This is a genomic window from Bradyrhizobium sp. 186, from assembly GCF_023101685.1.
Taxonomy (GTDB): Bacteria; Pseudomonadota; Alphaproteobacteria; order Rhizobiales; family Xanthobacteraceae; genus Bradyrhizobium.
The window spans coordinates 7,784,680-7,841,466 of record NZ_CP082164.1 but is presented as its reverse complement, the minus strand read 5'-3'; the positions used below and the strand labels follow the sequence as shown (position 1 = coordinate 7,841,466).

Annotated in this window: 51 protein-coding genes and 2 pseudogenes (1 of these 53 only partly in view); 27 read left to right on the top strand and 26 right to left on the bottom strand. The window is 64.0% G+C overall.

Annotation, left to right across the window (positions count from 1 at the left end):
- Positions 1–85 precede the first annotated feature (85 nt).
- The 5 genes and pseudogenes from IVB18_RS37815 (at position 86) to IVB18_RS37795 (ending at position 4,311) form a co-directional block, all read left to right on the top strand.
- Positions 86–577 carry an NUDIX domain-containing protein gene (locus tag IVB18_RS37815; RefSeq protein WP_247985340.1) on the top strand — a complete coding sequence of 164 codons (492 nt, stop codon included), beginning with the start codon at positions 86–88 and terminating at the stop codon, positions 575–577.
- 173 nt (positions 578–750) lie between these two features.
- Positions 751–1,902 carry a hypothetical protein gene (locus IVB18_RS37810; protein WP_247985339.1) on the top strand — a complete coding sequence of 384 codons (1,152 nt, stop codon included), beginning with the start codon at positions 751–753 and terminating at the stop codon, positions 1,900–1,902.
- Entirely contained in the window at positions 1,899–2,834 is a 936-nt protein-coding gene (locus tag IVB18_RS37805) for a glycosyltransferase family 2 protein (RefSeq protein ID WP_247985338.1), read from the top strand. The genes IVB18_RS37810 and IVB18_RS37805 overlap by 4 nt, the downstream gene beginning before the upstream one ends.
- A 114-nt stretch (positions 2,835–2,948) precedes the next feature.
- Positions 2,949–3,464, top strand: a complete 516-nt coding sequence (locus IVB18_RS37800; protein WP_247985337.1) for an N-acetyltransferase — start codon at positions 2,949–2,951, stop codon at positions 3,462–3,464.
- Positions 3,465–3,568: 104 nt separating this feature from the next.
- Positions 3,569–4,311: pseudogene (locus IVB18_RS37795) on the top strand (metallophosphoesterase family protein).
- Between the two features lie 242 nt (positions 4,312–4,553).
- On the opposite strand, the gene IVB18_RS37790 reads toward IVB18_RS37795, so the two are convergent.
- On the bottom strand, positions 4,554–5,462 hold the full coding sequence (locus tag IVB18_RS37790; protein WP_247985336.1) for a LysR substrate-binding domain-containing protein: 909 nt from the start codon (positions 5,460–5,462) through the stop codon (positions 4,554–4,556).
- Positions 5,463–5,591: 129 nt separating this feature from the next.
- Between IVB18_RS37790 and IVB18_RS37785 the strand changes: the two genes are divergently transcribed.
- The 4 genes from IVB18_RS37785 to IVB18_RS37770 are packed head-to-tail and all read left to right on the top strand — an operon-like array spanning position 5,592 to position 9,107.
- Positions 5,592–6,344 carry an amino acid ABC transporter ATP-binding protein gene (locus tag IVB18_RS37785; RefSeq protein WP_276581203.1) on the top strand — a complete coding sequence of 251 codons (753 nt, stop codon included), beginning with the start codon at positions 5,592–5,594 and terminating at the stop codon, positions 6,342–6,344.
- Positions 6,345–6,359: 15 nt separating this feature from the next.
- Positions 6,360–7,172 carry an ABC transporter substrate-binding protein gene (locus IVB18_RS37780; RefSeq protein WP_247985335.1) on the top strand — a complete coding sequence of 271 codons (813 nt, stop codon included), beginning with the start codon at positions 6,360–6,362 and terminating at the stop codon, positions 7,170–7,172.
- Between the two features lie 17 nt (positions 7,173–7,189).
- Positions 7,190–7,852: an amino acid ABC transporter permease gene (locus IVB18_RS37775; protein ID WP_247985334.1), complete on the top strand. Its 663-nt coding sequence runs from the start codon at positions 7,190–7,192 to the stop codon at positions 7,850–7,852.
- Positions 7,839–9,107: a M20/M25/M40 family metallo-hydrolase gene (locus tag IVB18_RS37770; RefSeq protein ID WP_247985333.1), complete on the top strand. Its 1,269-nt coding sequence runs from the start codon at positions 7,839–7,841 to the stop codon at positions 9,105–9,107. The genes IVB18_RS37775 and IVB18_RS37770 overlap by 14 nt, the downstream gene beginning before the upstream one ends.
- 200 nt (positions 9,108–9,307) lie before the next feature.
- Here IVB18_RS37770 and IVB18_RS37765 read toward each other — a convergent pair whose 3' ends face one another.
- The 7 genes from IVB18_RS37765 to IVB18_RS37735 form a co-directional block, all read right to left on the bottom strand.
- Entirely contained in the window at positions 9,308–11,674 is a 2,367-nt protein-coding gene (locus tag IVB18_RS37765; RefSeq protein WP_247985332.1) for a TonB-dependent receptor, read from the bottom strand.
- Between the two features lie 145 nt (positions 11,675–11,819).
- Positions 11,820–12,218, bottom strand: coding sequence for a DUF2946 domain-containing protein (locus IVB18_RS37760; RefSeq protein WP_247985331.1), 399 nt, complete (start codon positions 12,216–12,218; stop codon positions 11,820–11,822).
- A gap of 146 nt (positions 12,219–12,364) precedes the next feature.
- Positions 12,365–14,428, bottom strand: a complete 2,064-nt coding sequence (locus IVB18_RS37755) for a hypothetical protein (RefSeq protein ID WP_247985330.1) — start codon at positions 14,426–14,428, stop codon at positions 12,365–12,367.
- Entirely contained in the window at positions 14,425–14,598 is a 174-nt protein-coding gene (locus tag IVB18_RS37750) for a hypothetical protein (RefSeq protein ID WP_247985329.1), read from the bottom strand. The genes IVB18_RS37755 and IVB18_RS37750 overlap by 4 nt, the downstream gene beginning before the upstream one ends.
- An 8-nt stretch (positions 14,599–14,606) precedes the next feature.
- Positions 14,607–17,420 carry a DUF4159 domain-containing protein gene (locus IVB18_RS37745; protein WP_247985328.1) on the bottom strand — a complete coding sequence of 938 codons (2,814 nt, stop codon included), beginning with the start codon at positions 17,418–17,420 and terminating at the stop codon, positions 14,607–14,609.
- Positions 17,417–18,361, bottom strand: coding sequence for a DUF58 domain-containing protein (locus IVB18_RS37740; protein WP_247985327.1), 945 nt, complete (start codon positions 18,359–18,361; stop codon positions 17,417–17,419). Before IVB18_RS37740 ends, IVB18_RS37745 begins: the two co-directional genes overlap by 4 nt.
- Positions 18,361–19,359 (bottom strand): MoxR family ATPase, encoded by a 999-nt coding sequence (locus IVB18_RS37735; RefSeq protein ID WP_247985326.1) that lies wholly within the window; start codon positions 19,357–19,359, stop codon positions 18,361–18,363. The genes IVB18_RS37740 and IVB18_RS37735 overlap by 1 nt, the downstream gene beginning before the upstream one ends.
- Before the next feature lie 247 nt (positions 19,360–19,606).
- On the opposite strand from IVB18_RS37735, the gene IVB18_RS37730 reads away from it, so the two are divergent.
- The 8 genes from IVB18_RS37730 (at position 19,607) to IVB18_RS37695 (ending at position 24,928) form a co-directional block, all read left to right on the top strand.
- Positions 19,607–20,218: a DUF1285 domain-containing protein gene (locus IVB18_RS37730; RefSeq protein WP_247985325.1), complete on the top strand. Its 612-nt coding sequence runs from the start codon at positions 19,607–19,609 to the stop codon at positions 20,216–20,218.
- Complete coding sequence (locus IVB18_RS37725; RefSeq protein ID WP_247985324.1) at positions 20,215–20,886, top strand: CoA pyrophosphatase; 672 nt, start codon at positions 20,215–20,217, stop codon at positions 20,884–20,886. Before IVB18_RS37730 ends, IVB18_RS37725 begins: the two co-directional genes overlap by 4 nt.
- Entirely contained in the window at positions 20,883–21,146 is a 264-nt protein-coding gene (locus IVB18_RS37720; RefSeq protein ID WP_247985323.1) for a DUF6111 family protein, read from the top strand. Before IVB18_RS37725 ends, IVB18_RS37720 begins: the two co-directional genes overlap by 4 nt.
- 10 nt (positions 21,147–21,156) lie before the next feature.
- A complete protein-coding gene (locus IVB18_RS37715) occupies positions 21,157–22,413 on the top strand; it encodes a CCA tRNA nucleotidyltransferase (RefSeq protein WP_247985322.1) in 1,257 nt (418 codons plus the stop codon).
- A complete protein-coding gene (locus IVB18_RS37710) occupies positions 22,410–23,180 on the top strand; it encodes a sulfite exporter TauE/SafE family protein (protein WP_247985321.1) in 771 nt (256 codons plus the stop codon). The genes IVB18_RS37715 and IVB18_RS37710 overlap by 4 nt, the downstream gene beginning before the upstream one ends.
- Positions 23,181–23,415: 235 nt before the next feature.
- Positions 23,416–23,949, top strand: coding sequence for a hypothetical protein (locus tag IVB18_RS37705; protein WP_247985320.1), 534 nt, complete (start codon positions 23,416–23,418; stop codon positions 23,947–23,949).
- Positions 23,950–24,099: 150 nt separating this feature from the next.
- Positions 24,100–24,420, top strand: coding sequence for a hypothetical protein (locus tag IVB18_RS37700; RefSeq protein ID WP_247985319.1), 321 nt, complete (start codon positions 24,100–24,102; stop codon positions 24,418–24,420).
- Between the two features lie 124 nt (positions 24,421–24,544).
- Positions 24,545–24,928: a hypothetical protein gene (locus tag IVB18_RS37695; protein ID WP_247985318.1), complete on the top strand. Its 384-nt coding sequence runs from the start codon at positions 24,545–24,547 to the stop codon at positions 24,926–24,928.
- A gap of 267 nt (positions 24,929–25,195) precedes the next feature.
- On the opposite strand, the gene IVB18_RS37690 is transcribed toward IVB18_RS37695, so the two are convergent.
- The 8 genes from IVB18_RS37690 to IVB18_RS37655 form a co-directional block, all read right to left on the bottom strand.
- Positions 25,196–27,655 (bottom strand): hypothetical protein, encoded by a 2,460-nt coding sequence (locus IVB18_RS37690; RefSeq protein WP_247985317.1) that lies wholly within the window; start codon positions 27,653–27,655, stop codon positions 25,196–25,198.
- Between the two features lie 537 nt (positions 27,656–28,192).
- Positions 28,193–29,611 (bottom strand): mannosyltransferase family protein, encoded by a 1,419-nt coding sequence (locus IVB18_RS37685; protein WP_247985316.1) that lies wholly within the window; start codon positions 29,609–29,611, stop codon positions 28,193–28,195.
- A 77-nt stretch (positions 29,612–29,688) separates the two neighbouring features.
- On the bottom strand, positions 29,689–29,892 hold the full coding sequence (locus tag IVB18_RS37680) for a DUF2158 domain-containing protein (RefSeq protein WP_247985315.1): 204 nt from the start codon (positions 29,890–29,892) through the stop codon (positions 29,689–29,691).
- A 368-nt stretch (positions 29,893–30,260) separates the two neighbouring features.
- Positions 30,261–31,019, bottom strand: coding sequence for an HAD family hydrolase (locus tag IVB18_RS37675; protein ID WP_247985314.1), 759 nt, complete (start codon positions 31,017–31,019; stop codon positions 30,261–30,263).
- Positions 31,010–31,909 carry an oxygen-dependent coproporphyrinogen oxidase gene (hemF, locus tag IVB18_RS37670; protein WP_247985313.1) on the bottom strand — a complete coding sequence of 300 codons (900 nt, stop codon included), beginning with the start codon at positions 31,907–31,909 and terminating at the stop codon, positions 31,010–31,012. The genes IVB18_RS37675 and hemF overlap by 10 nt, the downstream gene beginning before the upstream one ends.
- 4 nt (positions 31,910–31,913) lie before the next feature.
- A complete protein-coding gene (locus tag IVB18_RS37665) occupies positions 31,914–32,279 on the bottom strand; it encodes a 6-carboxytetrahydropterin synthase (RefSeq protein WP_247991820.1) in 366 nt (121 codons plus the stop codon).
- 17 nt (positions 32,280–32,296) lie between these two features.
- The gene (gene queE / locus IVB18_RS37660) at positions 32,297–32,929 is read right to left on the bottom strand and encodes a 7-carboxy-7-deazaguanine synthase (protein ID WP_247985312.1); all 633 of its coding nucleotides are present in this window, start codon (positions 32,927–32,929) and stop codon (positions 32,297–32,299) included.
- 18 nt (positions 32,930–32,947) lie between these two features.
- Positions 32,948–33,406: a tRNA (cytidine(34)-2'-O)-methyltransferase gene (locus IVB18_RS37655; protein ID WP_247985311.1), complete on the bottom strand. Its 459-nt coding sequence runs from the start codon at positions 33,404–33,406 to the stop codon at positions 32,948–32,950.
- Between the two features lie 281 nt (positions 33,407–33,687).
- Between IVB18_RS37655 and petA the strand changes: the two genes are divergently transcribed.
- From petA to IVB18_RS37625, 6 genes are all read left to right on the top strand, one after another.
- Complete coding sequence (gene petA / locus IVB18_RS37650) at positions 33,688–34,218, top strand: ubiquinol-cytochrome c reductase iron-sulfur subunit (RefSeq protein WP_247985310.1); 531 nt, start codon at positions 33,688–33,690, stop codon at positions 34,216–34,218.
- A 62-nt stretch (positions 34,219–34,280) separates the two neighbouring features.
- Entirely contained in the window at positions 34,281–36,353 is a 2,073-nt protein-coding gene (fbcH, locus tag IVB18_RS37645) for a cytochrome b/c1 (RefSeq protein WP_247985309.1), read from the top strand.
- Between the two features lie 240 nt (positions 36,354–36,593).
- Positions 36,594–37,268: a dienelactone hydrolase family protein gene (locus IVB18_RS37640; RefSeq protein ID WP_247985308.1), complete on the top strand. Its 675-nt coding sequence runs from the start codon at positions 36,594–36,596 to the stop codon at positions 37,266–37,268.
- A gap of 87 nt (positions 37,269–37,355) precedes the next feature.
- The gene (locus IVB18_RS37635) at positions 37,356–38,594 is read left to right on the top strand and encodes a DUF4375 domain-containing protein (protein WP_247985307.1); all 1,239 of its coding nucleotides are present in this window, start codon (positions 37,356–37,358) and stop codon (positions 38,592–38,594) included.
- A gap of 250 nt (positions 38,595–38,844) precedes the next feature.
- Positions 38,845–41,010 (top strand): anthranilate synthase component I, encoded by a 2,166-nt coding sequence (locus IVB18_RS37630; RefSeq protein WP_247985306.1) that lies wholly within the window; start codon positions 38,845–38,847, stop codon positions 41,008–41,010.
- Positions 41,011–41,019: 9 nt separating this feature from the next.
- Entirely contained in the window at positions 41,020–41,559 is a 540-nt protein-coding gene (locus tag IVB18_RS37625; protein WP_247985305.1) for an adenine phosphoribosyltransferase, read from the top strand.
- Between the two features lie 28 nt (positions 41,560–41,587).
- Here the strand turns inward: IVB18_RS37625 and IVB18_RS37620 are convergent, their stop codons facing one another.
- The 8 genes from IVB18_RS37620 to IVB18_RS37585 form a co-directional block, all read right to left on the bottom strand.
- A complete protein-coding gene (locus IVB18_RS37620; protein WP_247985304.1) occupies positions 41,588–42,256 on the bottom strand; it encodes a hypothetical protein in 669 nt (222 codons plus the stop codon).
- 60 nt (positions 42,257–42,316) lie between these two features.
- Complete coding sequence (locus IVB18_RS37615) at positions 42,317–43,069, bottom strand: hypothetical protein (protein ID WP_247985303.1); 753 nt, start codon at positions 43,067–43,069, stop codon at positions 42,317–42,319.
- A 195-nt stretch (positions 43,070–43,264) separates the two neighbouring features.
- The gene (locus IVB18_RS37610; RefSeq protein ID WP_247985302.1) at positions 43,265–44,485 is read right to left on the bottom strand and encodes a M48 family metallopeptidase; all 1,221 of its coding nucleotides are present in this window, start codon (positions 44,483–44,485) and stop codon (positions 43,265–43,267) included.
- 32 nt (positions 44,486–44,517) lie between these two features.
- Positions 44,518–45,078 (bottom strand): LemA family protein, encoded by a 561-nt coding sequence (locus tag IVB18_RS37605; RefSeq protein WP_247985301.1) that lies wholly within the window; start codon positions 45,076–45,078, stop codon positions 44,518–44,520.
- A 135-nt stretch (positions 45,079–45,213) separates the two neighbouring features.
- Positions 45,214–46,191 carry a small ribosomal subunit Rsm22 family protein gene (locus tag IVB18_RS37600; RefSeq protein WP_247985300.1) on the bottom strand — a complete coding sequence of 326 codons (978 nt, stop codon included), beginning with the start codon at positions 46,189–46,191 and terminating at the stop codon, positions 45,214–45,216.
- A gap of 113 nt (positions 46,192–46,304) precedes the next feature.
- Complete coding sequence (gene smc, locus IVB18_RS37595; protein ID WP_247985299.1) at positions 46,305–49,769, bottom strand: chromosome segregation protein SMC; 3,465 nt, start codon at positions 49,767–49,769, stop codon at positions 46,305–46,307.
- Between the two features lie 217 nt (positions 49,770–49,986).
- Entirely contained in the window at positions 49,987–50,658 is a 672-nt protein-coding gene (locus IVB18_RS37590) for a DsbA family protein (protein WP_247985298.1), read from the bottom strand.
- A 140-nt stretch (positions 50,659–50,798) separates the two neighbouring features.
- A complete protein-coding gene (locus IVB18_RS37585) occupies positions 50,799–51,290 on the bottom strand; it encodes a DciA family protein (RefSeq protein ID WP_247985297.1) in 492 nt (163 codons plus the stop codon).
- A 122-nt stretch (positions 51,291–51,412) separates the two neighbouring features.
- Here IVB18_RS37585 and mutY point away from each other — a divergent pair, with 122 nt between their 5' ends.
- Positions 51,413–52,531, top strand: coding sequence for an A/G-specific adenine glycosylase (mutY, locus tag IVB18_RS37580; RefSeq protein ID WP_247985296.1), 1,119 nt, complete (start codon positions 51,413–51,415; stop codon positions 52,529–52,531).
- Between the two features lie 116 nt (positions 52,532–52,647).
- Positions 52,648–53,067 (top strand): PaaI family thioesterase, encoded by a 420-nt coding sequence (locus IVB18_RS37575; protein WP_247985295.1) that lies wholly within the window; start codon positions 52,648–52,650, stop codon positions 53,065–53,067.
- A 203-nt stretch (positions 53,068–53,270) separates the two neighbouring features.
- On the opposite strand, the gene IVB18_RS37570 is transcribed toward IVB18_RS37575, so the two are convergent.
- The gene (locus tag IVB18_RS37570) at positions 53,271–54,551 is read right to left on the bottom strand and encodes a flavin-dependent oxidoreductase (RefSeq protein WP_247985294.1); all 1,281 of its coding nucleotides are present in this window, start codon (positions 54,549–54,551) and stop codon (positions 53,271–53,273) included.
- 123 nt (positions 54,552–54,674) lie between these two features.
- Here IVB18_RS37570 and IVB18_RS37565 point away from each other — a divergent pair, with 123 nt between their 5' ends.
- Positions 54,675–55,295 carry a glutathione S-transferase gene (locus tag IVB18_RS37565; RefSeq protein ID WP_247985293.1) on the top strand — a complete coding sequence of 207 codons (621 nt, stop codon included), beginning with the start codon at positions 54,675–54,677 and terminating at the stop codon, positions 55,293–55,295.
- A 186-nt stretch (positions 55,296–55,481) separates the two neighbouring features.
- Here the strand turns inward: IVB18_RS37565 and IVB18_RS37560 are convergent.
- A pseudogene (locus IVB18_RS37560) lies at positions 55,482–56,404 on the bottom strand (LysR family transcriptional regulator).
- A gap of 91 nt (positions 56,405–56,495) precedes the next feature.
- Here IVB18_RS37560 and IVB18_RS37555 point away from each other — a divergent pair.
- On the top strand, positions 56,496–56,787 hold the 5' portion of the coding sequence (locus IVB18_RS37555; RefSeq protein WP_247985292.1) for a nuclear transport factor 2 family protein. 152 nt of this gene lie beyond the right edge of the window; only the first 292 of its 444 coding nucleotides appear in the window; the start codon lies at positions 56,496–56,498; its stop codon lies beyond the right edge, outside the window.

Sequence of the window (56,787 nt, the reverse complement as noted above, 5' to 3'; positions counted from 1 at the left end):
GATTGCCTCGCTATTCGACCGCTGTAATGGCAAGGTCGCTGGCAACGCGCAAGGGAAGCCTGGAAGGAGGCGTCAAGGCAGGGTGATGTCGAAGCGTCTGGACCGCATACGGCGGAAATTCGAGCCGCTGCTGCGGCGAATCTTCCACGCCTATTTCCTGCTCGTCCGGGGCATGACCCTCGGCGTCCGCGCCGTGGTGCTGGATGCCGACAACAGGGTGTTCCTGGTCAAGCACAGCTATATCACCGGCTGGTATCTGCCGGGCGGCGGCGTCGACCTCGGCGAGACCATGGAACAGGCGATGCGGCGCGAGCTCAAGGAGGAGGGCGATATCGATCTCACTGGGGAAGCCGTGCTGCACGGCATCTTCCTCAACAGCCACGTCTCCCGCCGCGACCATGTTGCAGTCTACGTGGTGAGGCATTTCCGGCAGGATCGCCTGCCGCACCCCAACCGCGAAATCATCGCATGCGGATTCTTCGCGGTTGACGCGCTGCCCGAGGGGACCACACCCGGCACGCGGCTGCGGCTCGCCGAAGTGCTCGATGCCACGCCGCCGATTGCCACGTGGCGGTGAGGACGGCCTGTGCTAGGCATGATCCGGAAAAGTGCGAAGCGGTTTTCCCTCGCGACAAACGCGGAACGCGTTTGCGCGGAGATCATGCTCAAACAGCAACCTGAAGCGCGATGAGATTCATCCTCATCTCATCGCGCTTTAGTAACCGCCCGAACGGGTGCCACGGAAACCGGATGAAGATTGCCAAGCTCGCCTTCGGCCTGATCTGCCTCGCGATCCTCGCCAGCAACATCGCCACGATGTCGCGCTGGAGCGAGGCGCGCGGGGTCTATGACGACATCTGCTATCTCCGGCAGGCGCATCTGTTCCAGCGCCTTGGCATCGGTGGGCTCAACACGAATGCCGCGTTGGATTACGATCATTATTTCGAAGGCAAGATGAAGGAGATCGCGTTCGCCGAGTGGAAGGATCCGATCCGCTGGCCGTGCCACAATCCGATGCCGGGCGGCAAGGTCGTGATGCAATATCCGCCGGGCACCGGATTGCTGCTGGCGTTGTTCCCGCAGGGCCAGCAGGTGGTGCCGCTCTACATTGCCGCGAGCCTGATCGTCTGCGGCCTCGCATTGCTTGGCATCTTCATGGCCCGGACGCTGCCTTCGATCGCCGGAGCGGGCGTATTCGGTGCGCTTGCTGTCTATCTCATGATCAATCCGGCGAAGGCGAGCTATTCGGTCGCGCCGACCATGGCAGTCTGCGCACTTGCGGGATTTCTGACCGCGCTATGGCTGACCAGGGACAAGCGCAGCGTCTTGCTGATCGCGCTGATCGGTGTTTTGCTCGGCGCGTCCGTCAATTTCAGATTGCCGAACGCGCTGCTCGTGGCCGGCTATTGTCTGTTCCTGGCCGTTGCATTCCTGCGGTCGCGTACGCTCGCTACGTTCTTGCAGGGCCTCGGCTTCGGCGCCGGCGTGCTCATCGGCATGACCCCGACACTGATCGCCCAGGCCGTCAACGCCGGCAGCCCGCTCGCGACGACTTACGGCAGCGTCGACGTGGTCGCGCCGGCCTTCGATCTTGCCGTGCTCGGCCAATATCTGCGCGATATGCAGTTCGTGCTGATCGTGCTGGCAATCGGTTCGACGGCGTGGCTGCTGCGGGCGGGTGAGGGGCGCATGCGGCAGGTCGCACTCGTTGTCGCCGGCAACCTCCTCGCCAATCTCGTCTTCTTCCTGAGCCATCCGATCTTCACGCCCTATTACGTCGTGCCGATTGCGATGCTGTCGCTGTGGAGCGTATCGTTCGCCTGGCTGATGCAGCCGGAAGAAGCGGGTGAGGCAGCAGTGCTCCGACGCGGGCCGGCAAGCCTGGAGGCGCTGCTGCGATGACGCCCGCCCCCCTTCGGATCGCCGTGCTGGTGCCCTGCTACAACGAAGAAGCGGCGGTCGCGAGCGTCGTCACCGACTTCCGCACGGCACTGCCGTCGGCGGAGATCTACGTCTACGACAACAATTCGCGCGACCGCACGGCGACTGTTGCGCGCGAAGCCGGTGCCATCGTGCGCGGCGAGCGCCGGCAGGGCAAGGGCCACGTCGTGCGCCGCATGTTCGCGGACGTCGATGCCGACGTCTACGTCCTGGTCGACGGCGATGCGACCTACGACGCGCCGAGCGCCCCGCGCATGATCGACAAGCTGCTCGACGAGCATCTCGACATGGTGGTCGGGCTTCGCATCGACCAGTCGCAGGCCGCCTACCGTCTCGGTCACCGGACCGGCAACCGCATGCTGACCGGCTTCCTGGCCTGGACTTTCGGCCGCGACTTCCAGGACATCCTCTCCGGCTACCGCGTGTTCTCCCGCCGTTTCGTCAAATCCTTGCCGGTGCTGTCGGACGGCTTCGAAATCGAAACCGAGCTCGCGGTCCACGCGCTGGAATTGTCGCTTCCGGTCGCCGAGGTCGAGACGCCCTATTACGCGCGGCCCGAAGGCTCGTTCTCGAAGCTCAACACCTGGCGCGACGGCTTTCGTATCCTCGGCACCATGCTGAGGCTTTATCGCGCGGAAAAGCCGCTGCGCTTTTTCAGCGCGATCGGAATCCTGCTTGCCGTGATGTCGATCCTGCTCTCGATCCCGGTCGCGATTACCTTCATCGAGACCGGTCTCGTGCCGCGGCTGCCGACCGCCGTCCTGTCGATGGGCCTGATGATCATGGCGCTGTTGTCGGTGTCGTCCGGGCTCGTGCTCGACACCGTGACGCGGGGACGGCGGGAAATGAAGATACTGGCCTATTTGTCCCAGCCGGCGCTGAAAAGGAACTGAGGGTCAGCGCAGCTTCGATGGACCTTGGCGCGCCCAGATGCTATCCCGCCTGCCGTATTGACGCGTTTTCTGAACGCGAACCGGGTCCACTTCGCTCGAAAACGCCGTGATGCCATGACCGATCTCTCACTCACCATCCTTCCCGAAGCCGCCGGCGACGCCCAGGCCATCGAGCGGCTGCATGAGCGCACCTTCGGCCCCGGCCGCTTCGTGCTCAGCGCCTACCGCATCCGCGAGCACGTCGACCATCTGCTCGATCTGTCCTACACCGCGCGCATCGGCACGCTGCTGGTCGGCTCTGTCAGGCAATTACCGGTGCTGGTCGGCGAGACGCCGGCCCTGCTGCTGGGGCCGCTCACCGTCGAGCCGCCGTTCCGCGGCCGCGGCGTCGGTCGTCTGTTGATGGAGCGCGCGCTGAAGGACGCCGGCGAAAGAGGCCATCGGTTGGTGCTGCTGGTCGGCGACGAGCCCTATTACAGCCGCGTCGGATTCAAACTGGTGCCGAAGGGCCGTGTCACCATGCCCGGCCCGGTCGACGCCAGCCGCATCCTGGTGTTCGAGCTCGTCGATGGCGCCTTCGAGGGCGTGTCAGGGCCGGTGGGTCCCGACTGGTGCAAGGCGCGAAGGTAGAAGGGCCGTGCTCATCATGCCGCGGCTGTTGAAACGCAAGCCGAAATCCCGTGCTTGATCAACCGTTGCCGCTTCTGACGCGCATCCCAAACGGGGAGAGCTGAATGAAGTTTGCTGCAATCGCGGATATTCACGGGAATCGTCCGGCACTTGAGGCCGTGCTGGCGGATATAGCCGCCCTCGGTATTGGCAAGGTCGTGAACCTCGGTGATCACGTGAGCGGCCCGCTCGAGGCGGCCCGAACTGCCGATCTGCTGATTGAACGCGGCTTTCCATCTGTGCGGGGCGACCAGGATCGAATTCTCATCGAACTCTGGCAGGCGGGCAGCTCCAATCGGAGCGATTTTCGCCAGCTCGAGCGTAAGCACTTCGACTGGATGGCCAGCATGCCGCCCACGCTCATGTATCGAGAAGAGGTCTTCCTTTGCCATGGATCTCCGATGGATGATGCTGCTTTTTGGCTCGATTATGTGACGACGGAAGGCGACGTCCGAGCGAGCCCGATCGGGGTGATCGAGGCCGGGGCCGAAGGCATCAACGCCGGGGTCATCCTCTGTGGACACACTCATGTTCCGAGAGTGGTCCATTTGAGGGATGGGCGAATGATCGTGAATCCCGGCAGTGTCGGGCTGCCGGTTACGACGGGAAAGCGCCTGTTCCTTACGTGGTCGAGGTCGGCACGCCACATGCGTGCTACGCAATTCTGGAGCATACACGCGGAGGCTGGTCCGCAACTATCCGCTACGTTCCCTACGACAATGCGGCCATGGCTGCATTGGCCCGCAGCAAAGGTATGCTGACCTGGGCGAGCGCGATCGCTACCGGTTGGGTTGAACGGACGAAGTAAGTCTGCTTTTGGGCCCAAAGCGCAATAGCGGTATCCGCTCCTGCTTGGCCGTGAGAGCGATAGTGCACATCAAGCCTGCTTGATTTGCGCACACCCCAGCGTGTGTCGAGGCCCGTAGGCCCCGACTGGAGCAATGCGCGGGGCTAGAGCGGGGCGTTTGCTGATCAAGCCGAAGATGTCGGTCGTTGGGGCCACTTGACCAGGCACTGCGGTTCTGGCGCAAAGCGGAAGTGTGTGGCGGTTCAATTGCTCCGAACGCGCTGCGGCGAAGATCCGAGCTCCTTTAGACGGCTGTCGATCAAATCGAGAAATCTGGTCGCGATCAGCGATGGCCGGCGTTCGGCGGAGTGGAAGACCCCGACTTCATATTGAATGGTCGGCGCGAACGGGCGCACGGTTATGCTCTGACCAAATGACTCGGCCGTCCATGGATCAATCACGGATACAGCGCCTCCGGCAGCGACCACGGCGCAAATCGATGCGAAAAGTTCGGCCTCCCCGACGAGATTGAAGTCGGCGCCAGCCTCTGAAAACGCGCGAGCGATAGCGTGGTGAGTTGGTCGGTCTCGGCTGACGGCAAAGAACGGCAGCCCCGACAGGAGCTTCGGCGTGACCACTTCATGGGCTTCCAGTGCGTGCCCCTTGGGCAGCGCCACCACGCATGGGGCGCGATATTTGACTGCCTTGATGCCCTGATAGTCGATCGGAAGCTCGGCCAAGCCGATGTCGTAGAGCTGCGACGGAAACAGGCTTCGAACAATGTCAGAATTTCTCGTTATGAGTTTGACCGAGACGTCTTGGTGCTCCTTCACGAAGCGCGCGACAAGCGGGGGCAGCAGCGAAATTCCCGCGCTCGGATGAGATGCGATCGTCAGTCGGCCCAAGCTGCCTTTGCGAATGTTTTCAGCGGCTTGTTCGAGGTGTTCGAAGTTTCCGAGCGCCTTTGCCACATCCTCATAAAACGACAGGCCTTCATTGGTCGGTTTGAGCCGTCCGCCGCTGCGGTCAAACAGGCGAAAGCCGATAGCGTCTTCCAGTCGTCCGAGTTGGGCGCTGACGGCCGGTTGGGTCACCCCGAGCATCGCTGCCGCCTGGGTTACCGACCGGGTGTCCACCACCGCCTTGAAGGTCTCAAGAAGCTTGATATCCATTTGCATAAATTTTGGTTATTGCCATTTTGGAAGGTTTCAACGATCATTTTGACCATAGGCGTATCGCTATGGTGCCACTGAAGCAAATCCATAGCGACCGCTTTTTGCTCGACCATCAAGGGAGCCGCCGTGTCAGCCTTGCTGGAAGCCCGGGATCTGAGGAAGCGCTTTGGTGCGGCCGAGGTGCTGAGCGGTATCAGCCTGTCGCTGGCGCCTAGGGAAGTCGTCTCGGTGATCGGCCCCAGCGGCTCCGGCAAGACAACCCTGTTGCGATGTCTTGCGATGCTGGAAGCTCCATCGGACGGGGAAATCAGATTCCATGGATGCACCGTATCAAGCGCCGCGATGACGTCCGAGACCCGTCGCAACGCGCGATCGGCTCGCGCGGACATCGGCATGGTGTTTCAACATTTCAATCTATGGCCGCACAAGACGGTTCTCGGCAACATCATCGAAGCGCCGATGCTCGTCAAAGGCGTTGCCCGCGCCAAAGCAATTGGGGATGCCGAGGCCCTGCTGGGCAAGGTCGGGTTGCTCGACAAGCGCGATTCCTATCCGGCGAGGTTGTCAGGCGGACAGCAACAGCGTGTGGCGATCGCCCGTGCTTTGGCCATGACGCCCGAAATCCTCTTGTTCGACGAGCCCACGTCCGCGCTCGATCCCGAATTGCGTGGCGAGGTACTCGCCGTGATGCGGTCGCTCGCCGAAGAGGGGATGACAATGCTCGTCGTCACTCACGAGATGGGGTTCGCGCGAGATATCGGTACGCGTCTGATCTTCATGGACCGCGGCGCCGTTGTGGAAGATCGAGCACCGAAGGAATTCTTCGCTGCGCCATCGACTGATCGCGCCCGCAAGTTTCTCGACATCATCGACATGTGAACAGGGAACTTCGCCATGCTCAAATCCGGCCCAACCAACGCTCTAGCTGCCGCATTCGTGACCCTTGCGATCGGGACGGCGACCGTTCCTGCAGGCGCTCAGCAAACGCAGTCGCGGCTCTTCGAAGTCACGAAAAACAAGAAGCTGCGCGTCTGTATGTATCCGCTCTACTACGCGATCTCGTTCCGTAATCCGCAGACCAATGAATTGACGGGCCTCGACGTCGATCTTGCCAAGGAGTTGGCGGGTGACCTTGGTGCTGAGCTCCAATTCGTGGAATCGAGCTTCGGCACGTTTGTCGCCGATCTACAGGCCTCGAAATGCGAAATCGGCATGTTCGCTCTCGGCGCCACGATGAAGCGCGCCCAGGCGGTCGAATTCTCCAAGCCTTACATGCTGGCCAGCGTCTATGCCGTCGCCAAGAATGGTGGAAAGGTCAAGGCATGGGCGGATCTCGATCAGCCAGGCGTCAAGGTTGCCACCTTGCTCGGGAGCTATATCGAAGCCGTCGCGAAAGGCTATTTCAAGAACGCGGCCATCGTTTCGGTGCAGCCGCCGACGACCCGTGAAGCGGAGCTGACGGCTGGTCGGGTCGATGCCATCCTTGTCGATTACCCGACGGTGCTGCGCGCCAAGGAAGAATTCGACTGGGCCATCAGCATCGAACCACCGGAGAAGCTCGCGCCGACGTTGGTCGCCTATGCCATCTCGCCGGGCGACCAGATTTGGCTGAACTACGTCAACCTCTTCATCGACACCATCAAGCTCGATGGTCGTCTCGCGACCATCGCGAAAAAGCATAAGCTCGACCGCAGCATCGCTCCCTAAACCCAGGCAGCACCGAAATGGTCTACCAGTTCCGTTGGGATGTGATCCCGGCAAATATCGCCTTCCTGATGTCAGGCATGGAACTCACGCTTCTGCTCTCGGCCGTCACGCTGGTGCTCTCCATGATCGGCGGTCTGTTGATCGCCGGTCTGGACCTGTCGAAATACCGCGTCCTGCGTTTCATCGGTCTGGGCTTTGGGGAGATCATCCGCAACACGCCGATCCTGGTGCAGTTGCTCTGGGTCTATTATGTGCTTCCAATCGTCTTCAACTTTCAGATCGAAGCCATGACAGCCGCGATCATCGGCCTCTCGGTCTATTCATCGGCGTTCATATCCGAAGCCTATCGCGCCGGAATCCAGGCTGTTCCCAATGGACATCGCGAAGCCGCGCAGGTTCTGGGGCTGTCGCCGGCGCAGTCGTTCATACGCATCGTCCTGCCGCAGGCGATACGGATGACGTTGCCGCCGCTGGCCGCGAATTTCGTGCAGTTGATCAAATATTCGTCGCTCGCGTCCGTCATTTCCGTGAGCGAGATCACGCGCCGCGGCATGGAGTTATCAGCTACGGCATTCCGCCCACTTGAGATCTTTACGTTCATTGCCATCGTCTATTTCGCGATCTGCTGGCCGCTGGCGATGGCTATCCGCCTCTGGGAGCGCCGCCTTGCCAATCGCTGACGAACCGAAGATCCTAGTTGAGTCGCGCATTGTCGATGCGATATCGGCTGCTCGCGACCAACTCATCGAGATGTCGCGCAGTCTCATACAGGCGCCGTCGCCCAATCCACCGGGTGATGTGACTGAAGCGGCGGAGGCCGCGGAAGCATTGCTGCGAACCATTCCCGGCGTGACCATTCAGCGGATTGAGACGGCACCCGGCATCGTCAATCTGATCGGACGCTTGCCTTCCGGCAGGCCCGGTCGGCGGCTGGTTTTCAACGGGCATCTCGATACGTTTCCCATCGGGGAGAATCTGGGCTGGACGGTCTCGCCGCTTGACGGCGTCGTGAAGGATAGCAAGCTGTTCGGACGCGGCGTGTCCGACATGAAGGGTGGCATCGCCGCATCCTTGCTTGCGACGCAGATACTCGCCGCGCATCGCGACGCCTGGCGGGGAGAGATCGTCGTTACGCTCGCGGGAGACGAGGAGACGATGGGGAAGCTGGGCTCCTATCATCTGCTCGAACATTTTCCTGAAGCGGGTGGCGACGCGATGATTTCGGGTGATGTCGGCTCGCCGATGGTCGTACGTTTCGGCGAAAAGGGACTGCTTTGGGTGGAGGTAGAGGCCGAAGGCTCTCCGGCACACGGCGCGCACGTGCATAAGGGCGTAAATGCGATCGATCGATTGCGCCACGCGCTTGACGTTCTCAAGCAGTTGGAAACCTGGATACCTGACGAGCCGCCGGAACTGGTTGCTGCGATCGAGGCCGCGAAGCTGATTTCGGAGCCGCTGTCCGGGGCAGGCGAGGCCGAAACTCTGCGCCGGTTGACGGTCAATATCGGCGTCATCGAGGGGGGCGTGTCGCCGAATCTGGTGCCAACCCGTGCGATCGCAAAGGCGGATATCCGATTGCCCGTCGGGTTGCGGATCGCCGATGTCGAAGCGCATCTGACCGCGGAGATGGCGAAGCTCAACGGCGTCAAGCTGCGAATCATCCAGCGCTACGAGCCGAACTTCACGTCTCCGTCCCACGAGATTGTTCAAGCCGTTGCAAATGCGGCCGAGCAGATTCTGAATCGTAAGCCGGCGACCAACATGCGCGTCGGCGCTTCAGACGCACGGGTCTATCGCATGTTCGGCGTGCCGTCGGTGGTATTCGGTCCGACCCCTTACAACATGGGCGGTCCCGACGAGTATGTCGAACTCGACGAACTGCTCCAGGTCGCCAAGGTGCATGCCCTTGCGGCTTTGCGCTTCCTGTCGGCGTAGCCTGCTTGAATTGATCAAGAGAATGTCCGCTTGGCAGACGGTGTCACTCGAAGCTCCGCTCTGCAAGAGTCGCGGTGTAGAGCGAAAGAATGGGTGCCATGGACTGCCTCGCGCGCAGCGCGAGATGTTTTCGACATTTTTGTTGAGGATCCCAATTGGGCGAGCTGTGTCGGGGCCCGCAAGCCCCGACTGCCGCACGGCTAGAACTTGAAGTTCGCAAACGCCCGCACGCCGATGCCGGGCATCAAGACCTCGTCCTTGGTGTAGGACACCGAGTTGCGAATGCTCTCGTTGAGCAGATTGTTGCCGACGATGCCGGCAATCATCTCGCGCGCGCCGAACCAGTTCCGGTCGAGCTTGGTCTTGTAGCTCACCTCGGCCTTCAGCAGGTTGTAGCCCGGCGTCGGCGTCTCCGCGATCACGGCAACGTTGTTCTGCGCGAAGGCGTGCAACAGGTTGACGCGCATCAGCCAGTTGTCGTCGCGCCAGAACACGCCGCCACCCATCCGCAGGGGCGGAATGCGCGGCACGTTGGTGCCATCGGTGAAGGTGGCGCGCACCACGTCGAGCTGGTTCTCGATGCCCCAGATGCCGCCCTGGAATGCGCCGACGTCGAGCTGCGACTGGAATTCGCCGCCGCGGAAGTTCGCGTCCCGCTGCGAATAGACCGCCTGGTTGACCTCGGCGCCGGGTGTGCCGCACGAGGCAAAGTCGTCTTCGCACATCACACCGGTGAGACGGCGATAGATGAAGTTGTTGAAGTGCGTGTAGTAGACGGTCGCCTCGAACCGGAACGGCCCCGTCGCCTTGCGCAGGCCGACCTCGACGGACTTCGCGGTCTCGATCGTCAGGTTCGGATTGCCGATGTCGAACGTCGCGGTCGCATCATGCGCGCCGCGCGAGAACAGCTCGGCCGCTTTCGGCGCGCGCTCGACATATTGCGCGGTGATGCTGCCGACCATGCCGCCCGGCAGGTCCTGCAACAGGCCGATGCTACCGCTCTTCGGCGTGAAGGACGGATTGCGCGAAATGCCTGCCTGCGGCGTACCGTCGGGCAGGAAGTCCGCGGGAAAATCCGGCGTCGTGCCGTGCAGCTCGACATGCTCGATGCGGCCGGCGATCTGGGCTCGCGTCGCGTCCGTAAACTTGAACTCGTTGAAGGCGTAGCCGGCGACGCGGGTGCTGTTGTTGGGGTCCCACAGGCCATTGAACAGCGTGCCGGGATTGTCCGGGCTCGGCGCGCTCAATTCCTGATGGCCGACCTGGAAGCCCAGTGCCGTCGTGACCTCCGCGAAGCGCGCGTTGAACGGCATCAGCTGCACCTCGGTGCGGATCTCTTGCTCCTTGTTGGTGAAGGTCTGCCGCACGCCGTCGGTGTTCGGATCGGCGGGATCGGCGAGCCCGATCTCGTTGTGCCGATAGTCGGTCGCGCCGGCCCAGAAGCGGATGGCGTCGATCGCGGTGGCATCAGGATGGTATTCGCCCTTGACGTTGATCTTGGTCTGGTGACCGTCGATCCGCGTGTTGTGGTCGGCGCCGTCGATGCCGGGGATGTGGTAGAGCGAGTCGTTCTGCGTGATCGCCGCGCCGATATAGCCGCCCTGGAAGAAGTAAGAGCCGCCGATCGAGGCGCCGTCCGAGCGCGTTGCCGAATTGGGCTGGCGGCCGTTTGCGACGGACCGCGTCTGGTCAGCCAGGTACGGGTAGCTCGGGATGCTGTAATCCGTCGTGTTGCGGCCATAGACGTCGGCATGGAACGCAAAATTGCCGCCGCCGGTGTCGAGCAGCACGCCGCTCTCGACGCCGCGATCGACCGAGCTGAACGCGCTGCGCGTTTCAGCCGTGACGCAGGGCGACGTCGCGGCGTTCGCGAGCGGCGCCTTGACCGGCATGCCGAAACTCTGGAACGGCTGGGCCCCGCAGCTCGGCAGCGCATCCGGAATCCGATTGTTGGTGGCGCTGACGACGCCGCCGATCGAGGTCGAGCCGTAGCGCAACGCGGCCGGTCCGCGCACCACTTCGATCTGGTTGGTCGCAAGCGGATCGATCGGGACGAAATGATCCTCGCCGAGATCGGACGCGCCGCCCGAATTGGTGCCGTTCTCGACGATGCCGACGCGGTTGACGTCGAGCCCCCGGATGATCGGCCGGCTGGAGGCGCCCGGCGCGAAGCTCGAGCCGGTGATGCCGGGTTTTGAGAACAGGAGATCGCCGAGCTGACCGCCGCCCTCGCGGCGGATCTCCTCGTTCGGCACCACGGTGACGGTGGCGAACTGGTTGGTCACGATCGGCAGCACGCCCTGCTGAGGTGCGGCCGGCGGCGGAGGTGTCGGCGTGGATTCGGCGGTGCGTTCGCGGTTGCGCGCGGGCGCTGCGCGCGCGACACGGCTGGTCGTGCGGGATGGTACGACCGCTCTTCGCACGATGGGGCTGGGGGCCGTCACGGTGACGGCGGGAAGCTCGGTGGCTGCCGGCTTGTCCTGGGCCAGCACCGGAGTGGCGGCGGCGCCGAGCAGGAGCAGGCTTGCTCCGCTAAGGCGCTGCGCGCGTCGCAATTTGAGATTCATGGTCCTGATTCCAGTTAGGCGCCATCCGAAAGATTATCTGTTGATCGGAGGCGGCCTGCCATCGCGGTGCGACGGAATTCGACTTCAACGGCTCCCGGGCGATAGCCGACATGCGGCGAGCCCAGGCATGATCAAGCGTTGGGGGTCAGGACGCGGGAGGGGCGCGAGGCTGGAACGCCGTGCCGGCCGATTTCAGATGGGCGAATTCGGTGTCGGTGGTGCGGTAGAGCAGCTCGACGGCTTGTGGCAGCAGGAACAGTGGCGGCGTCGCGAACACGACGGTGCCGGCCATCGCGACCACGGCACAGATCGCGCAATTGTCGTCGCCCGGTTGCTCCCGGTCGGGGCTTCCTGGCGACTGCTTCTGGACCGCTGCGCGGTCGATCGAAGCGATCCCCTTGGTGCTGTCCGTTTGCTGGGAGTGGGCGAGAGGCGTGGCCTGCGCGAACCAGTGGCTGTGGCCGAACGTCAGCGCGAACTGCACCAGCAGCGCAAAAAGCGCGAGCCGGGCGCCGTGCCTGATATTCGACCGGAACCACTTCATCCAAACGCCCCCACATCGCGAGGCGCCAATCCCCTGACGCCGCGATGTTACAATATAACATCGCAGCAACGATGAACGGATGTCAACCGTAGGCCGATCGTCCGGCGCAGGCTGCCGGACGATGTGTCGTTCGTGCAACTAAGAGATCAGCGTCCCTCGCGAACCCAGGTCGCGGCGAATGCACCGAGCAACAGCAGGAGCCCGATCAGGCCGGCGAAGATCGGCAGCACGCCGACGCCCTTCACGACGCTGGCGTCGCGCATCCTGACGCCCATCCAGCCGTCGCCGTGGAAGACGCTCGCCGAGCGCACCGGCACGATCCGGGGCAATTCGACGCTCGCGCCGTCGACCACGCGCACGGCGTTGCCGCCGGTCGCCTGCGTCAGCGGCCTCAGGGTGTCGGTGGTGGAGGTGACTTCCGAAAACTCCTTCGGATTGGTCGGGCCGACATTGATCAGCGCCTTCAGCGTGCCGTCGGTGGCCTGCCACAGGCCGAGCTCGTTGGCCGGTAGCCTGGCGCGCCACTCGCCGGGGTCGCCGGCGCTGAGCGTCAGGTCGCGCGACACGCCGGAGGGGGAGGTCACGCTCACCGGCTGGACGCTGTCAGACATTGTCTGGCGCACCACCACGAGATCCTTGCCCTGCACCTGGAGGCGCAACGCTTCCTCGTCGAGATCGGGCTGCTTCATCAGCCAGTGCGACATCCGCCGCAGCAGATCGAGATGCGGTCCGCCGCCTTCATAGCCGCGCGCCCACAGCCAGATGTGGTCGGAGAGCAACAGCGCGACGCGCCCCTCGCCGAAGCGCGACAGGAACAAGAGCGGCTTGCCATCCACGCCCGTCATCACCGGCGGGTTGACGGAATTGCGGGTGTCGACGGTGCGAAAGAAGCGGCTCCAGCGCGGCGGCTCGCTCGCGGAGCCTTCCAGCCCGCGGGTCACGGGATGGCGTTTGCCGACGTCGGACAGATGCGCATAGAACGGCTTCTCGGTGACGCCAACCGGCTCGGCCGGCAGCACCGAATCCAGCGGCGTGCGCCAAATGCTGGTGTTGGAGGCGTAGTCGGGGCCGGCCGAGACCAGCACCGCGCCGCCGCCGCGCACATAGCGCGCGATATTGTCGAAATAGGCGATCGGCAGCACGCCCTGGCGGGCATAGCGGTCGAAGATGATCAGCTGGAATTCGTTGATCTTCTGCTGGAATAGCTCGCGGGTCGGAAACGCGATCAGCGATAATTCGTTGATCGGCGTGCCGTCCTGCTTCTCCGGCGGGCGGAGAATGGTGAAGTGCACGAGGTCGACGCTGGCGTCGGACTTGAGCAGGTTGCGCCAGGTGCGCTCGCCGGAATGCGGCTCGCCCGAGACCAGCAGCACGCGCAGCTTGTCGCGCACGCCGTCGATGGCGACGACGGCGCGGTTGTTCACCGGCGTCAGCTCCCGCTCGAGCGGCGAGGCCTCGATCTCGACGATGTTCGGCCCGGCATGCTTGATGTCGACGTCGACACTCGCGGTCTGGCCGCTCGTCAGCGTGCGCTCGTTGATGACCTCGCCGTCGCGGCGGACCGTGACCTTGGCGCGCTCGCCGCTGACGCCCTGGTCGTCGAGGCGGTAGGTGATGGTCTGGATCTGCCCGACGATGCCGAAGCGCGGCGCCGCCGTGATCGCGATGCGGCGGTCGCGCTCGTCCTTCTGTCCGGTGATCAGCGCGTGCACCGGCGCCTGGAAGCCGAGCCCAGCGGGGTTTGCCGGGATATCGTGGACGCGGCCGTCGGTGATCAGGAAGGCCCCGGCGACGCGGTCGACCGGCACATCCGACAACGCGGAGGCGAGGGCGCCGAACAATCGGGTGCCGTCGGTTTCGCCATCGGCCTGTCCGGCATCGACGACGCGGACCTCGAGGCCCTTGATCTTCTTCAGGCTGTCGACCAGCGCCTCCTGCGCCTGCGCCGCCTCGCGGTTGCGGTTGCCGAAATTCTGGCTCGGGCTCTTGTCGACGACGACGGCGGCGATCGAGGTGAGGGGATCACGATCTTCACGCGTGAAGGACGGATTGGCGAGCGCCAGCAGGAACAGCGCCAGCGCAGCCACGCGCACGGCCGCACCACGCGCACGCGCAAGCAACAGTACAACAGCAATGACGACGATCGCGGCGAGTGCGAGCCACAGGACGATCGTCGGAACCAGTGGCGTGAATGCGATGCCGTAATTCATATCGATGCTCTCTCGGCATCGTCATGCCCGGGCTTGTCCCGGGCATCCACGTTCTTCGTGCCGCGTGGCAAGGCGTGGATGGCCGGGACATAGGCGAGCGAAGCGACGCCGTCCTTTGGACGGCTAAGCCCGGCCATGACGGCTTTGTTCTGGTGGGCCTTGAGTTTCAAAACCCGCATCATTGCCCCAGCCGTTCGATCAGGGCGGGTGCGTGCACCTGGTCGGCCTTGTAGTTGCCGGTCAGCGTGTACATCACGATGTTGACGCCGGCGCGGTAGGCGAATTCGCGCTGGCGCGGCTCGCCGGGGGTAAGCGGCAGCATCGGCTGGCCGTCGGGACGGATCGCCCAAGCACCGGCAAGATCGTTCGAGGTGATGATGATCGGCGAGACGCCGTCGCCGCCGCGCGCCGGCCGCTGCGCGCTCTCGTCGTCGTCCTCGCGCGGCAGGGTTTCGACCCAGGTCTGGCCGGAGTTGAAGCGACCGGGGAAGTCGCGCAGCAGATAGAAGGTCTTGGTCAGCACGTGCTCGCGCGGCACCGGCTCGAGCTCGGGCACGTCGAGCGAGGACAGGATCTCGCGCAGCGTCCGCATCCCCGGCGTCTGTGAGGCGCCGTTGTCGCCGGGCGGCGCTTCGATCGCGTCGCGGGTGTCGAAGATGACGGTGCCGCCCTGCTTCATGTAGGCGTCGATCTTGTTGATCGCGTCCTGCGGCGGTTTTGGCGCGCCCGGCACGATCGGCCAGTAGATCAGCGGGAAGAAGGCGAGCTCGTCGCGCGCGGGATCGATGCCGACGGGATCGCCGGCCTCGAGCGCGGTGCGCTGCGCAAGGAACAGCGTCAGTCCGGACAGGCCGGCCTTGACGATGGAATCGACGTCGGCATTGCCGGTGACGACATAGGCGAGGCGGGTCTGCGACACCGCCTTCATCGCGAACTCATCCGCGGCGCTGTCGGCGCGCGACGGCGTCGGCGAGAACGACAACAGGCCCGCAAGCACCAGCCCGAGCACGATCATTGCGGGCGCGGCGCGGCGGCGCAGCAGCGCGGCGAGGCCGCCGCCCAGCACCGCGATGATGATGGCGTCGATCAGGAACAGCGCCAGCGATGTCGACAGCAGCCAGCCGCGCAAATCGCGTGGCTCGGCGTTGGTGTAGGTGGCGTGCCGGGCGCGGAGGCTCGCGGTGTTGAGCTGCGCGATGCGGTCGGCGGCGGCAAGCGTGTTCACGGCGAGCGGTCCTTCTGCCGGACCATAGAAGCCCGGCGGATGATCGGGTGTGGCGCGGTCGCGATAATCCGCGGGCAACGGCTTTGCGGTGGCAGGCGGCGGGCCGAAGGCGCCGAAGCCGTCGAGAATGTGCAGCGGCGCCACCGTCTCGGTGGTCGCTTCGCCGGCAACCCCGGCGCCGGGCTTGGCGGTGTAGCCGGACATATCGACGATCCGCCGCAGCATTTCGACGAAGGTGCCCGACATCGGCAGATCCGACCAGCGCATATCGGCGCTGACATGGAACAGGCTGACCAGGCCCTTGCCGCGATGCTCACCGGTCACCAGCGGCGTCCCGTCTTCCAGCGACGCCCAGCTCTTGGTGGCGAGCACGGCGTCGGGCTCGGCGAGAACCTGCCGGCTCACGGTGACGTCCTTCGGGACGACCTCGCCTGCAAAAGGCCCATCGGCGGCGAAGTTGGCGAGATGCTGCGGCTTCTCCCAGGTCAGGCTGCCGCCGAGCGTGCGGCCGCCCTTGCGCAGCTTGACGGGGACGAGGTCGTCTTCGGCTTGCGCGAGCCTTGGACCTGCGAACCGCACCAGCACGCCGCCCTGGTCGATCCAGGCGTTGAGGCGCTCGCGCAGCTCGGGCGCGACGGTGCCGACATCGGCCAGGATGATCATCGGCAGCTTCTGGTCGAGGAACTGCGTGATGCCCTGCTGCGGCGAGCCCTTGTCGGCCAGCCGGACGTCGGCGAACGGCGCCAGCGCCCGGGTAAGATAGAAGGTCGGCGCCAGCAGCGGCTGCGCGGTCTCGCTGGTCGCACCGGAGACGATGCCGATGGCGCGGCGACGCCAGCGCTTGTCCAGCAGTTGCACTGCGCCGGCCGAGCGCTCGCCTGAGATCTCGAGCCGCGTGATGTCGTTGCGCAGCTCGACCGGCAGATCGAACGCCGCTTCGGTTTCCTTGTCCTGCGGCCCGAACGTGTAGCGCGCCTCGCCGATCGGCGAGGCCTTCTGGTCCAGCGCGCGCACGGTGCCGGCCGTGATGCCGCTGTCGGTGCGCAGCACCTTCACCGTCATTTTCGCCGCCGCATTCTCTGCCGCGACCAGCGCCAGCGGGGAGGAGGTGCCACCTTCGAACACCGTCAAGCTGCGATCTCCGATGGTCTTGCCGAGGCCCTGCACAAATTCCTCGCCGCGGCCGGTGTCGACGCTATCCGACAGCCAGGCGATCTCGCAGTCGCCGGTGGCCTTCAGGAAACGATCGATCGTGGTGAGGGTTTCAACGCGCTCGATCGAATAGGGTTTTGGCGCGAGCTGCCGCAGCGCCACGCGCGCCGCGCCGGCCGGCATCAGCGTGATGTCGCGGTTCGGCTCGGACAAAGGCACCAGCGCGATGGCGCGGCGGTCGTTTTCGGCATTGGCGATCAACTCGTCGGCGGCCCGGATCCGGATGTCCCAGTTCGAGGCGGCGCTCCAGCCGTCGTCGAGCATGATCATCAGCGGCGCCTTGCTGCCGGCAAGCCCGGTTTGCGGATTCCAGATCGGGCCGGCGGCGGCGAAAATCACTAGCGCCGCAGCGAGCAGGCGCAGCGCGGTCAGCCACCACGGCGTCCGCGACGGCGTCTCTTCCCGCTGCGCGATGTCGAACAACAGGCGTGTCGGCGGAAACTCGATGCGGCGCGGTCGCGGCGGCATCACGCGCAGCAGCCACCACAGCACGGGCAGGCTGACGAGGCCGATCAGGAGCAGCGGTTCGGTGAAGGCGAGCGGAAATCCCATCATGCGGCCGGCCCCGCCTTGATCGTCGTCGTGCGTGCACCCGACTTGCTCACCTGCATGCCGGCATGGAGGAACAGCAGCAGTTCGGCGGCCGAACGGTCGGTCGTATGCGTCGTAAACAGCCAGTCGAGCTTGTTGGTCTCGGCGCGGATCTGGTCGCGGTGCAGCGCAAGCCGCGCGGTGTAATCCTGCGCCCAGCTCTCGGCGCGGCCGGCGGTGATCACGCCGAACCCTTCAGGCTCGACGAATTCGACGCGGCCGGAATAAGGAAATGACTCCTCGGCGGGATCGACGATCTGCACCAGCGTGCCATGGGAGCCGGAGCCGGACAGGCCTGCAAGCGTGGCCCTGATCTCCGCGATCGGCGACCAGAAATCCGACAGCACGATCGTCTCGGCCAGCGCCGAGGGCACGAAAGACGGCGGCAGGCTCAGCCGCTCGGCACTGTCATGCAGCATCGCCTGCGCCATCTTGTCGATGACGCTGCGGCTTGCTGTCGGCGCCATCAGCCCGGGAATGCCGACGCGCTCGCCGCCGGAGACGAGCAGCTCGGCCAGCGCGAAGGCGACGATCAGCGTGCGTTCGAGCTTGGATTCGCGGGCCTGTTTCGACGCGAACGTCATCGAGGGCGAACGGTCGGGCCAGATCCAGACCGTGTGCGAGGCTTCCCATTCCCGCTCGCGGACATAGAGATGGTCGTCACGGGCCGAGCGGCGCCAGTCGACGTTCTGCGACGGCTCGCCGGAGACGAAGCGTCGGTACTGCCAAAAGTTCTCGCCCGCGCCGGCGCGGCGCCGGCCGTGCAGACCGTGGAGGACGTTGGCGGCGATACGGCGGGCCTCGAGCACCAGGCGCGGCAGCGAAGCGGCGAGCGTGCGGCTTTCGCCATCGGCACGTCGGATCGCGATGATCTCCTTCGCCGTGTGCCCGTTCTCCGCTGCCATCAACCAATCCGTGTCTTCAACTGCCGGATCACCTCCGGAATCGTGCGGCCTTCGGCGCGCGCCTGGAAGGTCAGCGCCATGCGGTGCTTCAGCACGGGTTCGGCCAGGTCGAGCACGTCGTCGATCGAGGGCGCGAGCCGTCCGTCGATCAGCGCACGGGCGCGCACCGCGAGCATCAGGGATTGGCTGGCGCGCGGGCCTGGTCCCCAGGCGATGAACTTGCCGGTCTCGCCGCTGTCCGGACCCGGACGGGCCGCGCGCACCAGCGACAGGATCGCTTCCACCACGGAATCACCGACCGGCAGGCGGCGGATTAGCCGTTGCGCGGTGATTAGAGCGTCCGCGGTCATCGAGCCCCTCGCCAGCGTCGCTTCGGCGCCGGTGGTCTCGAACAGGATGCGGCGCTCGGCGTCGCGATCGGGATAGTCGACGTCGATCTCCATCAGGAAGCGGTCGAGCTGCGCTTCGGGCAGCGGATAGGTGCCTTCCTGCTCCAGCGGATTTTGTGTCGCGAGCACATGGAACGGCTTCGGCAGGTCGTGGCGCGCGCCGGCAACGGTGATGTGCTGCTCCTGCATCGCCTGCAAGAGCGCCGATTGCGTGCGCGGGCTGGCACGGTTGATTTCGTCGGCCATCAGCAGCTGCGCGAACACGGGGCCGGCGATGAAACGGAACGAGCGTTTGCCCGCGTTGCTCTCGTCGAGCACTTCGGCGCCGAGAATGTCCGAGGGCATCAGGTCGGGCGTGAACTGAACGCGCTTGGCATCGAGGCCGAGCGTGACGCCGAGCGTCTCGACCAGCTTGGTCTTGGCGAGGCCGGGCACGCCGATCAGCAGCGCATGGCCGCCGGAGAGGATGGTGACCAGCGTGTTCTCGATCACGCGATCCTGGCCGAAGATCACGGTCGCGATCGCGTCCTTCGCCGCGCGAATTTGACTCGACACCTGCTCGGCAGAACGGACGATCCCGTCCTCGAGTTTCTCGACACTTTCCGCCATCCGTCAGCTCCTTAAGTCCGCCACGCGGTTCGCATGCGTCGTCAAATCATCTCATGGCCCTATCCTAAACTTGCAGGAAGGCCATGTATTCGTTGAATTAACCTATCCCCACCTTATCGGCTTAGGGGTATGTAGGGCATCACGAAGTGGCGACCTCCACACCGGACCAATCCGGGGGTGGAACCGCGCACCGACCTACAACGTAGACCTGCACCTATTGTGCCAAATGACAAAGTCAGGGCAAACCATGGCGAACCAAGGGCAGAGCGCCGACCGTGCACTTGAGGGGCTGACTGCCGCCGCCAAAAGTGCCGGCAATTCCGAAGGCGCCAAAAAAGGTCTGCCTCCGGTGCATCTGTGGAATCCGCCGTTTTGCGGCGATCTCGACATCCGAATCGCCTCGGATGGTACATGGTTCTACCTGGGCACGCCAATCGGCCGGCCTGCGCTGGTCCGCCTGTTCTCGACGATCCTGAAGCGCGAAGGCGACAAGCATTTTCTCGTGACGCCGGTGGAGAAGGTGGGCATTCGCGTCGACGACGCGCCGTTCATGGCAGTCGAGATGCAGAAGGATGGCGAGGACAACCATCGCGTGCTCCACTTCCGCACCAATGTCGACGACTGGGTCACCTGCGATGGCTCGCACCGGCTGCGCTTCGAGCAGGTGAAGGACGGCGGGCTGACGCCCTATCTGCACGTGCGCGCCGATCTCTGGGCCAAGGTCACCCGCGCGCTCTATTACGATCTGGTTGACATGGGCGAGGAGCGGATGGTCGATGGCCAGCCGATGTTCGGCGTCGAATCGGCTGGCGAATTCTTTGCCATGGCCGATGCTGAGCAGGTGAGGACCGCGCTTTGAACAAGCCTATCCTGAGGAACGAGCCCGTCACGCTCGGAGCGGCCGATTTCTTCGCCCGCTCCACGGCGCGATTGGGCTTCGACGTTCCGCCCGGGCTCTACGATCCGAACATCATTCCGGCCTCGGGCGATCCCGGCACCGACAAGATGCTCGAGATCATCGCGCGCGAGCAGCCGGTGCGGCCGGCGGCAGTCCTGATCGCGGTGGTCGACCATCCCGAGCCCACCATCCTCCTGACCCAGCGCTCGGCGCATCTGAACGATCACGCCGGCCAGATCGCCTTTCCCGGCGGCAAGATCGACGCGACCGACACGTCCCCGCTCGATGCGGCGCTGCGCGAGGCCGAGGAAGAGATCGGGCTGTCGCGCGACTTCGTCGAGCCGATCGGCTATCTCGATCTCTACGGCACTGCGTTCGGCTTCCGCATCCTGCCCACCGTGGCCAGGGTGCGGCCGGGCTTTGAGCTCACGATCAACCATTCCGAGGTTGATGATGCGTTCGAAGTACCGCTATCCTTCCTGATGGACCCGGCGAACCACCAGGTGCACCGCAAGGAATTCCGCGGCATGGAGCGGTCCTACTACGCGATGCCGTTTGCGGAACGCTACATCTGGGGCGCGACCGCCGGAATGCTGCGTGTGCTTTATGAACGGATCTATTCGTCATGATCCGGCCGGTGCTGACCGAGATCGGAATTTTCCTCATCCCCTTTGCCGTCTATGCGCTGTTCCTGGCTGCCACCCGTTCCGGGCTGTTCGTGCAATCGTCCTGGCCGGTCACCATCGTCGCCCGCCTTGCGCTCGCGGCGCTCGTTCTGGTGATCGCAGGGCTGATCGGGTTTGCGCATTTCTCCGGTGCCGCGCCGGATTCGACCTACATTCCCGCCCATATCGAGAACGGCAAGCTCGTGCCGGGCGTGGAAAGATAGGGACCGACGGATGAGCGCAGAGCCCATACTAGCCGATGCGCCCTGGCTGACCGCAGGCGGGACGGCGCGCGTCCTGCAATTGCTCAACGCGAACGGCGAGGAGGCGCGCGTGGTCGGCGGCACCGTCCGCAACGCACTTCTGGATTTGCCGCCGGGCGACATCGACATCGCCACCACGGCGCTGCCGGAGGAAGTGGTGCGGCGCGCCAAGAGCGCCGGCATCAAGAGCGTGCCGACCGGCATCGATCATGGCACGATCACACTCGTCATCGACGGGCAGCCCTACGAAGTCACGACGCTGCGCGAGGACACCGAGACGTTCGGCCGCAAGGCCAAGGTCGCCTTCGGCCGCGACTGGGTGAAGGATGCCGAGCGTCGCGACTTCACCATGAACGGTCTCTCGGTCGATGCAGCCGGCGTCGTCTACGACTATGTCGGCGGGATCGCGGACACAGCCGCGCGGCGCGTGCGCTTCATCGGCGATCCCGACCAGCGCATCGCCGAGGATTATTTGCGCATCCTACGCTTCTTCCGCATCCACGCTGCCTTCGGCGCCGGCGAGCCCGACCGCGACGGCTATCTCGCCTGCATCCGCGGACGCGCGGGCCTTGCGGGCCTGTCGGCCGAGCGGGTGCGCATGGAAATGCTGAAATTGCTGGTCGCGGCCGGCGCGTCCGCCGCGGCGCTGGCAATGGCCGAGGCCGGATTGCTGCAAGCGCTGATCGGCGGCGTCACCTATACCGGACCGCTGTCGGCGATGATCGCGATCGAACGCGCGCTCGACGTGCCGGCGAGCGTGACCCGGCGCCTGGCCGCGCTGACGGTGGCCGTGACCGAGGATGCCAAACGCGTCGCCGCGCGGCTCCGGCTTTCCAACGTCGAAGCGAAGGCGCTGGACTCGATGGGCCATCGCTGGTGGCGCTTCGCCACCAAGGACGAGGCCAATGCGCGGCGGCTGTTGTACCGGCTGGGTGCCGAGCGCTATCACGATCGCGTGTTGCTGGGCTGGGCGCGAGGCGGCGGCGACGTGACGTCGTCGCGCTGGCGCGAGTTCGCCGAATTGCCGCAGCGCTGGGCCGCGCCGAAATTTCCGCTGAAAGCTGCCGATTTCATCGCGCGCGGCATGGCGGAAGGGCCTGCGCTCGGGCATGTGTTGACACTCGCCGAGGACGCTTGGCTTGCGGCTGATTTTCCACTAGACGAAGCCGCACTCGCTTCCATCGCAGATCAAGCTGCGGCACGCGTCAGCCGCGATCAGAGAACGTGACCATCGTCTCAGGCTTCGCCGACATCTCGATCTCCGGGCTTCTGCTGGTCGCGTTGATGGCGTTGTTTGCTTCGATCATCGGTGGTCTGGCCGGCTACGGCACCGGCGCGCTGATGCCGCTGGTCCTGGTGCCGCTTGTCGGCGCCGAGCCCGTGGTGCCGATCATCGCGATCTCCGCGATCTTCACCAATTCCAGCCGTGCACTCGCCTATGTCCGTTATGCCGACCGCCGCCGCGCGCTGATCGTGCTCGCCTGCGCGGCGCTGACGACGGCGCTTGGCGCCTACGGCTATACGCGGCTCACCAATGCAGGCGCAGCGCTCGTGATCGGTTCCATGCTGATCCTGAGCGTGCCGCTGCGCCGCGTGCTCCGCCGCCGCCAGGTCAAGATCGGCGACACCGGCCTTGCTGCCGGCTCCGTCGGTTATGGCGTGCTCGTTGGCGGCACCTCCGGCTCCGGCGTGATCCTGCTCTCGCTGCTGATGGCCGCCGGCCTCGAAGGCGCCGCCGTGATCGCGACCGATGCGATGATCTCGCTCGGCACCGGCCTTATCAAGATCTCGGTGTTCGGCTTGGCCGGCGCCGTGACCGCGCAGGTGCTCGCCTTCGCACTGCTGATCGGCGGGATAGCGATACCCGGCGCATTCCTCGCAAAGGCTTTCGTCGAGCGGATGCCGGTGCATATCCACACAGCGATCCTCGACGTCGCCGTGATCACGGGCGGGCTGGTGATGATCTCGGCTGCGGCGAAGCAACTCATCGCGTAGATGCCCCCGGCCCAATTGGCATTCGCGCCTCGACCGCGGATCGAACCTCGCACAGGGCGTGTACTTATAGACGTCGGCTGCCGTGCCCAAACCGAAAATCGCCCGGCTTAGCCGTCATCGGCGGCTTTAACCCGGAACGGACATCGCGCGCTATTGCGGTTTCACACGGCCATGTCGATAATGAGCAACCGAAATGTTATCCGGCAATGAGGCAGGACCACCATCTGCAAGTTGAATGTCTGAACCTCTGACCGAACGTACGGTGGTTATTGGAAACTGCGGCTCCGGCAAGAGCACGTTGGCCGAAGCCATTGCCAATCTCGCCGACTTCCCCGCGATCGATCTTGATCTGCTGCACTGGGAAGAGGACGGTTTTGGCTCAAAGCGAAATGAAGCCGTCGCGCGAAAGATGGTTCTCGATATTTCAGATCAGCCGCGCTGGATCATCGAAGGTGCATTCGGATGGCTTGCGGAAGTCGCCCTTCCCAAAGCAACCGCTCTCATTTGGTTAGATTTTCCCTGGAGCCTTTGCCGCGCTGGTCTACTGGCTCGCGGTCTGCGGCGAGGAGCAACAAATCATGACGCCGCCGAACTGATGAAATGGGCGGAGGCTTACTGGACTCGGCAGACACCGTCCTCGTTTGCTGGCCATTCTAAGCTGTTCAACGATTTCTCCGGTACCAAGTTGCGGCTGGAGAGCCGAGAACAAGTTGCCCAATTGCTCGAAAACTTGCGCGCCAACACGACCAATATTGACCCAAGTTTTTAGGCCTTAGGCTGCGAAGCAGACGATACCGTACTACGACCGCTAACCGAAGCGGTCCTAGCCTTCAGAAACTGAAACGGTTGCTCACGGGCTGATCGCCGCGGTAGTAATCTGAACAGGATTCTCGCGAGCCCCGAGGTTGGGGACTATCGAATGTCGACCTTGGAAGCCGCGTTGCGGGGAGGGGCGGTTGTCCTGCTCCTGCTACGCATCGTGCGCCTCGCCCAAAACGCGCGAAGCGATCAGCTCAGCCGCTACTCGGCACTGATGCTCATGGGCATCGCGGCCTACATCGTCGAGTCGGCTCCCGGCTTCGGCGCGCGAGGGCTGGGCTGGAGGATCCCAATCCACGTCGTCAACTCCGGCGCGGCGGCGGCAGCCGCCAGGAACGAACGCGCGACGATAGTTGGGCATGGTGGGTACGATAGCGCAGGCGCTGGCGATGTTGTAGTTTGTCATGGCGGATTACGCTGACGCTAATCCGCCCTACGCGCTACGCAAAAACTCCAGCATTTCGCCTTCTGACCCACTTCGGACCCAGACGCTTCCTATGCGGTCATGGAAATGTGGCGTAGTGCAACAAGGAACGGAGGCCAAGATGAAGTGCCTGCGCGTTTACTCGACAGCCGACGGCGAGTCCCACTTCGATGAGGTCGAAATCCCGACAACCTCTCGACAGGTTCAACCCAATGCCGCTGCATTCGAAGTGTCGGCGAAGTACGTGGCGTCAGGCATCCGTTTCACGCACATTCCGGCGGGTGCGCGACAGGTAGATTGGCATACGGTCCCGGAGCGCGTACTGACAGTGAGGCTTGATGGATCGGCAGAATACCAAACGAGTGATGGAGATGAGCGGCTCGTACCGGCCGGTAGCTTCGTCTTGTTTGAGGACGTTGATGGCAAGGGACACAAATCGCTACATTCGCCGGAAGAACAGACAGTTCTCTGGATTAGTCTGCCGCAGGGTCTCGAGAACACCTGACGCCGAGTGGCAAAATCAGCGGTCCGGTTTAGCTTACTTTATGATCGTTCATGGCCCGTTCGAGACATGACGGTCCGATCTGACGATGTCCGCTTATCCGGTCAGACCGGAAGTCCTCGCCTCGTGGGCAAACCGACGCGATTGACCCATAACCGTCCTGCGCCGCATGTCGCGCTTGCGATGCACCATCCGCACCTGCAGTGGGTGAGACTGCCATTCCCCCACTGCCGCCTTGCCTCGCCGAAGACGCGGTATTCGGACTTCCCTTTACTGATGTGGCCTCCGAATCGTGGGGCCGTCCTTTCCTGCGATATAAGCCTCGGGGCTAACGGGGCGCTTCTCGGCTGATATGTCGATCGACTGCACCCAGCGGCTTGCAATGATCACGATGGCGCAGACCGCATAAGAGCACACCCCCAGCGCATAGGTCTTGGCGATGCCGAACTGGATCGACAACGCCACACCCAGCACCGACGCGAACATCGACGTAATTCCGTTGGTGCTCCAGAAGAACGGCAGCAGTTGATGATGACGGTGCCAGACACCGAGGCCGAGCGGAAACATCATCCCCATGCAGAATGCAGGAGGAGCCAGCAGCAGGACAGACACCAGAATACGCATGTCGGTTGACAGCGACTGCGCCCAGGTGGTGACCAGCGGCGTCAGCAGCCCTGCCACCACGAGTGTGGTGAGGAGGGCGGCAATCCTGAAGGCGGTGACGCGTGATCGGGAGGAGGTATCCGCACCGACCGTGGCGCTGCCAATCCCGCTAAAGAGAAGAATTGTGAATAGCACGACGCTCAGCCCGTAAACGGGATGTCCGAGAAAGACCATCAGGCGCTGCATCTGCGATATCTCGATTAGCATGAAGCCCATCCCGATCGCACTGAAATAGGTCAGGGGCGGCGTCAGTGTCGCCATTGGCATCTGCGTTGCAAGACGGAGGAAGGGCAGCACGATGTAATATCCGCAAGCGCAGAGCGCTACGATGATGAGCAAGCCGGTGATGCCGATCGCGACATTGTTGCTCATGATGTCCCAACTATGGATGCTCACGAAGTCGCTGAAGCGCGACGTATAGAAGAAGAACGGATTGTCGTCCGTCGAAGCAGCGATGTTTTCCGGCAGCGAATCGAAGAAAGCCTGGTCTGCCTTGTCGGACAGCAATGTCGAGGTGACGGCATCGAAGGTGACGTCCGGCCCCAACAATATCTTGAAGCCCTGCGCCTGAAGTCTCTCGCGCGCGCCTTGCCATTCTGCGTCGCTGAACGCGTCAGGCCGGGTAATCACCGTCACGATGTTGCCGACGTTGACCGCGACGACGTGATGCCGCAGTTCCCCGGCCGAGACTCCCTTGCGCTGCAGCGCGCTCGCGGCAATCGCAATCAGCCGGTATAGCTCGCCACGGCGCTTCTCGGCACCGTACCAGCGTGATACCGACAACAGCCCGCCAGGCTTGAGCGCCCGGTAAAAATCATCCCACGCCTCCACGGTATAGAGACGATTTTCGGTGAGCGTCAGGCCACCGGCCACCGTCGCCGCCCAGGTGTCAATGAGCGAAATCTGCACCAGATCGTACCGCTCGGACGAGTGGTTGATGTAGCTTCGCGCTTCGGCATTGACCAAGGATACGCCGGGCTGGCGATCGAGATGGCCGGAGAAGTCGGCGAATTTCTCGGTGAGCACTTCGAAGATCACCGGGTTGATCTCAATTGCGCGGAGCCGGCTGGCGCCGAAGAGCAGACCGGAAAGGATGTCACGACCGCCTCCGACGCCAACGACAGCGACGTCGGCCGCCGGCTGCACGAGGTAGGCTGCATTGATGACATCGTCCTTCAGGTAGGCGAGCTTTCGGATGTCGCCATCATACCTGGTGATGACCGTGCCTGCATCGGCATCGATGTCGAGGTGGTGTTGGTCGACCCGGGCATCAGGAGTGCGGACCAAACCCCAGCCAATCGGGACCTTCTCGGCCAATTCGCGCACCCTTACCCGCGAATAGGTATTCCAGCGTTCAAACAGCGTGCCGGTCTGCTCAGCGCCCTTGGCCCAGAACACACCGAGATGGCTTCGACCGGTCAGGTCAAGGCCGGAGTGCACGGTGGCCGCGACGGCCAGCGTTAGCGCGACAGCCCCGCTCAAACGCACACTACGGACGTCATCGCTGGTTCGCACGACGATACAGCCGACGCCGGCAGCAGAGGCTCCAATCCATAGCGTGGCGCTTACGGGGTCAATCACCAACAGTATGAAGATCACCCCGAGACATCCAACTGCGGCGCCCAGGAGATCGGCTGCATAGAGCCACCCGCCGCGATAGGGCAAGCGTGTGAGCAACAGCGTGATGCAAACCCCGCCTTCCGTGAACGGAGACACGAAGGCGATGGTCGCCAGCGCCAGAGCGAGGGGCACATTTTCTGCAGATACGACGAGCGGCACGCACAGGAAGACGATCATTGCGCCAACGCTGCTGAGTGCGAACCATGACGCGTGGCGGGCGAATTCGATTCCGCCCCGCTCGGCGGCATAACGGGCGGGCTTGCCGTAGACTTTCATCGCTCCGCGGGTGAGCCCCAGCATGGCAAGTGAAATGGCCGCGAATGCGAAATGATAATGGAGCATAACGCTGAAGAAGCGCGTTATCAGGATCTGGTAGGAAAGCGTCGCGAACGCCAGCACAAAGATTGCCAGATAATAGCGACCGGGAATCTTGGATATCGATTGCAATACGCTGCCCTCTTGGTGGGGCCCTGATGGGCTCTATTGGGTGCGCTTTGACCAACTCGCGCTACACGCGATCGCCGGATAACTTCCTAATAACTCGTTGATACGCCCGCACAGACTAAGTTCATATTCAGGCTCCGATTGTAGCGGGCGGCTACGCGAGCCTGCGAGAGTGGGTTCTACCGTCAGACGTAACACCATCTGTCACATGAGCATTATACCGTCAGAGGAGCTTGAGCGCATCAAGCAAACCATGCGAGATTGGTGGATCGTGGCTATGTGATTGCCGCCTCGACTTCCTTATAAGCCTATCTGCGCGACTCTCGGTCAGCCACGCGGATATTTCGGCCGGCTTATGGCACGTTTGACGTGCCGACGTACCCTGCGAATGCCCGCTGATTAGGGTGGTCCGGAAGTGGCTGGCCGACCGTCAAAACGACGCGATTGACCGAAGCGAATTCGATCCGAAAAATCTGTGGTGGACACGCAGCGTGAAACTGGGTCGTTGCTCAAGCATGCCATCGCGAGTATTTGTAGCGATCAACCAATCCAAATTCTACGTGCAAACAAGGCGGTGTTCATGAACAAGGACGCGCCGAAGAGTCCTATCACTCCTGCCAAAAGCCACTTCGCTCGCAATCCTAAACCAGCCAACGTCACAAACAGGGGAAATGAAACGAGATTAAATCGACTCATTGAGACGAAGCCTGCTGGCCCACCGCTGAGTGTTAGATATGGCAGCAACAGGACTGCCATTGCGAACAGTGTCCAGCTTGCGCGCAGTCGAGACCAGCCCAAAACAATCAAGGCTATGAACCATAATGTAAACCAGCTAGCTTGTCCCCATGGATTCCAATCATTGAGCATCATTCGTGTGAACGGCTCAAGCTTTAGTGCCGGAATTAATCTTGTCGCTAGCGTCGTTCCTTGATGGAATGCCGCCTGCCCATCCGCAAAAGCAAACGGAGTTCCGAAAGCGCTCCAGAGGTAGATCATGAATAGCCAGATGCCCGACGTCGCAAGAAGGACGCATGGCACGAGGGCAAGAAGGAACTTCGTCTGATCGCGATTGGCCCACATCTCCCAAAGAAGGACAGGCAATAGGACAACGCCCGTCGATCGGGTAGAGACTGCCAAGCCTGCAAGCAGTGCTGCCGACAAGTAGTATTTTCGTTTCAAAGCAAGAAAAACCGAGACGATTATCAGCAGTGCCAAGGGTTCGGTATACCCGGCCGATAGCAAGACCGAAGAGGGAAAAAAACTGAGCAGCGCGGTTGTGGCGAGAGCCAGTTGATCACCAAATTCCTCGCGAACCAGCTTGAAAAGGACGACAATCGCGAGCAATCCCGCGACGTTCGATACCAACAGCAATGCATCCGCAGGCGTGAGACCGCTAATCGTCGCCAGGCCCCATGCAAGCATCGGATACAGCGGGTAAAATACGATGTTCTGTTGAACAGTCGGATCGCCATTATACTGATAGCCATCTGTGACGATCTTGAAATACCATTCCGAATCCCATTGCAGCAATTGGTGGTACCAGATCGGTCCCGCAGACCAGACGTCGGGCCCGGAGGGCAGATATTTTTGAGAGAATACCAGTCCGAGTGCGACCACCCCCCGCGAACAAAAAAATATCAAGATGGCCAAACAATAGGGAAGCCAAGAAGGATAATTCCAGATCGGATAGCGTATCTCCATGTCCATACTGTCGCTCGGTAAGAGCCCAAGATCAATCGCCTCAGGTGTGCCGCTTTGACATTTGGCGGGCATGACGCGGCAGACTTCCGAACGTCCAGCGTTGAGATGGATCTCGGCCAGCCTGAAGATCTGCATCGACTCTTGGAGGACGCGGGCTGTGGCAACTGTGATGTCTGCTTCTAGGGGAAAAGCGAACCTGTTAGGCCGTCTGAATGCCGCCTTGTGGCCTTCAGTGACTCGCTGAGGCGAACTGGCCATGTCCGGTCTCAAAGACATAGCGGACACGGCCTACTTTTGCCGGCTGATCGGATTATGAGTACACGCCCTAGACGCGCTTACTCGTCATCTTCCTCGTCTTCGTCTTCATCGTCCTCTTCCTCTTCCACCTGCTCGAGCACGGCGAGCGGCAGCGTCTCGCGGAACAGATCGCCTTCCATGCCCATCCAGAGGCAGAGCACGTCGTCGCCTTTCACCGCCGCGACGGTCAGCGGGTGGCCGCCGGATTTCAGCATTACGATATCGCCGGCTTTCAATTCCATGGATGGTCCTTTCGGGTTGATCAACTAGAGGGGAGGCTAGCAAGCCGTCATGACACGCCGATCACGGAGTGCGGGGCCCGTGAATTCGCTCCGGCTTGCGTATCGGCCTGCACAGACTGCTGGAAAGCCGATGGCAGAGGTTCGAGTCGGAGATCGCTCGACGGTGCGATGAGTAACGCAGGAACTCTTCCATCCCACGCGCCGCGATGATGGTATCATGCCCCTGTTTTGCCCGACGCGTCAAAAGGATTTCGCTAAATCCGTAAGTCGTTGATTTTGCAGCAGCCGGCTACTGTGCATGGGGTTGTTTTCGATATTTTTGGTCTGACGCTCACGAAGCTTCGGGCTGAATCCGATCTCTGCTTCGGTTACGGCTCGCCCGGCAAGAGTTCGCCGAGCGAGCGGATGATGCGGTCGGGCTTGACGGTCGAGCCTTCAGGCAGACCGTCGCCATGCACGTCAATCCAGATCCCGTAGATGCCGAGGCGCTGCGGCGTCACGACTTCCCACTCCAGATTGTCGCCGATCATCCAGGTATCTTTTGCGGTGACGCCGAGCGCGTCCATCGCGTGCAGATAGGCGCGCTCCTCGGGCTTGCCGAAACCGTGCTCGCCCTCGATCTGGATGTGGTGAAAACGGTGCGCCAGCTCGAAGCGCTCGACCTTGGCGCGCTGGGTGTCGGCGGCGCCGTTGGTCACCAGCGCGAGCTTGATGCCGAGCGCCTTGAGCCCGTCGATGGCATCATGCGCGCCGGGGAAGACGAACATCTCCTCCTCGCGATAGGTGGTGAAACGGTCGGCTATGCGAATTGCCAGATCGTCGGGCAGGGCGCGGTGGCCGGCTGCTGCGAGCGCGGCAAAACCGCCCTTGACGGTCAGATGCCGGGCCTCGGCGAGCTTGAGCCGCCACGCGGCTTCCGCATTCGCCCAGAAATTTCGCGCGAAGGACAGTACGGTGGTCGCGACCAGTTGCGGCGGCAGCGGCGCAAGCTCCGCGGCGAACTCCGCTGTAATCGTATTCCAGGCGATCTCGGGCCGGCCATAGGCCGAGAGAATGGTGTCGTCCATGTCGATCAGCATGGCGCGCGGCAGTGGCCTCGATGCGGGCTTCATCGTAGTCATGGCCATTTCACCTCGGGCGGCAGCGACGACAGGATGGAATCCACGTTGCCGCCGGTCTTGAGCCCGAAAATGGTGCCGCGGTCGTAGAGCAGGTTGAATTCGACATAGCGGCCGCGCCGGACCAGCTGCTCCTCGCGATCGTCAGCCGTCCACGCGGTCGCGAAATTGCGCCGCACGATGTCAGGGTAGATTTTCAGGAAGGCGCGGCCGACATCCCGGGTGAAGGCGAGGTCGGCGTCCCAATCGCCGCTGTCGTGCCAGTCGTAGAAGATGCCGCCGATGCCGCGCGCCTCTTTGCGGTGCGGCAGATGGAAATACTCGTCGCACCATTTCTTGTACTTGTCGTAGTCGGCGACACCGTTCGGCTGCGTGCAGGCTTGCTTCATCGCGGCGTGGAAGGCGATGCTGTCCGCATCTTCCTGCGTGCGCCGGCGATCGAGCACCGGCGTGAGATCGGCGCCGCCGCCGAACCACGCCTTGGTGGTGACGACGAAGCGCGTGTTCATATGCACGGCGGGCACGTGCGGATTGCGCATGTGCGCGATCAGCGAGATGCCGGATGCCCAGAACTGTGGATCCTCCGCCGCGCCCGGGATCTGCGCGCGAAACTCAGGAGCGAATTCGCCGTGCACGGTCGAGCAATGCACGCCGACCTTCTCGAACAGGCGGCCGTACATCATCGACATCACCCCGCCACCGCCGGGCGCGCCGGTGTGGTCGGTGCGCCGCCAGGGCGTGCGCACGAAGCGCCCGGCTTCGCCGGGGTAGAGGCTTTGCGGCGCGTCGTCTTCCAGCCGCTCGAAGCTCGCGCAGATGTCGTCACGCAAGGCTTCGAACCAGGCGCGGGCGCGGGCCTTGCGATCTTCAATCAAGCTCGGGTCCATCGTCGATGTCATTCCGTCAGCCCTGCGGACCGTAATAGGTGCAGCTCTCGTTGCAACTGTCGCGGTGGATGCTGACGCGGGTGAGCTTGCCGACATGGGCCAGCCGCTCCCAGACGAAGCGCGACAGGTTTTCCAGCGTCGGCACGCCGAGCCCCTCGACCTTGTTGAGGAACTTGTGGTCCAGCATCACGCGCACGTCCTCGATCGCGCGCTGGAGGAGGCCGAGATCGACCACCATGCCGGTGTTGGGATCCGGCGTGCCGCGCACCGTCACCTCGGCGCGGAAGGAGTGGCCGTGAATCTCTTCGCTGGCCGCGCCGAACGTCGTTCCCGACAGTGAATGCGCCGCCTCGAAGCGGAACGATTTCGTCAATTCCCACATCTGTTCGAAAACCAATCCTATCTGATGCCGAGCGATTTGTGCGTCTGCACGCTGAGCCGCCATTGCGGATGGCGCAGGCAGTAATCGATGGCGCGCACGGTATTCTCGGCAACCTCGGGCCCGTCCATCGGCTGAAGCGAGAAGCGCTCGAAGGCGAGGCCCTCGAAGGCCTCCGGCGCGGCGAGCGCCTGCGGATAGACCAGCTTCAGCTCATGGCCACGGCGCAGCACCAGATCGCTTCCGCCCTTGGGGCTGACGCAGATCCAGTCGAGCCCCTCGGGTGCAGCGATCGTCCCGTTGGTCTCGACGCCGATCTCGAAGCCGCAGGCATGGAGCGCATCGATCAGCGGCGCGTTCACCTGCAACAGCGGCTCGCCGCCGGTCAGCACCACGTAACGGTTGGCGGCGGATCCCGCCCATTGTCCGGCAATGGTATCGGCGAGTTCCGCGGCCGAGGCATAGCGCCCGCCGAGCGTGCCGTCCATGCCGACGAAATCCGTGTCGCAGAATTTGCAAGTCGCATCGGCGCGATCGGCCTCGCGCCCGCTCCAGAGATTGCAGCCGGCAAAACGGCAGAACACGGCGGCGCGCCCGGCATGGGCGCCTTCGCCTTGCAAGGTCAGGAAGATCTCCTTGACCGCGTAACTCAAACTTCTCTCCTCAACTTGTCAAACCTGCTGGTTCCGGACCTGCCGCAGTGCTTCGCCTGCGGCCATCGCCACGCTCATCGCCACATTGAGCGAGCGCAGCCCCGGCGTGATCGGGATCACCAGCCGCGCATCCGCGGCCTCGACCACTGCGTCGGCGACGCCGGCGCTCTCGCGCCCGAATAGCAGGATGTCCGACGTCTGGTAACGGAAATCGAGATAGTCGGTGCCACCCTTGGTGGTGAACAGCACCAGGCGGTAGCTCTGTGCCGCGCGCCATTCCTCGAATTTCGACCAGGAATCGTGGCGGGTCACGCTGACGTGGTCGAGATAGTCCATTCCCGCCCGGCGGAACAGGCGGTCCGAGAAGGGGAAGCCGGCAGGCTCGATGATATGAGCCGTCAGTCCGAGACAGGCACAGAGCCTGAGAATCGTGCCGGTGTTCTGGGCGATGTCGGGCTGGAAAAGCGCTATGTGCATGGGGTGACGACCGGGGTTGGTGCGGGCCGAAATGTCTCATTAAAACATCGTTGGCGCGGGAATTCGTGCATTGCACGCTCCCGCGCCGATAGCGGGCTTGCGCTCGTCCGGCAAGGGTGCCAATAGAACGATTCTGGACTGCTGTTTTCGCCCTGTTTTGGTGGGGACTAGCGAGGTTCTGCCGCCGCGGGGGGCCGCGGGCGCCGGCAGACTGTTCTGGGGACGTTTGGGCGCCCCCTGGAGCGGTTCCGCCGGCTGAATAAGAAGAAAGGGTTGGAATCGTGACGACAGCGTCTTCGGCGGACCATCCGACACGCCGTGATTTCTTATTCGTTGCAACCGGGGCAGCCGCAACGGTAGGGGGCGCGGCAGCGCTCTGGCCCTTCATTTCCCAGATGAATCCGGACGCCTCGACCATCGCCGCCGGTGCACCGATCGAGGTTGATCTCACCCCGGTCGCCGAGGGCCAGGACATCAAGGTGTTCTGGCGCGGCAAGCCGATCTACATCAGCCACCGTACCAAGAAGCAGATCGACGAGGCGCGCGCTGTCAATGTGGCGAGCCTACCCGATCCGCAGTCAGACGAGGCCCGGGTCAAGTCCGGCCATGAGCAGTGGTTGGTCGTGATCGGCATCTGCACGCATCTCGGCTGCATTCCGATCGCTCATGAGGGCAATTACGACGGGTTCTTCTGCCCCTGCCATGGTTCGCAGTACGATTCGTCCGGCCGTATCCGCCAGGGGCCCGCGCCCGCGAACCTGCCGGTGCCGCCGTACCAGTTCGTTTCCGACACCAAAATCCAGATCGGCTGAGCTTCGGATCCTAGTCCCAAGCCTCGCGCCATCTCGTCGTCTTATTTCCTCAGGATCGCATCATGAGCGGACCATCCGACTACCAGCCGAGCAATCCGGCCCTGCAATGGATCGAGCGCCGTCTGCCGATCATGGGTCTCATCCACTCTTCCTTCGTCGTCTACCCCACCCCGCGCAACCTGAACTACTGGTGGACCTTCGGCGCCATCCTCTCCTTCATGCTCGGGATCCAGATCCTGACCGGTGTGATCCTGGCGATGCATTACACGCCGCATGCCGATCTCGCCTTCAAGTCGGTCGAGCTGATCGTGCGCGACGTCAACTACGGCTGGCTGTTGCGCAACATGCATGCCGTCGGCGCCTCGATGTTCTTCGTTGCCGTCTACGTCCACATGTTCCGCGGCCTCTATTACGGGTCGTACAAGGAGCCGCGCGAGGTGCTGTGGATCCTCGGCGTCATCATCTACCTCCTGATGATGGCGACCGGCTTCATGGGCTACGTGCTGCCGTGGGGCCAGATGAGCTTCTGGGGCGCCACCGTCATCACCAATCTGTTCTCCGCCATTCCCTATGTCGGCGAGAGCATCGTGACGCTGCTGTGGGGCGGCTACTCGGTCGGCAACCCGACGCTGAACCGCTTCTTCTCGCTGCACTATCTGCTGCCGTTCCTGATCGCGGGCGTCGTCGTGCTTCACGTCTGGGCGCTGCATGTCGCCGGCCAGAACAATCCTGACGGCGTCGAGCCGAAGACGGAAAAGGACACGGTTCCGTTCACGCCGCACGCCACCATCAAGGATGGGTTCGGCGTCGCCTGCTTCCTGCTCCTCTACGCCTGGTTCATCTTCTACATGCCGAACTATCTCGGCGACGCCGACAACTACATCCCGGCGAACCCCGGCGTGACGCCGCCGCACATCGTGCCGGAGTGGTACTACCTGCCGTTCTACGCGATCCTGCGCTCGATCCCGAACAAGCTCGCAGGCGTCATCGGGATGTTCTCGGCGATCATCATCCTGTGCTTCCTGCCCTGGCTCGACAACGCCAAGACCAGGTCGTCGAAGTACCGTCCGCTGGCCAAGCAGTTCTTCTGGATTTTCGTCGCGGTCTGCATCCTGCTCGGCTATCTCGGCGCACAGCCGCCGGAGGGCATCTACGTGATCGCCGGCCGGATCCTGACGTTCTGCTACTTCGCGTACTTCCTGATCGTGCTGCCGCTGCTCTCGCGCATCGAGACGCCGCGGCCGGTGCCGAACTCGATCGCCGACGCGGTGCTTGCCAAGACCGGCAGCAAGTCGACGCCGATGGTGTCGACCGCGATCGTGCTTGCGCTGGGCGGTGCCCTGTTCGCCAGCTCGATCGACAGCGCCCGCGCCTCTGAAGGCAACGACAAGCCGCCGGGCAACAAGTGGTCCTTCGCGGGCCCGGTCGGTAAGTACGACCGCGGTGCGCTCCAGCGCGGCCTGAAGGTCTACAAGGAGGTCTGCGCCAACTGCCACGGCCTGTCCTACATCGCCTTCCGCAACCTCGCGGAGGCCGGCGGTCCCGGCTATTCGGTGGCGCAGGCGGCGGCGTTCGCCTCCGACTACAAGATCAAGGACGGTCCGAACGATACGGGCGACATGTTCGAGCGTCCCGGCCGGCCGGCGGACTATTTCCCCTCGCCATTCCCGAACGAGCAGGCAGCCCGTGCGGCGAACGGCGGCGCGGCGCCGCCCGACCTGTCGCTGATCACCAAGGCGCGCTCCTACGGCCGCGGCTTCCCCTGGTTCATCGTCGACTTCTTCACCCAGTACCAGGAGCAGGGCCCGGACTATGTCGCGGCGGTGCTTCAGGGTTTTGAGGACAAGGCACCGGAAGGCGTGACCATCCCGGAGGGCTCCTACTACAACAAGTACTTCCCCGGCCACGCCATCAAGATGCCGAAGCCGCTCAGCGACGGCCAGGTGACCTATGACGACGGCTCGCCGGCCACCGTCGCGCAGTATTCCAAGGACGTCACCACGTTCCTGATGTGGACCGCCGAGCCGCACATGGAAGCGCGCAAGCGCCTCGGCCTCCAGGTTTTCATTTTTCTGATCATCTTCGCGGGCCTGATGTACTTCACCAAGAGGAAAGTCTGGGCCGACGCGCACTGAGCGGCCGACGCGAGACGAGAATGAAAAGGCCCCCGCGAGGGGGCTTTTTTGTTGAATGGTCATTCCGGGGCGGTGCGCAGCATCGAGCCCGGAATCCATTTGTCCACCGACTCTGTCGCCCGATGGATTCCGGGCTCGCGCTACCGCGCGCCCCGGAATGACGAGAGTGTGGATTGCGCCGCGCGCCCGCACCCGCCAAAATGCCCGCAACCACTCCCCAGAAACCCGTCGGAGGATACCATGGGAACCGTCATTACCTTCAAGCGACCGGACGGCAAGGATGCCTCGGGGTATCTCGCCAATGCCGCACGCGGCAACGCGCCGGGCCTTGTCGTGATCCAGGAATGGTGGGGGCTGTCGGACCAGATCAAGGGCCTGTGCGATCGCTTCGCGCTGGCCGGCTTCGATGCGCTCGCGCCCGACCTCTACAAGGGCAAGGTGGTGCCCTATCACGACACCGACGCCGCCGGTAAGGAAATGAACTCGCTCGATTTCATGGACGCCACCACGCAGACGGTCCGCGGCGCCACGCAATATCTCTCACGGAACGGTGCCAAGGTCGGCCTGACCGGCTTCTGCCTCGGCGGTGCCGTCACCATCATCGGCGCCACAAAAATCCCGGAGCTCGCGGCCGGCGTCGTGTTCTACGGCATCCCGCCGGAGCAGGCGGCCAAGCCCGCCGACGTCAAGATTCCGCTCCAGGCTCACTTCGCCAACAAGGACGATTGGTGCACGCCGCAAGTGGTCGATGCCTTCGAAAAGGGCATGAAGGCCGCCGGCAAGTCGCTGGAGCTGTTCCGCTATGACGCCGAGCACGCCTTCGTCAACGAGCAGCGCCAGGCCGTGCACGACCGCGAAGCCGCCGAGCTCGCCTGGGGCCGCGCCACGGAGTTTTTCCGGAAGCATCTGGGGTAGACGTGCAGCTAGCAGCGCGCGGGACAGCTAACGCTTTCCGCTACGTCACGATTGCAATTGCCTTTTGCAATCATAAGGCGTAGTTGCGTGCCGTTTCGCCATGCCGAACCCGGGGGAGCGATGATCGAAGGTGGCCGGTTAGCAACTGTTGTTGTCGCTCGCGACGCGCTGGAGGCTGCTCAGAAGCCTGAGAAAGCCCACTATCTCACCGAAGCCGTGGTGGACTACGTCAACGAAATTCAACGCGTCGGCGTCTACACTGGACGTGAACTACCCGCGGTCGCCATGCAGGCCTATCACGCCGACTACTATCTCGCTCAGGTCAACAACAGCGGTCACAGTCAGTTCATCGGTAACACGGGCATCGAGATGCTTCCGACGACAGCCGGCGACGCGCTAGCTGGACTGAAGGCCATGGGAGCCAGCGCGCAACAGCAGATATTGCAAGAGATGATGGCCTGGGTGGAGGCTCACCCTGGCGAGGCTGCACTGCAGAACGGTCACTCCCAGCGCGCCGCGACTCTCCGTGGGCTTGACCGCCGCTTCTATGAGGCAGAGCAACAGCAACCGATGACGCCACTCGCGGCCCAATGGATCGCGAACTGGCCTGAATTGCGCGCCGTAGCGCAGGAGCAATACGCCTCCGAAATCCAGCGGCTTGCACAACTTCACCCACATTTGTCGCAGCGCCGTATCTGGCGAAGCGTTCGCCAGATCAGCTTCCAGATGACCGACCGCTTGCAAATCACGGTCGCCGCGGCATGCGGGGCCGTGGTGCCCGAGCCGGAACTCAAGCTGCTGGTGCTTCCAGGATTCGATATGAACGTGGAGGGGAAGCAATGCATGGCCTTTGGCGTTAAGACCGACGCGGGCTCGCGGGTATGCGTCTTTGAAGAAGCAGGTGGACGACTTTATGAATACGGCCTGCCCAGCCCGATCCCGAAGCCTGGGGAAGTGAAGCAGGAAAGTTCGAGCAACCGCCACCTGCCAGTTGTGGGGGCGCGGCTTTCGACTGTGAGCGCCGACACGATTTTGAACTTCTCGAGAATTGCCGAGCAAAATCTGGCGGCCGAAGCTATCGACCTGTTGCTGCGAAAGTCGGATATGGATCCAGCGGCGACGATCACGGCGCTGAGAGTGAGCGATGACCGGGCGACCTGGTTGGCGGTGAGCGGGCGGACCTGCGTTATGGCTACGACTCTCGGCGACCGCGCCGATCTTGTCGGGTCTGACGGCAAAGCTGAGCTCACGGTAACGAGAGCCGAAACCGAGCGTCATGCTGCCGAGGCGGCTGCCGGCCGCGAAAGCATGCGGCTCCAGGCATGATCAGCGATGTGATCCACACCATTTCGACGATCGAGGAGGCCACGCCCGCTCTTGACGCGGCCGCCGCGCCATGATGTGTATCCGCCCATGAGCACCGCCGTCCGCCCAGCCCGTTTTTGGTGGCGCACCTCCTAAAGAGGTGGCCGGTGCGATTTTCCTTTCCCAAATCGTCTGAGGTCGCCACGCAGTGCGGCGGCCTGATCGTTTGTCCTGTGTGGCGTTCCCTCGGCAAGTTTCGTAAGAGGACCACATGAACAGGACCGTCTTTGCCCTCCCGGCCAGAAGCGACTATGTGACCCGCGCCGGTCTCGCGATCACGCGCGTGGCGGAGCAGTTTTCCGGCGGCGCCAACCGCCTCGACGATCTCATCAGCCTGCTGGACCGTCGCCGCGGTGTGGTGCTGTCCTCGGGCACGACCGTGCCCGGCCGTTACGAGAGTTTTGACCTCGGCTTCTCCGATCCGCCGCTCAAGCTCGAGACAACAGGCGTCAATTTCAAGCTGGAAGCTTTGAACCAGCGCGGGCAGGTGCTGATCGCCTTCCTCGCTGACGTCCTGCGCGAACCCTGCGTCGTGATCTCCGAGAAGACCACCTCGCGCCTTGCCGGCCACATCATCCGCGGCGATGCCCCGGTCGACGAGGACCAGCGCACGCGTCGCGCCAGCGTGATGTCGCTGGTGCGCGATCTCGTCGCCGCCTTCTCGGCCAATGACGACGGGCTGCTCGGCCTGTTCGGCGCCTTCGCCTACGATCTCGTCTTCCAGATCGAGGACCTCGTCCAGAAGCGCGCGCGCGAGAGCGACCAGCGCGACATCGTGCTCTATGTCCCCGATCGCTTGCTCGCCTATGACCGCGCCACCGGCCGCGGCGTGGTGCTGAGTTACGATTTCGCCTGGAAAGGCAAATCCACCGAGGGCCTGCCGCGCGAGACGGCCGACAGCCCGTATCTGAAGACGCCGCGCCAAGGTTTTGCCGATCACGCGCCCGGCGAATATCAAGCCACAGTCGAGACCGCGCGCGCGGCCTTCGCACGCGGCGATCTCTTTGAAGCCGTGCCGGGACAGCTCTTCGCCGAGCCCTGTGACCGCTCGCCGGCCGAAGTGTTCCAGCGCCTCTGCGTCATCAACCCGTCGCCTTATGGCGCCCTGATGAATCTTGGCGACGGCGAATTCCTGGTGTCGGCCTCGCCGGAAATGTTCGTGCGTTCCGACGGGCGCCGTGTCGAGACCTGCCCGATTTCCGGCACCATCGCGCGCGGCACCGATGCGATCGGCGACGCCGAGCAGATCCGCCAGCTCCTCAACTCGGAGAAGGACGAGTTCGAGCTCAACATGTGCACCGACGTCGACCGCAACGACAAGGCGCGCGTCTGCGTCCCCGGCACGATCAAGGTGCTGGCGCGGCGGCAGATCGAGACCTATTCAAAGCTGTTCCACACCGTCGATCACGTCGAAGGCATGCTGCGCCCCGGCTTCGATGCGCTCGACGCCTTTCTCACCCACGCCTGGGCGGTCACGGTGACCGGCGCGCCAAAACTCTGGGCGATGCAGTTCGTCGAGGACCACGAGCGCTCGCCGCGGCGCTGGTATGCCGGCGCGATTGGCGTGGTGAATTTCGACGGCAGCATCAACACCGGCCTCACCATCCGCACCATCCGCATGAAGGATGGTCTCGCCGAAGTGCGTGTCGGCGCCACCTGTCTGTTCGATTCAGACCCCGCCGCGGAGGACCGCGAATGCCAGGTCAAGGCTGCGGCCCTGTTCCAGGCGCTGCGCGGCGATCCGCCAAAGCCGCTGTCGGCCTTTGCGCCCGACGCCACGGGGTCGGGCAAACGGGTGCTGCTGATCGATCACGACGACAGTTTTGTGCACATGCTCGCCGACTATTTCCGCCAGGTCGGCGCGAGCGTCACCGTGGTCCGCTATGTGCACGCGCTCAATATGCTCGAGCAGAAGCGGTGGGACCTGCTCGTGCTGTCGCCCGGCCCCGGGCGCCCTGAGGATTTCGGGATCAAGAAGACCATCGACGCGGCGCTGGAGAACAAGCTGCCGGTGTTCGGCGTCTGCCTCGGCGTGCAGGCAATCGGCGAATATTTCGGCGGTGAGCTCGGGCAGCTCACGCATCCCGCCCATGGCCGGCCCTCGCGGGTGCAGGTGCGTGGCGGGCGGTTGATGCGCAATCTGCCGAACGAGATCGTGATCGGCCGCTATCATTCGCTCTATGTCGAGCGTGACAGCATGCCGGAGGTGCTTGATGTCACCGCCAGCACCGAGGACGGCGTCGCCATGGCGCTCGAGCACAGGACCCTGCCGGTCGCCGGCGTGCAGTTCCACCCGGAATCGCTGATGTCGCTCAGCGGCGAGGTGGGTTTACGAATTGTCGAGAACGCATTCCGGCTGGATGCGAGCGTCGATTGAGAGGCACCAATGATCTTTGACCACGATCTGAAGGCGAGCGTTCGCACCATCCCGGACTATCCAAAGCCGGGGATCATGTTCCGCGACATCACGACCTTGCTCGCCGATGCGCGCGCCTTCCGCCGTGCGGTCGACGAGCTCGTCAATCCCTGGGCCGGCAACAAGATCGACAAGGTCGCCGGCATGGAGGCGCGCGGCTTCATCATCGGCGGCGCGGTGGCGCACCAGGTCTCGGCCGGCTTCGTGCCGATCCGGAAAAAAGGCAAGCTGCCGCACACGACCGTGCGCATCGCCTATTCGCTGGAATACGGCATCGACGAGATGGAGATGCATGTCGATGCGATCCAGCCGGGCGAGCGCGTGATCCTGGTCGACGATCTCATCGCCACCGGTGGCACTGCGGAGGGCGCGGTGAAGCTGCTGCGGCAGATCGGCGCCAATGTCGTGGCGGCCTGCTTCATCATCGACCTGCCCGAGCTCGGCGGCGCCGCCAAGCTGCGCGCAATGGACGTGCCGGTGCGCACGCTGATGACATTCGAGGGGCATTGAGTAAAATATTGCCCGGGTAAATTTATGCCTAGGACCGTTGCAGGATCAGGCTGAGCTCAAGCTCGCGGAAGGCGAGGTAGTTGCGCCGGGTCCACTGGTGCAGCTCGGTCGAGGTGTCCTTCTCCTGGCGCAGATAGCCGGTGAAGGAGAAGTTCAGCCGGTCGATATAGGTCTTCAGGAAGCCGGGCAGCGCCGGCAGGCGCAACAGCCGGCCGCCGGCCATCGCAGGCGGCAGCTCGCCGCGGATGATGAACTCATTGTCGACTGTGATCAGGTTCATCCGCGGGATCTGCCCGCGCAGCGTTTCATGGGCGCGGGCCGAGACGCGGTCGGTATCGGCGACGAACAGGATCATCGGCGCGACATGGCGGCGCGCCGCCTCCTTCAAGAGGCCGATCTCGTCGGCCATCTTGAAGAACTCGTTGAAGGCGTGGAAGCCGAGGTCGATGACCTTGGCCATGCCGTCGTCGACGATGACCCGGTCCATCAGTTGCATCTTGCCGAACGTATCGATCACGTCTGCCGTCTCGGTGATCTTCGGCAGATAGTCGAGCAGCGACGGTTCCTTCAGGTTGACGTCAAAGGCCGCGACGTCGCCGTTCTTGAGCAGCAAAAATTCGCTCAAAAGCCGCGCCAGCAGCGTCTTGCCGACCTGCGGGCGGGGCGAACAGATGATGTAGAGGGGCGTCGCGGGCATCGACAGCTATATCAGGCGAACTCACCGCCTAATCCAGCCGCATCCGCCCGACTTGCGCAACTATTTTTCGCTGTTGCGGGCGGCGGGCTTGGAGCCGACGATGTCGGTCAGCCGGATCCGGTCAAACTCGCTCCAGACGTTCGCTAGCCAGTGCCGGACATAGCCGCGCAGCACGAAGGAGTAATTGGCGGCATCGTCGTTAATGCCCTTGTTGGCGACGAATTTCAGGAACGGAACGGACGAGACCTCGACCTGCTCATAGGCCATTTCGTTGAGCTTGGGGATGGTCAGCTCGGTCGCATCCTTGATGCGATGGAAGTAGGAATTATAGGTCGCCTGGTCCCACTGGAAGAACTGGGTGTCGTTGATGAAGTTCTTCACCAGGAAGTACTTGGCGCCGGTCATGAAGCCCGCGGTCTCGGCGATCTCGTCCAGAGATGCGATCGAGGGTCCGAGGATGTGGAACACGGCAAAGGTGATCTGGCCGGCCTTGGCGGCGTCGAGGAAACCGATGTCGCGCAAGGAGGCGAGCGCCGGGGACAGCAGGCCGGCGCGGACGTCGATCACGGTTACCGACGGGCTCGTCGCATTGAGCGTATCGAAGATCTTCATCTGATCGGAGGTCGTCGTCATGTCGACGATCTCGGTGATGTCAGGGTGGAAGCGCTTCAGCGTTCCGCGCGGCGACTCCGTGTCGAAGGCGCGCGTCGGTACGTTGTTGGCGGAAAAATAATCGAGCAAGGTACGTGACACCGTGGTCTTGCCGACCCCGCCCTTATCCGCGCCCACCACAACCACTGCCGGCTTTGCCATTGCTGTCCCCTAACGCGCGCCCCCGATCGCGAGGTCGCAATCGGCCGGGCCCCAAATCGATGTCCCGAGTCTGCTGTTGGGCGCGAACATGGCAGAAACAAGGGAGAATTCAATTCCTCGGCGTATCGTTGCGGCAATTCCCGGGGTTTTTCCCGATCGCCGTGAAATCAGCCGAAGTCGCGGTGGATCACGCGCTCAATGGCGGTCCCAGGGACCTCGGGGATTGCTCATCGGATTGCCGGCTGCGGTTCCGGAGGGCCTTGGCGCCGGTACGGGCGGCGGACTTGCCTCGCCTGCGTCGTTCCACGGCCCCCGGGGTAGTGGCGGCGGAGCATGCTGCTGGTCGGCCTGTGCGTCGGGCTCTTCGGTCTCATCAGCGGGCGGCGGCAGCGGGCCGGGATCATGGCCGCCGGCGAACTTGACCAGCGCATCGACCCGGGATTGCACCGACGGGTGGGTCGCGAACAAATCCGCAAAGCCCTCGCGCGGATTGTCGACGCAGAGCTCCATCACCGCCGAGGTCGCGCCCGGCAGCTCGCCGCGGTTCTCGATCTTGCGCAGCGCCGAGATCATGGCGTCGGGATTTTTGGTGAGCTCGACCGAGCCGGCGTCGGCGAGATATTCGCGCGAGCGCGACAGCGCGAGCTTCACCACCTGCGACAACAGCCAGGCTACCACGATCAGCACAACCGCGATGATGATGACCACGATAGCGCCGCCGCCGGAGCTCTTGCTGTCGCTCGATGACGAGGACGATCGCGACGACGAGGAAGAGCCCGACGACCACGAGCCGCCGGAGCCGGAACTCCAGTTCAAGCTCGTGAACAGGCGGAAGAACAATTCGCCGAAGAAGCCGACCACGCCGGCGATGATGACGGCGACCACCATGAGCTGCACGTCGCCGTTCTTGATGTGGGTCAGCTCGTGGCCCAGCACCGCCTCGATCTCCCGGTCGTTCAGCGCTTTCAGAAGACCCGTGGTGACGGTGATCGCATATTGCCGCGGGTTGAGGCCGGTCGCGAATGCGTTCAGCGCCGGGCTCTCCATGATCTTCAGCTTCGGCATGGTGATGCCGCGCGAGATGCAGATATTCTCGAGGAGATTGTAGAGCCGCGGCTCCTCCTGCCGCGTCACGTCATGGCCACCGGTCACCGCGTCGATCATCGACTGGTGGAAGAAATAGGCAATCACGATCCAGGCCGCGGCGGCGATCGTCGCAAATGGCGAGGCTTTGAGCAGGTCGGCGAAAGCACGCGACAGGTAGAAGCCGATGGACTGATCGCTGTCGATGACGACTTCGGCGATCAGTGCACCGGCATAGACCAGCACATAGAGCAGCAGGAAAAGACCGGCGAGCAGCAGCACCGAACGAAACTTGTTCGAGGCGATGTGCGTGTAGAGACCATACGCGGCCATGACGCGCTGCCCTGCCGGCCTATCGGCTTAAATCAGAATTTCACCTGCGGCGTCGCCTCGACCTCGGTGCGGCTTGTGCCGAGATCGAAGAACTCCTTCCTGGTGAAGCCGAACATGCCGGCGAACAGCGCGGCCGGCATCTGCTGGATGCCGGTGTTGTACTCCTGGACCGCGTTGTTGAAGAAGCGGCGGCTGGCCGCGATCTTGTTCTCGAGGTCGGAGAGCTCGCTGGCGAGCTGCTGGAAATTGGCGTTGGCCTTGAGGTCCGGATAGGCCTCCGACAGCGCAATCAGCCGGCCCAGGGCGCCGGAGAGCTGGTTCTCGGCGGCGGACACCTGCGCCGGCCCCTGCGCCGACATCGCCGAATTGCGCGCCTTGACGACGTCGTCGAGCGTTCCGCGCTCATGCGACGCATAGCCCTTCACCGTCTCGACCAGGTTCGGGATCAGATCGTGACGTTGCTTGAGCTGCACGTCGATGTCGGCAAAGGCCTGGCCGACGCGCTGGCTCAGTGCCACCAGCCGGTTGTAGGCGCTGAAGGCGAACAGCACGAGGACGACGATAACGCCGAGAACGATCCAGCCGGTCGACATGGAGAACTCCTGAAGGGGAAAGAAGGCGGGGAGCGTAAACCAAAACTGCGCCGGGGGAGAGCCCGGCACGGAAGGAAGGTAAGACTTGGTCGAATGGGGAACCATCCGAGTTCAAGGCAAAAGCGCCGAAGGAGGTTAACTTTCGGACATGACGGCATCGCCCCAGCGCCAACGCCGGGCGCTTGCATAAGCGGCCTTGTCGCGGCGCGGCACCTTCGCCAGCGCGACACCTTCCTCGGTGCAGAGCTTTGCCGCGATCTCGGCCTTGCCGACATCCGGCGGCGCCAGCACGCGCGAGGCGCGCGCTGCGGGCGGCTTGCGGGTCAGGGCGACGTAGATGAAACGCTCGTCCTCGAACGGCACCTCGGCGCCCTTGATCTGCCGGTGCGCTTGCGAGCGCGGCAGGCGCTGGGAGAAATGGCACCAGTCCGGCGCAATCAGCGGACAGGACTTTTCGTGCGGGCAGGGGGCGGCGACATAGGCGCCGGCCGCGATCAGTTGCTGGCGCAGCGCGAGAATGCGTGCGTAGCCGGCGGGTGTCCCGGGCTCGATCACGACCAGCGCGTGGCGCGCTTTGGCCCACATTGCGTCTGTCAGCGCGCGCTGATTGCTCTCGCCAAGCTCGCCGATGATGTAGCTTGCAACGACGAGATCGGCTTGCGGGACCTCGGCGAGGTTCGCGCCGGCGTCTCCCGGCAGAAAGCGGCAATCCGCCAGCCGCGTGCTGTCTTGCGCGAGTTCGAGCGCCAGCCGGCTCAGGGTCGCGTTGGCATCGAGCAGGGTGAAGGATTGCAGCGACGGAAAGGCTTCCGCGGCGGCCCAGCTCGCGGTGCCCGGACCTGCGCCGACATCGAGCAATGTGTCCGGAGCAAAGTCCGGGGTGATCTCGGTCATCGCATTCAGGCTCGCAGCCACGGCCGCGTAGGTCGCCGGCATCCGCGCGAGTGCATAGGCCAGCGCATCGGCGTCCGACTTGATCGTGCCCGAGCCGCCGCCGGCGCGATAGGTATTCGAGATTTTCTGCGACCGCTGCGCGGCGTCGATGCGCGAAAAGCCCTGGAGCTTGGCGTCGAGCGCGGCTTTGAGTTCGGCGGGGAGGGTGGGAGAGATCATCGATAACCTCACGTCATTCCGGGGCGCGCGAAGCGCGAACCCGGAATCCAGAGATTGGAGCGCGAGATTCCGGATTCGATGCTACGCATCGCCCCGGAATGACGCCAAAAATCTCACGCCACGTTCTGGTCGAGAATATCCACCGCCTCTTGCAGGTTCACCGACACCAGCTGCGAGACGCCACGCTCGGCCATGGTGACGCCGAACAGCCGGTTCATCCGCGCCATCGTGATCGGGTTGTGCGTGATGATGACGAAGCGGGTGTCGGTCGAGGCGGTCATCTCGTGCAGCAAGTTGCAGTAGCGCTCGACGTTGTGGTCGTCGAGCGGCGCGTCGACTTCGTCCAGCACGCAGATCGGCGAGGGGTTGGTGAGGAACACCGCGAAGATCAGCGCCATCGCGGTCAGCGCCTGCTCGCCGCCGGAGAGCAGCGACAGCGTCTGCGGCTTCTTGCCCGGCGGCTTGGCGATGATCTCGAGGCCGGCTTCGAGCGGATCGTCGCTCTCGATCAGGTGCAGCGCCGCCTCGCCGCCGCCGAACAGCTCGACGAACAGCCGCTTGAAGTGGTTGTTGACGACCTCGAACGAAGTCAGGAGGCGCTCGCGGGCCTCCTTGTTGAGGCTCTGGATGCCTTGGCGCAGCCGCTTGATGGCTTCGACGAGATCGTCGCGCTCGGTGGTCAGGCCGGTGTGCTGGGCCTCGACCTCGTGTAGCTCTTCCTCGGCGCGCAGGTTCACGGCGCCCAGGCGCTCGCGGTCGCGGCGGAGCTTCTCCAGCTCCTCCTCGGTCTCGCCGAGCGGCGGCAGCTCGGCGCCGGGCTCGATCTCGGCAAGGCCGGCGACGGCCTGTGGCTCGACTTCGAGCATGTCGCGGATTTCGCGCTCGATGTCCTCGAGCCGGCGCCGCGCGCCTTCCATGCGCTCTTCGGCGCGCGCGGTCGCCTCGCGCGCGCTCGACAGCGCTTCGAGGGTCAACTTTGCCGCGCGGTCGGTCTCCGCCATTGCGGTCTCCGCGGAAGCGAGCGCGTCGGCGGCGACGCGGCGGTCGTTCTCGGCATATTCGATCTCGGTGATCAGCGCGCTGCGCTTCTCGGCGAACGCGGCGGGCGCGTTTTCAAGGTCGCTGCGCTCGATCGAGACTTCGGTGATGCGGGCCTGGATGGTGTCGATATGAGAGGCCGCGCTGCCCTTGCGGTTCTGCCACTCGGTGCGCTCGGCGAGGATCGCCTGCACGCGGCGGTCGGCGAGCTCGGCCTCGCGTGCGAGGGCCTGCGCCTCGGCGCGGACCTGGGCCGCCATGCGGCGATGGCCTTCGATGTCGCTGCGGACCGCGGCGAGACGGGTCTCGGTGTCTTCGCTCGACGGCAGCTCGGAGATCGCGGCGGCTGCGTATTCGTGCGCGGCCTCGGCCTCGGCTCGGTCGGCGGCAAGACGGCTATGGGCTTCCGACAGCGCCGATTTGCGCGCGGCGTGGCGGTTGATCTCGCGCTCGGCCGTGGCGTGGCGCTCGCGTGCGGCGTTGAGCTCGCGCTGTGCGGCGCGCCAGGCTTCGCGTGAGGCACCCTCGGTGCTGGCGGCCATCTGCAATTCGGCTTCGGCGTTCTCAAGCGCCTGACGCTTGATCTGCGCGTCGATGCGGGCCTGCTCCAGCTCGTTCTCGATGTCGACGAGACGAGCGCGCTCAGCGAGACGCCGCGCGGCGCCGGTTGGCGCGTGAGCTGCGGCGACAAAGCCGTCCCAGCGCCAGACGTCGCCTTCCGGCGAGACCAGCCGCTGACCGGTCTGGAGCTGCGAGACCAGCTCAGCGCCGCGCTCGCGCGGCACCACGCCGATCTGCGCCAGGCGGCGCGCCAATTCAGCGGGCGCCTGCACATGGTTGGCGAGCGAGACGACGCCCTCGGGCAGCGCCGGATCGCCATCGGTGACGCCGGCATTGGTCCAGCGCATCGGCGCCGACGGATCGACGGGCGCATCGAGATCGTCGCCGAGCGCGGCGCCGATCGCCTTTTCAAAACCCTTGTCGACGGTGATGCCGTCGATGATCGGCGGCCACAGATTTTTGGTCTCGCCATTGACGATCTTGGAGATGGTGCGCGCTTCGGTATCGAGCCGCTGCACACGCTTGTCGGCCTCGTTCAGCGGCGAGCGTGAAGATTCCAGCGTCTGGCGCGCGGCGACGTGTGCCGCTTCGCTCGCCTGGGCCGCGGCTTCGGACGCCGCAAGCGTCTGTTCCGCATTCTCGACGGTTGCGGTCAGCTCGTCGAGATCGCCGAAGCCGCCGGTCTCCTGCGCAAGCTTCTGCTCTTCCGCGGCGACATTCGCGATCTCATGGTCGAGCCGGGCGAGCTTGTCGCGGTGGGTGCGGACATTGGCTTCTAGCTGATTGCGCTTGGCGGTGAGGTCGGCGAGCTCCGTGGTAAGCTGGGAGAACTGCTGCTCGACTTCGGCGAGCGTCGCCTCGGCCTCGGCCACGCGCTCGTCGACGCCGGAGCGTTTTTCCACGCGCGACTTGATCTCTTCCTTCAGCTCGGCATCTTCGGTGTCGAGCCGCTCGAGCGCGACGTCCGCATCCATGGTCTGTTGCTGGGCGCGGGCGATGTCGCCCTCGAACTGCGCCAGGCGGCGCTCGAGCTCGGCGACGCGCTCCTTGGCGCGCTCTTCCTCGCGGTCGAGCAGTTCGCGGGCGTTGGTCAGCCGTTGCAGGCCCGCGGCTGCGCGCGCTTCCGCATCGCGCAGCGCCGGCATTTCGGCGGCGCGGATCGCCTGGATGCGCGCGGCTTCCGCCTGGTGCTGGGTCCGCTCGGCCATCTCGCGGACGGCGAGATCATGGGTCTGGCCGGAATCGCTGACCTCGGCATGGGCGCCGATCCAGCGCAGATGGAACAACGTCGCTTCAGCCTTGCGGACCTTGGACGCGACCTCGCGATAGCGCACGGCCTGGCGGGCCTGCTTCTTCAGGCCTTCGACTTGGCCGGAGAGCTGGCGGATCACGTCCTCGACGCGGGTAAGATTGGTTTCGGCGGCCTTGAGCCGCAGCTCGGCTTCGTGGCGGCGGGCGTGCAGGCCGGCGACACCGGCGGCATCTTCCAGCACGCGGCGGCGTTGCTCGGGCTTGGCCTGGATGATCTCGCCGATCTTGCCCTGGTGGACGAGAGCCGGCGAGCGTGCGCCGGTGGCGGCGTCCGCAAACAGGATCTGCACGTCGCGGGCGCGCACGTCGCGGCCGTTGATGCGATAGACCGAGCCCGCCTCGCGCTCGATGCGGCGGGAGATTTCCAGAAGCTGGCTGTCGTTCATCGCCGCCGGCGCGGTGCGATCGGCGTTGTCGATCGTCATCGTCACTTCGGCGTGGTTGCGCGCGGGGCGGTTGCCGGAGCCGGCGAAGATCACCGCATCCATGTCGGCGGCGCGCAGCGATTTGTACGAGGTCTCGCCCATCGCCCAGCGCAGCGCCTCGACGAGATTCGACTTGCCGCAGCCGTTGGGTCCGACCACGCCGGTCAGGCCGGGCTCGATGACGAAGTCGGTCGGCTCAACGAAGGACTTGAAGCCGTGAAGGCGCAGGCGGGTGATCTTCATAAGCACGCATCTCTTTTGGCAGGCGCGAATCCTCCTGCCGGGACAATACCATGGAAGGCAATGTCGCTCTCTGGGTGAGTCGCGCGAGGCGGCTCATGCGGCTGGACAATGGCCGTGGTGCGCCGCGAGGGCAACCGGCGAAAGCCGCTTTTCCCAAGGGATTTATGACGGGAAAGATACGGCTTTGACGGCGCGAATCAGGCGTTGAGCGCGAGGATCAGCTCTTCAGCAGCGGATTGATCTTCTTCGCGAATTCCTCGAACGAGGTCTCGCCCTTGATCTTCTCGCCGTTGATGAAGAAGGTCGGCGTGGAATCGACCTTCAAGACGTCGCTGGCATATTTCTGGTCGGCGGCGATCTTGTCGAGCAGCGCCTGGTCCTTCAGGCAGGTCTCGACCTGCGGCTGGGTGAGGCCGGCCTGCTTGCCGATCCGCGTCAGCGTCTCCGTGGTGTTCTTCGTCACCCAGTCGTTCTGCTGGCGGAACAGCATGTCGGTGACGGCAAAGTATTTCGGCGCGTCGCCATTGGCGATGCAGCGCGACAGCATCGAGCCGGCGGCGGCTTTGATGTCCAGCGGGAACTCGCGGAAGATGTAACGCACCTTGCCGGTGTCGATGTATTCCGACTTGATCTTGGGGAACACCTGCTCGTTGAAGGCCGCGCAATGCGGGCAGGTCATCGAGGCGTATTCGGTGATGGTGACGGCGGCGTCCTTCGGGCCCAGAGCCATGTCAGGCAGCGACACCGGCTTGGCGACATCGGCGGTCGCCTGCGCCATTGCTTCAGGGATCATGGCTTCGCTGATGAACCGCAGCGGCGAGAGCCCGGCGAGCGCGGTAAGCCCGGTCAGCGACAGCATCGTGGTGAAGGCGCGGCGGGTGATGATCAAGGTCGGCTCCCGGATTGGTGTGGTCTCGCCCCAAGGATCTAATCAAGGTTCCCGTTTGGGCGGCCTGTCGCTAGCTTGAAACGTCGCTTGAGGCAATGGCGAGCCGCAAGGACGGGTCCAGATTGAGGGCGGAATGAGGCTCAATTTCGCTTGATTGCGGCCCCAAGGCGCGCCAGCGCGGTCTTCAATTGTTCATCTTCGATGTCCGCCAAGCTCTCCGCCACCTCGGCGACCGCCTTCGGGTCCGGCGGGCCGGGCCGCACCGGGCGCCGCGCCCGTGACAGGGGGGCCTGGCGGAAGGCGAGCTTGCCGACTGCGCTCCAGCCGAAGAAGCGGTTCACCCGTTCCAGGATGACATGGGCAGAATGCTGGATCTCCAGTGCCATCGGGCCCTCGACCCGCAGCACCAGCGTCGCCGGTTCCTGCGGCTGGCCCTCGACCGGCCGTGGCCATTGCATCTTCAGCGGTTCGGCATGGGCCGCGATCTCCGGCCCGGCAATCTGCGCCCACCGCGTCACCAGCTCGCGCGCGGCAAAGCCCTGCTTGGCATAGGCCTCGGCAAAGACGTCATTGAGCAGCAGCGAGAGCGGCTTTGCGCTGATGGGGCCGGGTTTGGCGGGGAATTTGGACATGGACTCTTATAGCACTCCGGGGCGCGGGCCACAGGCTCCTCGCCGCGAAGAAAGACGTGGATGCCCGCGATGAGCGCGGGCATGACGTGGAGAGATCGGCACGACGCCGTTACAGTAGCCGCATGAGCCCCAAATCCGCCCTCAAGGCCAAGTCGGAACCAGTGCTGTCGGAGGCCCCGTCGCGCCCATTGGTGCTCCTCCAATGGTACGACCGCCACCGCCGCAGGCTGCCGTGGCGGGCGGCGCCGGGCGAGACGTCGGACCCCTATCGCGTCTGGCTGTCGGAGATCATGCTCCAGCAGACCACGGTGAAAGCGGTCGGACCCTATTTCGAAAAATTTGTCGCGCGCTGGCCCGATGTCACGGCGCTCGGCCGGGCCTCGCTGGATGACGTGCTGCGGATGTGGGCCGGGCTCGGCTATTATTCCCGCGCGCGCAACCTCTACGCCTGCGCGGTCGCGGTGACGCGCGACCATGGCGGCGCGTTTCCCGACACCGAGGAAGGCCTGCGCACGCTGCCGGGGATCGGGCCCTACACGGCAGCCGCAATTGCGGCGATCGCCTTCGATCGCCGCACCATGCCGGTCGACGGCAATATCGAACGGGTGATGTCGCGCCTGTTCGCTGTCGAGGAGGAGCTGCCGCAGGCGAAGGCGCTGATCCAGCAACTGGCGGCGACGCTGCTCGCGGATTCTCGCGCCGGCGACGAGACGTGTCGCGCCGGCGATAGCGCGCAGGCACTGATGGATTTGGGCGCCTCGATCTGCACGCCGAAAAAACCGGCCTGCTCGCTGTGCCCGCTCAACGATGATTGCACAGCACGCGCGCAAGGCACGCAGGAGAGTTTTCCGCGCAAGGCGCCGAAGAAGAGCGGAACGTTGCGGCGCGGCGCCGCCTTTGTCGTCACGCGGGGCGACGAACTCCTGGTGCGCTCGCGGCCGGAAAAGGGCCTGCTCGGCGGCATGACTGAGGTGCCGGGCTCGGATTGGCTCGCCGGACAGGATGACACGACTGCGAAGCGTCAAGCGCCCGAGCTGAAGGGGCTCTCGCGCTGGCAGCGCAAGCTCGGCGTGGTCACCCACGTCTTCACGCATTTTCCGCTGGAGCTGGTGGTCTACACGGCGAAGGCCGAAGCCCGCACACGCGCACCGGAAGGCATGCGCTGGGTACCGATCGCCACCCTTGCCGACGAAGCGCTGCCCAACGTCATGCGCAAGGCGATCGCCCACGCGCTGGACTGAAACCTCATTCGCACATCTTTCCGTATTTCCCAGGAGTGTTGCGCTGCGGCGTATCGACTGCTGACACGATGTTGTCAGCAGGCTTACGCTATCTGCTGACGGCAACGGAGGTTCGCATGGTCAAGACCGCGCTCGACAACTTTCGAAGGCCGCCCTGCGCCGAGCTTTTGGGATGGCGCCTGCTCGATGCCCGTCCCGAGGACGGCTGGATCAAGCTCGCCTTCGAGGGCAAGCCTGAATTCTGCAACCCGGCGGGCTTCATCCAGGGCGGCATGCTCTCGGCCATGCTCGACGACACCATGGGCCCGGCCGTCCTCGTGATGAGCGAGGGCCGGCTCTACACCACCACCATCAGCATGACCGTGAATTTTCTGGCGCCCGCAAAGCCCGGTCCGATCATCGCCGAGGCGACGGTGACGCAACTCGGCAAGACCATCGCCTTCGTCGAAGCCAAGCTGATGACTGAAGACGGTACGGTGCTGGCCACCGCAACCGCGAGCGAGCGGCTGCTGGAGGCGGCGAGGGTGGTGCGGTGAGGCGTGAGGCGAACGCCTATTTCTCTCTCCCTCTCCCCGTTCTTACGGGGAGAGGGAGGGGTGAGGGGCGTTTCCGCGGTCACGGTGACAGACGAACCGCGGAGGCTCCCCCTCACCCGGATTGCATCTTCGATGCAATCCGACCTCTCCCCGCAAGCGGGGCGAGGTGAAGCGGAGCTTACGGCTCGATGATCAGCTAACTCTCAAGCGCTGGCGCGCTTCGCATCCGCGCTCACGATCGCAGGCTTCGCGTTCAGCGCCTCGACCTGGAACCCCGCAACGCGCTTGTAGTTGGCAGCGACGTCCTCCAGCTCCTTTTGCGACAACACGTCGGTGACGACCTTGTAGCCGTCGGGCGCGCGCTCCTCGACGAGCTGCATCACCTGCTCGGGGCCGTTCTTGCGGTTAAGCAGGACGAGATCGGTGGTCGCCGGCCTCCGCTCGGCCTCATAGGCCGTCAGCGCCACGCTCGTCGGACCATGCGCCTGAATCTCGCAGGCAATGACGCGGGCATCGAGGATTGCCTGCGAGGCGCCGTTCGAACCGATCGGGTACATCGGATGCGCGGCATCGCCCATCAGCGTGACGCGGCCAAAGGTCCATTGCGACACCGGATCGCGGTCGACCAGCGGGTATTCGTAGGCGTGTGGACAGTTCCTGATCAGCCCGGGCACGTCGAGCCAGTCGAACTGCCAGCTCTCGAACCAGGGCAGAAACTCCTCGAGCCGCGCGGTGCGGTTATAGTCTTCGCGGCGCCACTGATAGGTCGGCGGCATGTGGCGCTCGGCGACCCAGTTGATCAGGTGGTTGCCCGCCGCATCCGGCTGTTTCGAGATCGGGTAGCAGACAAATTTCAAGATCTCGTGGCCGGCCATGATCATGGTGCGACCGCTGAGGAAGGACTTTGACGGCGTGACACCGCGCCACAGAATGCGGCCGTTCCAGATCGGCGGTCCCTCCTGCGGATAGAGCTTTTCTCGCACGGCGGAATGGATGCCGTCGGCGGCGATTAGGATCGCGCCTTCATAAGACCCGGCGGCCTTGCCGGTCGCCTTGTCGACGAAGTCGGCACGCACGCCGTCGGCCGTCTCATTCCAGCCGGTCAGATGATGGCTGGTGAGGATGTTCTCGCGTCCCAGCCGCTCGATCACGGTGTCGAGCAGGAGGTGCTGGAGCGTGCCGCGATGGATCGAGAATTGTGGCCATTTATAGCCAGCCTCCAGCCCGCGCGGCTCGCTCCAGATCGGCTTGCCGTGCTTGGAGAAATAGGCGAGCTCGCAGGTCCGCACGCCGTTGGCATCGAGCTTGTCCATCAGGCCAAGCTCGATCAGCTCGCGCACCGCATGCGGCAGCACGTTGATGCCGACGCCGAGCGGTCTTAGCTCGGAGACGCTCTCGAACACCTTTGCAGGGATGCCGATCTGGTGCAGGCTGAGCGCAAGCGTCAGCCCGCCGATGCCGCCACCGGCGATGAGTACCGTCATGACAAATCCCCTCCGATTGGCGGCGTCTTCGCACGGCGGGGCGGCCGTGGGCAACTGCGAAGAGAGCCCTATGGACGCGGCGGCGGCCGGCCGCTAATTTCCGCTTTTCCCATGAGGTCCGCCATGTTCAAGCTCTACACCGCCCCCGGCACCTGCGCGCTCGCCACCCATATCACCCTGGAAGAGGTCGGCGCCGACTACACGGCCGAACAGCTTAACTTCAAAGCCAATCAGCAGAACAGCCCGGAATATCTCGAGATTAACCCGAAGGCGCGCGTGCCGTCGCTGGTGACCGATCGTGGCGTCCTGACCGAGACGCCGGCGATGCTGGCCTACATCGCGCAGACCTTCCCCAAGGCGAAGCTCGCGCCGTTCGACGATCCCTTTGCCTTCGCGCAGGTACAGTCGTTCAACTCCTATCTCTGCTCGACCGTGCACATCGCCCATGCGCACAAGATGCGCGGCGCGCGCTGGGCGACGGAAGAGAGCTCGTTCGCCGACATGAAGCAAATGATCCCGAAGACCGTGGGCGGCTGCTTCGCGCTGATCGAGCAGAAGATGTTCAGGGGGCCTTGGGTGATGGGCGAGCAGTACACGATCTGCGATCCCTATCTCTTCACCATCTCGCAATGGCTCGAAGGCGACAGCGTTGATATCAACGCCACCCCGAAGGTCGCCGACCATTTCAAGCGGATGTCCGACCGCCCCGCCGTGCGCAAGGTGATGGACGCGCAGAAGGCGTGAGTAAGTAACTCTCCGCCGTCGTCCCGGCCTAGTGCGCAATTGCGCACGGGGGCCGGGACCCATACCGCGGAATCTATCGATTGCGATCGATAGGAGTACCGAACGACCAGTCTTCGCCAAACTCCTCCCTAGCGTTATGGGTCCCGGCCTTCGCCGGGACGACACTGAATTTTTTGAAACTGCGTTCTACACGGCACGCCGCTTTTCTCTGTCCAGCTCCCGTCCCGTCTCCAGCATCAACCGTCTCAGCCAGATCGACCCAGGATCCATCTGCGCGCGGGTCGGATAGAACATGAACTGCTCGTCGATGCCGGGGTCGAGCGGCGGTATCACCGTGGCGAGGCTGAGTTGCCGCGACAACGCTGCAATCAGCCGGCGCGGCACGAAGGCGACGAGGTCGGTGCGGGCGGCGACGTGAAGCGCTTCGAGATAGCCCGGCACGACCAGCGCGATGTGCCGCTCGATACCCTTGGCGTGCAGCCAGGTGTCGATCAGGTCCTCTGGCTGGCCGCGGATGATCACGCCGACATGGCGCGCGGCGAGGAAGGTCTCGCGCCGCTTCAGCTTCGCGCCCTGAGGGTGGCCGCGCCGCACTGCCAGCGCATCGCTGTCGGCGTAGAGCAACTGGCGGTGAAAGCCCTTGAACGCGTTGCCGATCGAGATCACGAGGTCGATGGTGCGGGCGAACTCGGCGTGGAAGATCGCGGGTCCCCGCCACGGCACGACGTCGATGCGGACGTTGGGGCAAGCCGCGTGACCTTCTCCATCAACGGCGGCATCAGCAGCTCGACCGCGAGATCGGGCATCATCAGCCGGAATTGCCGCTCGCTGCGCGCGGCGTCGAATTCCTCGGGAACGAACAGCCCGCGCACCTGGTCGAGCGCCTGCGCCAACGGCGCGCGCAGGGCTAGCGCCCGCGGCGTGAGCTCCATCCGCGCACCGGTGCGCACCAGAAGCGGATCGCCGAAAATGTTGCGCAGGCGCTGGAGCGCGTGGCTCGCAGTCGGCTGCGACAGCCCGATCCGCAAGGCGGCGCGGCTGACATTGGCCTCGCGCAGCAGCGCGTCCAGTGCAGTGAGCAGATTGAGGTCGAGCGAGTTCAAATTCATGGGGTGAATAGATATCATACCGGCTATCGATTTGAAGAATTCTAATCCAGCAGTGATGATCTCCGTGATGTCACCAAACGGAGATGACGCCATGAGCGCCGCAGCCAACAAGAAACTGATGCAGGATATTTTTGCCGCCGCCGCCAATCCGGATCCCGCCGCGCGCGACCGCGCGCTGTTCACCGCAAGCCTTGCCGACGACGCCAAATGGATCGTGACCGGGCAATATTCCTGGTCGCGGACGTTCTCGGGCAAGCAGTCCATCGTCAACGACCTGCACGGCTATGTGCGCACCCGCCTGGCCGACCGGACGCGAACGGTCGCCCACCGCTTTATCGCCGATGGCGACATCGTCGTGGTGGAAGCCAAGGGTGACAACGTCA

What these genes read in the sequence shown, in the direction of transcription:
- IVB18_RS37620 (WP_247985304.1), bottom strand. Translation starts at nt 42,256, where the DNA reads ATGCCCGCGACGCCCCTCTACATCATCTGTTCGCCCCGCCCGCAGGTC.
- mutY (WP_247985296.1), top strand. Translation starts at nt 51,413, where the DNA reads ATGAGCCCCAAATCCGCCCTCAAGGCCAAGTCGGAACCAGTGCTGTCG.
- IVB18_RS37615 (WP_247985303.1), bottom strand. Translation starts at nt 43,069, where the DNA reads ATGGCAAAGCCGGCAGTGGTTGTGGTGGGCGCGGATAAGGGCGGGGTC.
- IVB18_RS37570 (WP_247985294.1), bottom strand. Translation starts at nt 54,551, where the DNA reads ATGACGGTACTCATCGCCGGTGGCGGCATCGGCGGGCTGACGCTTGCG.
- IVB18_RS37765 (WP_247985332.1), bottom strand. Translation starts at nt 11,674, where the DNA reads ATGAATCTCAAATTGCGACGCGCGCAGCGCCTTAGCGGAGCAAGCCTG.
- IVB18_RS37800 (WP_247985337.1), top strand. Translation starts at nt 2,949, where the DNA reads ATGACCGATCTCTCACTCACCATCCTTCCCGAAGCCGCCGGCGACGCC.
- IVB18_RS37600 (WP_247985300.1), bottom strand. Translation starts at nt 46,191, where the DNA reads ATGATCTCTCCCACCCTCCCCGCCGAACTCAAAGCCGCGCTCGACGCC.
- IVB18_RS37755 (WP_247985330.1), bottom strand. Translation starts at nt 14,428, where the DNA reads ATGAATTACGGCATCGCATTCACGCCACTGGTTCCGACGATCGTCCTG.
- IVB18_RS37810 (WP_247985339.1), top strand. Translation starts at nt 751, where the DNA reads ATGAAGATTGCCAAGCTCGCCTTCGGCCTGATCTGCCTCGCGATCCTC.
- IVB18_RS37625 (WP_247985305.1), top strand. Translation starts at nt 41,020, where the DNA reads ATGATCTTTGACCACGATCTGAAGGCGAGCGTTCGCACCATCCCGGAC.
- IVB18_RS37780 (WP_247985335.1), top strand. Translation starts at nt 6,360, where the DNA reads ATGCTCAAATCCGGCCCAACCAACGCTCTAGCTGCCGCATTCGTGACC.
- IVB18_RS37745 (WP_247985328.1), bottom strand. Translation starts at nt 17,420, where the DNA reads ATGATGGGATTTCCGCTCGCCTTCACCGAACCGCTGCTCCTGATCGGC.
- smc (WP_247985299.1), bottom strand. Translation starts at nt 49,769, where the DNA reads ATGAAGATCACCCGCCTGCGCCTTCACGGCTTCAAGTCCTTCGTTGAG.
- IVB18_RS37700 (WP_247985319.1), top strand. Translation starts at nt 24,100, where the DNA reads ATGTCGACCTTGGAAGCCGCGTTGCGGGGAGGGGCGGTTGTCCTGCTC.
- IVB18_RS37665 (WP_247991820.1), bottom strand. Translation starts at nt 32,279, where the DNA reads ATGTGGGAATTGACGAAATCGTTCCGCTTCGAGGCGGCGCATTCACTG.
- IVB18_RS37705 (WP_247985320.1), top strand. Translation starts at nt 23,416, where the DNA reads ATGTCTGAACCTCTGACCGAACGTACGGTGGTTATTGGAAACTGCGGC.
- IVB18_RS37805 (WP_247985338.1), top strand. Translation starts at nt 1,899, where the DNA reads ATGACGCCCGCCCCCCTTCGGATCGCCGTGCTGGTGCCCTGCTACAAC.
- IVB18_RS37655 (WP_247985311.1), bottom strand. Translation starts at nt 33,406, where the DNA reads ATGCACATAGCGCTTTTCCAGCCCGACATCGCCCAGAACACCGGCACG.
- IVB18_RS37775 (WP_247985334.1), top strand. Translation starts at nt 7,190, where the DNA reads ATGGTCTACCAGTTCCGTTGGGATGTGATCCCGGCAAATATCGCCTTC.
- IVB18_RS37760 (WP_247985331.1), bottom strand. Translation starts at nt 12,218, where the DNA reads ATGAAGTGGTTCCGGTCGAATATCAGGCACGGCGCCCGGCTCGCGCTT.
- IVB18_RS37815 (WP_247985340.1), top strand. Translation starts at nt 86, where the DNA reads ATGTCGAAGCGTCTGGACCGCATACGGCGGAAATTCGAGCCGCTGCTG.
- IVB18_RS37720 (WP_247985323.1), top strand. Translation starts at nt 20,883, where the DNA reads ATGATCCGGCCGGTGCTGACCGAGATCGGAATTTTCCTCATCCCCTTT.
- IVB18_RS37575 (WP_247985295.1), top strand. Translation starts at nt 52,648, where the DNA reads ATGGTCAAGACCGCGCTCGACAACTTTCGAAGGCCGCCCTGCGCCGAG.
- IVB18_RS37730 (WP_247985325.1), top strand. Translation starts at nt 19,607, where the DNA reads ATGGCGAACCAAGGGCAGAGCGCCGACCGTGCACTTGAGGGGCTGACT.
- IVB18_RS37675 (WP_247985314.1), bottom strand. Translation starts at nt 31,019, where the DNA reads ATGGCCATGACTACGATGAAGCCCGCATCGAGGCCACTGCCGCGCGCC.
- IVB18_RS37565 (WP_247985293.1), top strand. Translation starts at nt 54,675, where the DNA reads ATGTTCAAGCTCTACACCGCCCCCGGCACCTGCGCGCTCGCCACCCAT.
- IVB18_RS37610 (WP_247985302.1), bottom strand. Translation starts at nt 44,485, where the DNA reads ATGGCCGCGTATGGTCTCTACACGCACATCGCCTCGAACAAGTTTCGT.
- fbcH (WP_247985309.1), top strand. Translation starts at nt 34,281, where the DNA reads ATGAGCGGACCATCCGACTACCAGCCGAGCAATCCGGCCCTGCAATGG.
- IVB18_RS37685 (WP_247985316.1), bottom strand. Translation starts at nt 29,611, where the DNA reads ATGGCCAGTTCGCCTCAGCGAGTCACTGAAGGCCACAAGGCGGCATTC.
- hemF (WP_247985313.1), bottom strand. Translation starts at nt 31,909, where the DNA reads ATGACATCGACGATGGACCCGAGCTTGATTGAAGATCGCAAGGCCCGC.
- IVB18_RS37715 (WP_247985322.1), top strand. Translation starts at nt 21,157, where the DNA reads ATGAGCGCAGAGCCCATACTAGCCGATGCGCCCTGGCTGACCGCAGGC.
- IVB18_RS37605 (WP_247985301.1), bottom strand. Translation starts at nt 45,078, where the DNA reads ATGTCGACCGGCTGGATCGTTCTCGGCGTTATCGTCGTCCTCGTGCTG.
- IVB18_RS37680 (WP_247985315.1), bottom strand. Translation starts at nt 29,892, where the DNA reads ATGGAATTGAAAGCCGGCGATATCGTAATGCTGAAATCCGGCGGCCAC.
- IVB18_RS37630 (WP_247985306.1), top strand. Translation starts at nt 38,845, where the DNA reads ATGAACAGGACCGTCTTTGCCCTCCCGGCCAGAAGCGACTATGTGACC.
- IVB18_RS37790 (WP_247985336.1), bottom strand. Translation starts at nt 5,462, where the DNA reads ATGGATATCAAGCTTCTTGAGACCTTCAAGGCGGTGGTGGACACCCGG.
- IVB18_RS37585 (WP_247985297.1), bottom strand. Translation starts at nt 51,290, where the DNA reads ATGTCCAAATTCCCCGCCAAACCCGGCCCCATCAGCGCAAAGCCGCTC.
- IVB18_RS37695 (WP_247985318.1), top strand. Translation starts at nt 24,545, where the DNA reads ATGAAGTGCCTGCGCGTTTACTCGACAGCCGACGGCGAGTCCCACTTC.
- IVB18_RS37735 (WP_247985326.1), bottom strand. Translation starts at nt 19,359, where the DNA reads ATGGCGGAAAGTGTCGAGAAACTCGAGGACGGGATCGTCCGTTCTGCC.
- IVB18_RS37740 (WP_247985327.1), bottom strand. Translation starts at nt 18,361, where the DNA reads ATGGCAGCGGAGAACGGGCACACGGCGAAGGAGATCATCGCGATCCGA.
- IVB18_RS37640 (WP_247985308.1), top strand. Translation starts at nt 36,594, where the DNA reads ATGGGAACCGTCATTACCTTCAAGCGACCGGACGGCAAGGATGCCTCG.